The following is a 57,671-nucleotide window of genomic DNA, read 5'->3' on the forward strand; positions in this document are numbered from 1 at the left end:
AGTCATTGTTGAGATCCTTAATAGTGCCATCGAAGCCGTGGTGGACCGTATTGGTCAGGAACGCCATCCGCTGGCGGGACGCGCCAAAGACATGGGCTCGGCGGCGGTACTGCTGGCTATCTTACTGGCTCTGTTTGTCTGGATCGCGCTGCTTTGGTCGCATTTGCGATAAACATTCCACATTCATCAAGCCGCTGATTTTTCCCTCTGTTTCGGTTTTCATTTCGCCAATACCTGTATATACTCACAGCGACTGTATAAACAACCAGGGGGCGGGATGAAAGCGTTAACCAGCAGGCAGCAACAGGTCTATGACCTGATTCGCGACCATATTAATCAGACCGGCATGCCGCCAACGCGTGCTGAAATTGCTTCGCAACTGGGCTTCCGCTCGCCTAACGCTGCTGAAGAGCACCTGAAAGCGCTGGCGCGTAAAGGTGTCATTGAAATCGTCTCCGGTGCATCGCGCGGTATCCGCCTGCTGATGGAAGAAGAGGCGAGTGAAGGGCTGCCACTGATCGGTCGCGTCGCCGCCGGTGAACCGCTGCTGGCACAGGAACATATCGAAGCCCACTATCAGGTCGACGCCAACCTGTTCAAACCCTCTGCCGATTTCCTGCTGCGCGTCAGCGGTATGTCGATGAAAGATATCGGCATTATGGACGGCGATCTGCTCGCGGTGCATAAAACGCAGGAAGTGCGCAATGGCCAGGTGGTGGTTGCGCGTATTGATGATGAAGTCACGGTGAAACGCTGGAAGAAGCAGGGCGCGATTGTGCAGCTGCTGCCGGAAAACAATGATTTCCAGCCGATTGTCGTGGATACCCGTGAACAGTCGCTAACCGTGGAAGGGCTGGCCGTAGGCATCGTGCGCAACGGCGAGTGGCTCTGAAACCCGGTTGATCTCCCCCGCTGCGGCGGCGCACGCGCGCTGGCCGCAGTCTGCTTTAATCATACTTTTGTTCCCGGCCCGTAAGGCGCTCGCTCAGGCCGACTACCGTAACCCTCGGGATGGGGCTGATGCAGCTATTTTCCTCTTCTGATAAAGCGCTGTGGCGACTGGCGTTGCCAATGATCCTCTCCAATATCACCGTGCCGCTGCTCGGCGTGGTCGATACCGCCGTGATTGGCCATCTTGATAGCCCGATCTACCTCGGTGGCGTGGCCGTAGGCACCACGGCAACCAGCTTCATCTTTATGCTGCTGCTGTTTCTGCGTATGAGCACCACCGGTTTAACCGCGCAGGCATTCGGGGCCGGCGATAAACAGGCACTGGCGCGCGCACTGATGCAGCCGCTGCTGATCGCCCTCGCCGCCGGGTTGTTGCTGGCGCTGCTGCGTTCTCCTGCCAGTAGCCTGGCGGCAACGCTGATGGGCGGCAGCGCGGAAGTCCAGCAGCAGGCGCAGATCTTCATTGAAATCCGCTGGCTGAGCGCACCAGCTACGCTGGCTAACCTGGTGATTCTCGGCTGGCTGCTGGGCGTGCAGTATGCGCGTGCGCCGATGGTTCTGCTGATTGTCGGAAACCTGGTCAACATCCTGCTCGATCTGCTGCTGGTGCTGAAACTGCACTGGGGCGTTGCCGGTGCTGCCGCCGCCACAGCGCTGGCCGAATACGTGACGCTGGCTGTGGGATTATGGATGGTGGCGCGCGTGCTGAAACTGCGCGGCATTGATTTCAAGCTGCTGAAAAACAGCTGGCGCGGTGACGCGGCGCGGTTATTTCGCCTTAATCGCGACATCATGCTGCGCTCGCTCATGCTGCAGATCTGCTTCGCCTCGCTGACCCTGATGGGTGCACGCATCGGACCGGATGTGGTTGCGGTCAATGCGGTGCTGTTGATGTTCCTGACGTTTACTGCCTATGCGCTGGACGGCTTTGCTTACGCGGTGGAAGCCTGCTCGGGTGAAGCGGTAGGGGCAAAAGATCGCAGCCGGCTGCTGCTGATCTGGCATGCCGCCTGTCGCCAGGCGGGTATCGTTGCGCTGCTGTTTGCGCTTATTTATGCGCTTAGCGGCGCGCACATTGTTGCACTGCTTACCTCGCTGCAGCCGCTGCGTGAGATGGCCGATCGCTTTCTGCTGTGGCAGGTAATTTTACCGCTGGTTGGCGTCTGGTGTTATCTGCTGGACGGCATGTTCATCGGCGCGACACGCGGCCGCGAAATGCGTAACAGCATGATAATGGCAGCAGCCGGTTTCGGTATCACTTTGCTAACGCTGCCGTGGTTAGGGAATCACGGTTTATGGCTGGCGATCACGGTGTTTCTGGCGCTGCGTGGCCTGACGCTGGGATGGATGTGGCGCCGCCACTGGCAGCGTGACAGCTGGTTCAGTCAGCCATAAGCGCAGCGCAGGTGTCAGAATAATCTGTAATTCCGTGCACAATCCGAAGCGGCTACTATAATTATCTCAAACGGCGCAGATAAGTAGCGCGTTATATGGTTATTTCCGGCATTACATGAGAAATACACCATCTCACTCAGGAAGACGTGGAGGATTGTTATGAACAAAGACGAAGCGAGCGGAAACTGGAAGCAGTTTAAAGGGAAGTTTAAAGAGAAATGGGGCAAGTTAACCGATGACGATTTGACCGTGATCGAAGGGAAACGCGATCAGCTGGTGGGTAAAATTCAGGAACGTTACGGTTACGCCAAAGATGAAGCTGAACGTGAATTGAAAGACTGGGAAAGTCAAAACAAAGATTACCGCTGGTAAGTCTCCCGCTTTAAGGATGATGCTCCTACCCGCTGATCGTTACGATCGGCCTGGCACACGGAGGTGCCAGTTACCCTTTACGCACCTTCTTCTTACTTTCCACTTCATGATCGTGCTGACAGCTACCCGGCTGCGTGCAGGCCGCCACTTCGGCACAGTTTTCACACAGGCCGTGCGCCTCAATAACGCTATGACGTAAGGTAAAACCTGCCTGATCGGCCAACCCGGCAATGATCTTTTCCACGCCGTGCGCGTGCTTCTCACTGACGGCGGCACAGTTGTCGCACACCAGCATCACCGATGTGTGCGCCGGCTCGTCGAAATGGTGGCACACCACATAACTGTTATTTGACTCCACCCGATGAATAAATCCCTGCTCCAGCAGGAAATCCAGCGCGCGATAAATAGTCGGTGGTTTCGCCTGGGGTTCACTGATGCGCAGCTGGTCCAGCAAATCGTAAGCGCTAATGGAACCGTTCTGCTCCGCCATCAGGCGCAGCACTTCTGCGCGCTGCGTAGTGAGGCGCACGCCACGGTCAAGGCACAAAGATTCAGCCTGCGTGAGCAGTTGTTCGGGCGTGAGGTTTGGCATAAGCATTCTCCAGGTGATGGGTGATGTTATTTTATCACACAAACTTTTACGCTGCTGCCATTGCTTTTTTACCTTATATCATCCAGGAAATGTCTGGCTTTCAGCCACTTATCTGCCGCGTTGCGTCCTGGTACTTCCTTCTGTTAAGCCATGCTTTTCCTTCCTGAGTTTTTTCTCACAGGTTAACCCATCTTTTTGCTTTGCAACTCACTGACTTAGTGGCTATGGTTCAAAAGGTTTTAAGTAATTTCTGGCATCAATTTAGCTGACGTTCATATTTCTGCATAAAACAACAGCAGAATGGTGCGGGCGTGACCAATTCTGCGAATAGCAATGCTAATTCCTTTCAATTCACAGCAATAAAGCGTTAGCCAGCGTTCAGAATAGGGCTAATAAACTATTCCGTCGTAGAGACAGTCCACGACAATTAAAAGGTGATGGCAGACTCATGGTGAAGACATTATTCAGACGCAAGAAAATTGCTTATGTTGTTGGTTTTAATGCGGTATTTGTTACCACATCAGCATTTGCTGCTGGCACCTGGTACGATGCGCGTAACGATGCCATGGGGGGAACCGGTGTCGCTTCCTCAACCTGGAGCTCGGCAGTGCTGGCTAACCCGGCATTGATGACCAAAGCGCAGCCTGAAGATAACGTCAGCATCATTTTTCCTTCAGCCGGTGTGCAGATTACTGACAAAGACAAATTAGTGGATCGCGTAGACGAAATTACTGATACGGTGGACCGCTATCGTGACGTGATCAACAACATCACGCTGCCGGAGATCATCAATGGCGCGCCTCAGGTCAGAGCGGCGGCAGGTGATATGGCTAATCAGCTGCGCGATCTGCGCGGTGATAAAGCAAATGGCACCGCAGGCGTGGCGTTAGCCGTCAGCATTCCCAACGAGACCCTTCCTTTCGCCTTCATCACTAAAGCCTACGGCACGGCGCACATCCGCGCTAACGTGGTACAGAGCGATATCGATTATCTGGATCAGGTCGCAAATGGCCGCATTCCCTTGCCGGGCGACCAAAATAATCTGCGCTCCAGTGCCAACGGCCTGGCTGCCCTGATCACCGATTACGGCGTCGCAATGGCGCACGAGTTCACCATCGCCGGTCACCCGGTCTCCGTTGGCGTCACGCCAAAGCTGCAGAAAACCTGGCTGTATAACTACACCGCCAGCGTTTATAACTACGACAAGAATGATATTAACGACAGCCGCTATCGCAGCACCGATACCGGTTTCAACGTCGATGCCGGTATCGCTACCGACTTCGCGGAGAACTGGACCTTCGGCGTGACCGGGCAGAACCTGGTATCGCGCGATATCGACACCAAAGAGGTTAACGGCTATCGCGATACGTATCAGATTCGCCCGCTGGTAACTACCGGACTGGCGTGGAATCGCGGACCCTTTACCCTGACTGGCGATGTCGATCTGACGGAAACCAAACGTTTTAAATCGCAGGAGAGCAGTCAGTACGCTGGCGTGGGTGGTGAATATCGCGTGCTGGACTGGCTGGCGCTGCGTGCCGGCTATCGCGCGGATATGAAGTCGAATGACACCGATGTGTTTACGGCCGGTCTCGGCGTGTCGCCGTTCAACAACGCGGTGCATCTGGACCTGGCCGGTTCGGTCGGCAAAGACAATACCTGGGGCGCCATGGTGCAGCTCGGGTTTAACTTCTGACCACACGGTGACGGGCGGCTGTGTCGCCCGTCACAGCTGTGATATCATTGCGCAGTTTCTCATCACTTAACTGCGGATTTACTGCGTTTCATGACCGATACATTCTCTTCGCAACGTTTCTCCATCGCCCCGATGCTGGACTGGACCGACCGTCACTGTCGCTATTTTCACCGTCAGCTGAGCGGCGACACGCTGCTGTACACCGAAATGGTGACCACCGGCGCCATCATCCACGGCAAAGGCGACTATCTGGCCTATAGCGAGGCGGAGCATCCGCTGGCGCTGCAGCTGGGCGGTAGCGATCCGGCCGCGCTGGCAACCTGTGCAAAGCTGGCTGAAGCGCGCGGATACGATGAGATCAACCTGAACGTCGGTTGTCCGTCCGATCGGGTACAGAATGGCCGTTTTGGCGCGTGCCTGATGGGTGAGACGGCACTGGTCGCGGACTGTATCAAAGCGATGCGCGATGTGGTCAGCATTCCGGTCACGGTGAAAACCCGCATCGGTATTGACGACCAGGATAGCTACGCCTTCCTGTGCGATTTTGTCGGCACCGTGGCGCAGCAGGGCGGTTGTGATACGTTCATTATTCATGCGCGTAAAGCGTGGCTATCGGGCCTCAGCCCGAAAGAGAACCGTGAAATTCCACCGCTCGATTATCCGCGCGTGTATCAGCTGAAGCGGGATTTCCCGGCGCTGACCATAGCCATTAACGGCGGCGTTAAGACGCTCGATGAGGCCAAAGCGCATCTGCAGCACCTGGACGGCGTGATGATGGGGCGCGAGGCCTATCAAAATCCCGGCATTCTGGCGCAGGTTGATCGCCAGCTGTTTGGCCGCGAGACACCAGTGGCCGAGCCGGTCGCCGTGGTGCGTTCCATGTACCCTTACATCGAAGCCGAACTGGCACAGGGCACCTATCTGGGACACATTACGCGCCACATGCTGGGCCTGTTCCAGGGCATCCCCGGCGCGCGCCAGTGGCGCCGTCACCTGAGCGAAAATGCCCACAAACCGGGCGCCGACGTCCGCGTGCTGGAAGCGGCGCTGGCGCTGGTGGCCGACCGCATCGTGCAGGAAGCCTGATCCCGCGAGCCGGCCTGGTCAGGCTGGCAGGACGGTTTAAACCGCACGGTTTCGTCGTGCGGTTTTTAATTCACCAGCAGTTAGTCAATTTCACCAAATCAACGTCCCCTCTGTCCTGCATCTAAGCGATAATTCAATGGCTTAGCGCTCGTTACGACCTGGCACGTATCTTGTAATACCTTCTGCATTACTGATACAGGAGAGCGCTCGTGGAAATATTATTCGTTATCGGCTTTTTTATGATGCTGCTGCTGACAGGCGTATCGCTGCTGGGCGTGATCGCCGCGCTGCTGGTGGCCACCGTGGTGATGTTTCTCGGCGGGCTGTTTGCGCTTGTTATAAAATTGTTGCCGTGGCTGGTGCTGGCGGTGGTCGCCGTGTGGCTGTATCGCGCATTTACCACACCGCAGGGAGAGGTGAAACTTAACCGGCTGAAAAGGAAAATCAGCGACTTAGAGAAGAGAAGCTGGCGCTAAATGCGGTTACGATCACAGAGTTGGTGATTGCTTAGTACGAATTCGCAATTAAACATATTTTTTACTTATGTTTTCTGTCAGGATAGGTAAAGAAATTCAGACGAATTCATCGCCGCTGTCCCTACACCAGCGCGAACTATAAAAAAGAAAGAAAAGGGCTTCCTTCGGGAAGCCCTTCATCATTTCTGCTATCAGGGAATTAACAGGCTGGAACCCTGAGTGGCACGACTCTCCAGCACCTGATGCGCACGTACCGCATCGCTCAGGGCAAATTTCTGCTGCTCCGGCACGTTAAGCTGAATAGCGCGGCTGGCGATAAGCGAAAACAGTTCGCCGCTGGCGCGATCGAGCTCTTCACGGTTGGTGATATAGCCAAACAGGGAAGGGCGGGTGACAAACAGCGAGCCTTTCTTGTTGAGAATGCCGAGGTCAACGCCGGTCACCGGGCCGGAGGCATTACCAAAGCTCACCATCAGGCCGTGGCGGCGCAGGCTGTCGAGGGAGGGTTCCCAGGTATCTTTGCCCACTGAGTCGTAGACTACCGCCACTTTTTCACCGTTGGTCAGTTCGCTGACGCGCTGGGCGATATCCTCTTCGCGATAATTGATGGTGGCCCAGGCGCCGGCATCTTTGGCGATCTGCGCTTTCTCCGCAGAACCGACGGTGCCAATCAAATGCGCGCCCAGCGCTTTCGCCCACTGGCAGGCAATCAGGCCCACGCCGCCCGCGGCGGCATGAAACAGGAAAATTTCATCGGCTTTTACTTTGTACGTCTGACGCAGCAGATACTGCACCGTCAGGCCCTTGAGGAAAGAGGCCGCAGCCTGCTCAAAGCTGATGCTGTCCGGCAGAATCACCAGCCGATCTTCCGCCACATTGTGCAGCTCGCTGTAGGCACCCAGCGCGGCCTGGCAATACACCACGCGATCGCCCGGCTTGAAACGCGAAACCGCGCTGCCCACTTTTTTCACGATGCCTGCCGCTTCAGTGCCGAGGCCGGACGGCAGCGAGGAGACCGGATACAATCCGCTGCGCACGTAGGTATCGATGTAGTTAATACCAATCGCCTTGTTCTCCACCTGAACTTCATGGTCGGTGGGATCGGCTGGTGTGAAATCGACCCATTGCAATACTTCCGGGCCGCCGTGCTGGTTGAACTGAATTCGCTTTGCCATTCTGACTCCTGTGATTGTTCATCCTGGGACGGTATACTTGCGCGTCCCTTTCACGATCGGTAATGCATTCACTATGGCAGGAAATAAACCCACCAACAAATCGAACGAACCCCGCGATCGGCAGCTCGAAGGCGTGAAAATGCCGCCGCACTCTCTCGAAGCGGAGCAGTCGGTGCTCGGTGGGTTGATGCTGGATAACGAACGCTGGGATAACGTCTCCGAGCGCGTGGTCGCGGAAGACTTCTTCAACCGCTCGCACCGCATGATTTTCTCTGAAATGCAGCGCCTGCTGGAAGCCGGTCAGCCCATTGATCTGATCACCCTGTCAGAGTCGCTGGAAACGCGCGGTGAGCTGGAGATGGCGGGCGGCTTTGCCTATCTGGCCGAGCTGGCAAAAAATACCCCAAGTGCGGCAAACCTCGGTGCTTATGCCGACATCGTGCGTGAACGTGCGGTGGTGCGTGAGATGATTTCGGTGGCTAACCAGATCGCTGATGCCGGTTACGATCCGCAGGGCCGCAGCAGCGAAGAGCTGCTGGATTTCGCTGAATCCAACGTCTTTAAAATTGCCGAACAGCGCGCCAATAAGGATGAAGGCCCGCAAAATATCGAACAGATCCTCGAAGCGACGGTATCGCGCATTGAAGCGCTGGTGTCAACGCCGCACGATGGCGTGACCGGCGTCGATACCGGCTATCAGGATCTCAACAAGAAAACCGCCGGTCTGCAGGGTTCAGATCTGATCATTGTCGCGGCGCGTCCGTCGATGGGTAAAACCACTTTCGCCATGAACCTGTGTGAAAACGCCGCCATGCTGACAGACAAACCGGTGCTGATTTTCAGTCTCGAGATGCCCAGCGAACAGCTGATGATGCGTATGCTGGCCTCGCTGTCGCGCGTTGATCAGACGCGTATCCGTACCGGTCAGCTGGAGGATGAAGACTGGGCGCGCATCTCGGCCACCATGGGCATCCTGTTAGAAAAGAAGAACATGTTCATTGATGACTCGTCCGGCCTGACGCCTACCGAAGTGCGTTCACGCGCGCGCCGCGTGTTCCGTGAAAACGGCGGCCTGAGCATGATCATGATCGACTACCTGCAGCTGATGCGCGTACCGGCGCTCTCCGACAACCGTACGCTGGAGATTGCCGAGATCTCACGCTCGCTTAAAGCGCTGGCGAAAGAGCTTAATGTACCGGTGGTGGCGCTGTCGCAGCTTAACCGCTCGCTGGAGCAGCGCGCCGATAAGCGTCCGGTTAACTCGGATCTGCGTGAATCGGGCTCGATCGAGCAGGATGCGGACCTGATCATGTTCATCTATCGTGACGAGGTATATCACGAAAACAGCGATCTGAAAGGCATCGCCGAGATCATCATTGGTAAACAGCGTAACGGTCCGATCGGCACAGTACGTCTGACGTTCAACGGCCAGTGGTCACGCTTTGATAACTACGCCGGACCGCAATACGACGACGAATAATCGCGCTTCCACAGTTGCATGCACGATTTGTGCATGCATTTCACGTCATCAGAAAATAGTGTTGGACAACCTCGTCAATTATCAGGTTATCTGTAGCAAAGCGAATCCTATAACGCTGTGGACACAGAATGACTCAGGTAGACGATTACGACCTTAAGATACTGACACTACTACAATCTAACGGCCGCCTTACCAACCAGGAACTCAGTGATTTAGTCGGACTTTCGGCGTCGCAATGTTCACGCCGGCGCATTAATCTCGAACAGGCAAATCTTATTCTTGGCTATCACGCGCGGCTCTCGCCGGACGCGGTAGGGCTGGGCATGGTCGGCTTGATCGAGGTGCGACTGAAAAATCACACGCCCGATTACGAAGAGAGTTTTCACCGCATGGTGGAGCAGGAAGCGGCGATTGTCGACGCGTTCAAAACCACTGGTGACGCCGACTATCTGTTAAAAGTCGCGGTGGCCGATTTAGCGGCGCTGAGCGCGCTGATCAGTCAGCTCGTCGCTGGCCATCAAAGCGTGGCGCATGTGAAAACCTCGGTGGTACTCAACCGTTTAAAAGAGAACGGCTTGATGATGATCCCCGAGCACAAAGTGCGCCAAAAGAGTGCATGATGTGCCAGTGTGGTGCAGATTTGTGCCGTTTTTCGCGCAAAGCGCGCACCAGAAACCGAATTTGTGCATGAATCGATTATTTTACGGCAGATTGATGCACATAAACCTGCAATAAAGCGCCTTAGTTATCAATTGGATAATCGCTGGCACCCATCGGCGGCGACAGGAAGCCGCCGATGTGGTGCGTTTTTTGCAAATGAACGCCATCATTTGCAAAGAGATCGCGCCATGGATAACGCTGTACAATCTTCCCGCATTCCCCACACCCGTACAGAAGATGCGCTGGCTATCGTGCTTGGCACGCTGATGGTGTCGTTTGGCGTCATTTTGCTGAAACAGGCGGGCGCGCTGACCGGCGGTACGGCGGGCGTGGCTTTTCTCATCAGCTACCTGTCGCCGCTCTCGTTCGGCAGCGCCTTCTTTCTGATTAACCTGCCGTTTTACTGGCTGGCCATTCGTCGCATGGGCTGGGAATTTACCCTGAAAACCTTCTGTGCGGTGGGGCTGGTATCGCTGTTCACCCATTTGCACCCGCTGTTTATCCATTTTTCTGCGCTAAATCCGTTTTATGCGACATTGTTCGGTAACGTGGTGATGGGGATTGGGTTTATAGTGTTGTTTCGTCACAAAGCCAGCCTCGGTGGTATCAATATTCTGGCGCTCTGGCTGCAGGATCGCTCTGGTCTGCGCGCCGGCAAACTGCAAATGGCGCTGGATACCTGTGTGGTACTGGCCTCGCTTTTTGTGGTATCGCTGCCGATGCTGCTGGCCTCCATCGCCGGCGCGGTGATGCTCAATCTCATCATCGCCATGAATCACCGTCCCGGCCGCTATTTTGTTTGATGACGTCGACCCACACATTTATGAATAATCATGGAGATCTGCACCGTGTTTCAAAACGTTGATGCCTATGCTGGCGATCCGATTCTGTCGCTGATGGAAACCTTCAAACAGGACCCGCGTGACCACAAGGTGAATCTGAGCATCGGCCTCTATTACAACGAAGCCGGCATCATTCCTCAGCTGCAGGCGGTGGCCGCCGCGGAAGAGCGTTTGCAGGCGCAGCCACATCAGGCTTCGCTCTATCTGCCAATGGAAGGGCTGGGTCCGTATCGTAACGCCATTGCGCCGCTGTTGTTTGGTAAAGAGCACCCGATGCTGCAGGCGGGGCGCATTGCTTCCATCCAGACGCTGGGCGGATCCGGCGCGCTGAAAGTGGGCGCAGATTTCCTGAAGCGTTACTTCCCGGACGCCAGCGTATGGGTCAGCGATCCGACATGGGAAAACCATGTGGCGATCTTTAACGGTGCCGGTTTTAACGTTAACACCTACCCATGGTACGACGACGCCACCAACGGCGTGAAGTTCGATGCCTTCATCACCAAACTGAAAACGCTGCCGAAGCAATCCATCGTGTTGCTGCATCCGTGCTGCCACAACCCGACCGGTGCGGATCTGACCAACGCGCAGTGGGATCAAACCGTTGAGGTCCTGAAAGCGCAGGAGCTGATTCCGTTCCTCGATATCGCCTACCAGGGCTTTGGTGCCGGCATGGAAGAGGACGCTTACGCGATTCGCGTGATTGCCGCGGCGGGCCTGCCGGCGCTGGTGAGCAACTCCTTCTCGAAAATCTTCTCGCTGTACGGTGAGCGCGTTGGCGGCCTGTCAATTGTCTGCGACAGCGCAGAAGAGTCGGCACGCGTGCTGGGTCAGCTGAAAGCGACCGTGCGTCGCAACTACTCCAGCCCGCCGAACTTCGGTGCTCAGGTGGTTTCCTGCGTGCTGAACGACGAAGCGCTGCTGAACAACTGGCTGGCGGAAGTGGAAGCGATGCGCCTGCGCATCATCGAAATGCGCCAGGTGCTGGTCAATGTGCTGAACAGTAAACTGCCCGGCAAAAACTTTGATTATCTGCTGAAGCAGCGCGGCATGTTCAGCTATACCGGCCTGAGCGCACAGCAGGTGGACCGCCTGCGCGAAGAGTTCGGTGTGTACCTGATCGCCAGCGGCCGCATGTGTGTCGCCGGTCTCAACAGCCGCAACGTCAATCAGGTAGCTGAGGCGTTTGCTGCCGTAATGTAATTGACGCGATGCCTGTCAGCCGCGCGGCTGGCAGGCACCCGTTTCAGTCATCCACGCATTGTCTGTTCCCGCTGTACCTTCGCCGCACCCCGCTTTTCCACGCTTCTCTTTGCCAACCATGTTGGCTGGCGGCCGCATTCCGCATGGCTATAACACCTTAACCCCGGGTAATCGGGACGGGTCTTGTGTGTTCCTGTTAGTGAGGGCGCTATTTTTTGCCGGCGCGCTTTGGCGCACTGCCAGAGCGCTCGCCAATCACAATAAGGAACCGCCCATGAGCTATTTCCCTTCCGCACTGAAACCCCTCTGCATTGCCATGACGCTGGCGCTCGCACTGCCTGCTGCGGCCGTTGAGCTGACGCGTGATAACGGCGCGCCGGTCGGCGATAACCAGAATTCACAAACTGCCGGCGCCAATGGCCCGGTGCTGTTACAGGACGTGCAGCTGATTCAAAAGCTGCAACGCTTTGATCGTGAACGTATTCCGGAACGTGTGGTGCACGCACGTGGCACCGGCGCGCACGGTGAATTTCGCGCCAGCAAAGATATCAGCGATCTGACTATCGCTGAGGTGTTTAAACCGGGAACGGTGACGCCGGTCTTTGTGCGCTTCTCCAGCGTGGTGCACAGCAAGCATTCGCCGGAAACGCTGCGCGACCCGCGTGGTTTTGCCACCAAATTCTATACCAGCCAGGGCAACTGGGATCTGGTGGGCAACAACCTGCCGGTGTTCTTCATCCGCGATGCGATCAAGTTCCCTGATATGGTGCACGCGTTTAAACCGGATCCGCGCACTAACCTCGATAACGATGCGCGCACCTTCGATTTCTTCTCCCACGTACCGGAAGCCACGCACGCGCTCACCATGCTGTTCTCCAACATGGGCACGCCGGCAACCTATCGGGAAATGGACGGTAACAGCGTGCACGCCTACAAATTTGTGAACAGCAAAGGCGAAGTGCACTACGTGAAGTTTCACTGGAAAACGTTACAGGGCGAACGCAACCTCGATCCGGCTGAATCGGCAGCGATCCAGGGGCGCAGCTACAGCCACATGACAGAAGATCTGGTGGCGGCGATTAACCGCAAAGCGTTTCCGAAGTGGGATCTTTACATTCAGACCATTAAAGCCAGCGAAGTGGATAAGTTCGATTTCAATCCGCTCGACTCCACCAAAATCTGGCCGAACGTGCCCGAGGTGAAAGTCGGGCAGATGGTGCTGAATCGCAACGTCGACAACTTCTTCCAGCAAACCGAGCAGGTGGCGATGGCGCCGTCCAATCTGGTGCCGGGCATTGAGCCGTCTGAAGATCGCCTGCTGCAGGGCCGCCTGTTCTCCTATGCTGATACCCAGCTGTACCGCGTGGGCGCGAATGGCCTTAGCCTGCCGGTCAACGCGCCGCGCGTACCGGTCAGCAACGGCAATCAGGATGGCCTGATGGACAGCGGTAACGCCGATGACAAGGGTGTTAATTACCAGCCAAGCCGCATCTATCCGCGTGAAGAGCTGCAAAACGCGCGTTACAGCCATACGCCGCTTAGCGGCAGTACGCAGCAGGCGATGATCGCCAAACCGCAGAATTTCCGCCAGGCAGGGGAGCTGTATCGTTCCTTTAACGCGAAAGAGCGGGGCGATCTGATCACCTCTCTCGGTGGCGCGCTGAAAAGCGCCGACGCGCAAAGCCGGCTGGCGATGCTCTCGTTCTTTTATAAGGCCGATAGCGAGTACGGCACGCGTCTGGCGGCGGTAACGCAGGACGATATCACCACGGTAAAAGCGCTGGCTGACAAGCTGAGCGACTGATGCGCCGGCGGCAGAGCAAGCGCTCTGCCGCTTTTTCCCGCTGAAGGGTTTACCTTTCGCCGACATGCTGCACACTTAAGTAAACGGTTTAACCCAGGAATGTGGCATGTGGCAGCAACAAACTCTCACGCTGAGCGCGAAGGCGCGCGGCTTTCATCTGATCACCGACGAGATTGTCGGCCAGCTTAATGGCTTAACGGACCTGCGCATCGGCCAGCTGCATCTGCTGTTGCAGCACACCTCAGCGTCGCTGACGCTTAATGAAAATTGCGATCCTACGGTACGCAGCGACATGGAGCAGCACTTTCTGCGGTGCGTTCCAGAGGATGCGCCCTACCAGCACGACTATGAAGGCGCTGACGATATGCCGGCGCACATCAAATCGTCACTGCTTGGCGTATCGCTGCTGATCCCGGTCAGCCGCGGCAAACTGCTGCTCGGCACCTGGCAGGGGATCTGGCTGGGCGAACATCGGGTACACGGCGGCGCGCGGCGCATCGTCGCCACCTTACAAGGGGAATAAAACATGAACACGTCGGATTTACTGACCTACTGCATGAGCAAACCGGGCGCTTCACAAAGTTATAAAGATGAGTGGGACGCAACCCAGGTGAAAAGCGATGGCGTGCTGTTTGCCATGGTGCATGACGTTGAAGGGCGGCCGGCGTTGTCGCTGAAAACCTCGCCCGCGCTGGCGGAGTTGTTGCGCGATGAACACCACGATGTGTTTCCCAGTGAACATCTCAATAAGTCGCACTGGAGCACGCTGTGGCTGGATGGATCGCTGAAGGATTCGCAGATTTACTATCTGGTTGATGCGTCATGGCAACAGGCTGACGCCACGCGCGCGGCGGGCGTCAGCCATGATGATGAGATGCGCTGATTAAGCCGCAGACTCTTCACGCAGAGTGTTGATATCAATCACGAAGCGATACTTCACGTCGCTTTTCAGCATGCGCTCGTAGGCGTCGTTGATTTGGTTCATGGCGATCAGCTCGATATCCGAAGTGATACCGTGCTTGCCGCAGAAATCCAGCATCTCCTGGGTTTCGGCGATACCGCCAATCAGTGAACCGGCAATGCTGCGACGCTTGAGGATCAGGTTAAACACCTGCGGTGCCGGGTGATCGTGCTCCGGCGCGCCGACCAGCGTCATGTTGCCGTCGCGCTTCAGCAGGGCGATAAACGGGTTGAGATCGTGCTGCGCGGCGACGGTATTTAAGATGAAGTCGAAGCTGTTGGCGTGCTGCGCCATCTGGTCAGCCTCTTTCGAAATCACCACTTCGTCAGCGCCGAGGCGTTTGCCATCTTCAATTTTTGACGGTGAGGTAGTGAACAGCACCACGTGCGCGCCCATCGCATGCGCGATCTTCACGCCCATATGGCCGAGGCCGCCCAGACCAACGATACCGACTTTTTTGCCGGGACCGACATTCCAGTGACGCAGCGGGGAATAGGTGGTGATACCGGCGCACAGCAGCGGCGCAACGCCCGCCAGATCGAGGTTTTCCGGTACGCGCAGCACAAAGCTTTCATCAACCACCATGCTGGTGGAGTAGCCGCCGTAGGTGATGGCGCCGGTTTCACGATCCTGGCCGTTGTAAGTGCCAACAAAGCCGTTTTCACAGTACTGCTCGAGTCCTTCCTGACAGCTTGGGCAGCTGCGGCAGGAGTCGACCATACAGCCGACGCCGACTAAATCGCCCACTTTATATTTGTGCGTGTGCGCGCCAACGGCGGTGACGCGACCCACGATTTCATGGCCTGGCACCACCGGGAATACGGTGTTGCGCCATTCGTTGCGCGCCTGGTGCAGGTCCGAGTGGCAGACGCCACAGTACAACACTTCAATCTGCACATCATGAGCGCGCAGTTCGCGCGGCTTATAATCGAACGGGGCGAGTTTGGCTTTCGCGTCCTGTGCGGCATAGGCATGCGTAATATTCATGGTGTCTCCAGTCAGATGTGTCGTGAGTATTTGCGAGGGGTCCGTTCAGTGATGACACTGAAGGACAGAGGCGCGTCAGCGGCGCCAAAAAGGAACGCAGTAAGAATAGTCAGCGGGACGCGATGCGTATATGCCTGAAGTTGTCTGTTTCTTGCCTGTTTCTGCATTTGCTAAGGCATTCAGACAATGGCACCGGCTGGCGAGTAACCGGAGCGGTGAGCCGTGGCGAGATCAGAAAAAACGCGCCGCAACAGCGGGTGCGGCGCGTTAAACCTACTTTTTCAGCATCGGCTTGAGGAAGCGTGCAGTATGCGATTTTTCGCACTGTGCAACGGTTTCCGGCGTACCGGCCACCAGGATTTCACCACCGCCGCTGCCGCCTTCCGGACCGAGATCGACAATCCAGTCAGCGGTTTTGATCACGTCAAGGTTGTGCTCAATCACCACGATGGTATTGCCCTGATCGCGCAGCTGATGCAGTACTTCCAGCAGCTGCTGGATGTCGGCAAAATGCAGGCCGGTGGTCGGTTCATCAAGAATGTACAGCGTCTGACCGGTACCGCGCTTCGACAGCTCACGCGCCAGCTTAACGCGCTGCGCTTCACCGCCGGACAGCGTGGTTGCCGACTGGCCAAGACGAATATACGACAGGCCGACATCAATCAGCGTCTGCAGCTTACGCGCCAGTGCAGGTACCGCATCAAAGAACTCACGCGCCTCTTCGATGGTCATCTCCAGCACTTCGTGAATGCTCTTGCCTTTGTATTTAATCTCCAGCGTTTCGCGGTTATAGCGTTTGCCTTTGCACTGATCGCACGGTACATAAATGTCCGGCAGGAAGTGCATTTCGACCTTGATTACGCCGTCGCCCTGACAGGCTTCACAGCGGCCGCCGCGCACGTTAAAGCTGAAGCGGCCCGGATTGTAGCCGCGCGAACGCGCTTCCGGCACGCCGGCAAACAGTTCACGCACCGGGGTAAAAATCCCGGTGTAGGTGGCCGGGTTTGAGCGCGGCGTCCGGCCGATCGGGCTCTGATCGATGTCGATCACTTTATCGAAGTGCTCCAGCCCGGCGATCTCGCGATACGGCGCAGCTTCACCGCTGGTAGCACCATTCAGCTGGCGCTGCGCAATCGGGAACAGCGTATCGTTAATCAGCGTTGATTTGCCGGAACCGGACACGCCGGTGATACAGGTAAACAGCCCAACCGGAACCGTCAGCGTGACATCCTTCAGGTTATTACCGCGCGCGCCGCTCAGTTTCAGTACTTTGGACGGATCGCCTTTCACCCGCTCTGCCGGCACCGCGATTTCACGCTTGCCGCTGAGGAACTGACCGGTGAGAGAATCTTCGTGCGCCATGATGGCATGCACATCGCCCTCGGCTACCACCTGGCCGCCGTGCACGCCAGCGCCCGGACCGATATCAATAATATGGTCAGCGGCGCGAATCGCGTCTTCATCATGCTCAACCACGATCACGGTATTACCGAGATCGCGCAGGTGAATCAGCGTCGACAGCAGGCGCTCGTTGTCGCGCTGATGCAGACCGATGGACGGTTCATCCAGTACGTACATGACGCCAACCAGACCGGCACCAATCTGGCTCGCCAGACGAATACGCTGTGCTTCACCGCCGGACAGCGTTTCCGCTGAACGCGACATCGACAGATAATTCAGGCCGACGTTGACCAGGAAGCTCAGACGGTCGCCAATTTCCTTCAGCACTTTCTCGGCGATTTTGGCGCGCTGGCCGCTCAGCTTCAGATTGCGGAAGAAGTCCATGGCGTGGCCGATGCTCATATCCGAGATGGTCGGCAGGTTGGTATCTTCCACGAACACATGGCGCGCTTCACGACGCAGGCGCGTCCCTTCGCAGCTGGCGCAGGCGCGGTTGCTGATAAACTTCGCCAGCTCTTCGCGCACCGCGTTGGATTCCGTCTCTTTGTAGCGGCGCTCCATGTTATGCAGCACGCCTTCGAACGGATGACGACGCACCGAGGTATCGCCGCGATCGTTGATATATTTGAACTCAATGTTCTCTTTGCCGGAGCCGTACAGAATCACTTCGCGCGCTTTGTCGCTCAGGCTATTGAACGGCGCTTCAACATCGAAATCCAGATGTTCCGCCAGCGAGCGCAGCATCTGGAAATAGTAGAAGTTACGGCGATCCCAGCCGCGAATGGCGCCACCGGCCAGCGACAGCTCCGGATTTTGTACCACGCGATCGGGATCGAAATATTGCTGAACGCCGAGGCCGTCACAGGTCGGGCAGGCACCGGCCGGGTTATTGAACGAGAACAGGCGCGGCTCCAGCTCACGCATGCTATAACCGCATACCGGGCAGGCAAAGTTAGCCGAGAACAGCATCTCTTCGGTATCGGGATCGTCCATATCCGCGACGATCGCCGTGCCGCCACTCAGTTCCAGCGTCGTTTCAAAGGATTCGGCCAGACGCGTCGCCAGATCGTCACGCACGCGGAAACGATCGATCACCACCTCAATGGTGTGTTTCTTCTGCAGCTCCAGCTTGGGTGGATCCGATAGATCGCACACTTCGCCATCAATACGTGCGCGGATGTAGCCCTGCGCCGCCAGATTTTCCAGCGTTTTGGTGTGCTCGCCTTTGCGATCTTTTACCACCGGCGCCAGCAGCATCAGGCGCCGACCCTCTTCCTGCGCCAGGACCTGATCGACCATCTGGCTGACGGTTTGTGCCGCCAGCGTGACGTTATGATCCGGACAGCGCGGCTCACCCACGCGGGCAAACAGCAGACGCAGGTAGTCATGAATTTCAGTGATGGTGCCGACGGTCGAGCGCGGGTTGTGCGACGTCGATTTCTGCTCAATGGAAATGGCAGGCGACAGCCCCTCGATGTGGTCTACGTCCGGTTTCTCCATTAAGGAAAGAAACTGGCGCGCATAGGCAGAAAGCGATTCAACATAGCGGCGCTGGCCTTCGGCATACAGCGTATCAAACGCCAGCGAAGACTTACCGGAACCCGACAGACCGGTCACTACAATGAGCTTGTCGCGTGGGATGATCAGGTTGATATTCTTCAAATTATGGGTGCGAGCACCGCGGACTTCAATCTTATCCATTCACCTTTCCCGGATTAGGCAACGCTCGCCATGCCTTGCCAGCACGACCAGCAGAAACGCATCATTATGGCACAAAAAATAAACTGAATAAATATCCAGTGTTTTTGCTATCCTGTCACGGTCGAAAAACTGGAATCCCGCTCGAAAGTGGGAAGCGTCATTGTGACGTGATACAATTTTTCGCTTAGACTTTTAGCATCAACTCATCGGGAGACAGCAACATGGCCAGTCGTGGCGTAAACAAAGTGATTCTTGTCGGGAATCTGGGTCAGGATCCGGAAGTGCGCTACATGCCGAATGGTGGCGCGGTAGCCAACATTACGCTGGCCACGTCAGAGAGCTGGCGCGACAAGCAAACCGGTGAAAACAAAGAGATCACCGAGTGGCACCGCGTCGTGCTGTTCGGCAAGCTGGCTGAAGTCGCCGGCGAATATCTGCGTAAAGGTTCGCAGGTCTACATTGAAGGCCAGCTGCGCACCCGTAAATGGCAGGACCAGAGCGGTCAGGATAAATACACCACCGAAGTGGTGGTGAACGTGGGCGGCACCATGCAGATGCTGGGCGGCCGTCAGCAGGGCGGCAACGGCGGTGGCGCACCGATGGGCGGCCAGGGCGGCGGCAACAATAACGGCTGGGGCCAGCCGCAGCAGCCACAGGGTGGGGGCAACCAGTTCAGCGGCGGCGCGCAGCAGCGTCCACAGCAGCAGAGCGCACCGGCGAACAACGAACCACCAATGGATTTCGACGACGATATCCCGTTCTGATTGGCGTACCGATCACCGCGTTATCCAGCCCTCGCTTCTGCGAGGGCTCCATTTCAAAAGCTCTTGTCCAACAAGACTTTTCTCTCCGCACGTTCATACAACGACGTTAATGCGCGCGCCACTCCCGCAGTAATTCTTCCGTGGTTTTAACCCGCACCGGATTGCCCGGCATGATCAAATCCGCCCACACCTCGTTGTGCTGATTAATGAGCTGCTGCGCCGACACATAAGTGCGATCGGCGGTGGTGTGCGCGTCGGCCGCCACGGTGATGTGATAGCCAAGGCTGGCCCCGACTTTGATGGTGGTATCGACACAATAATCGGTGGCGCAGCCGCAAATGACAAAGCTTTCAATCTGATGCTGTTCAAGCTGCGCCGCGAGCCCGGTTTGCCAGAAGCTGTCGCAGGCGGTTTTGGTGATGTAAAGCGCGTCGGCGGGTTGTTCCAATTCGGCGACTATGTGCCAGTCTGCGGAGTCAACGGCTAAATCCGGCCCGCTATGCTGAATAAAAATGACCTGATCGGCGGCGGCCATCAGCTGATTAATGCGCGCGCAGCGTCCGGCGCGGTCGTAACGCGGCGTTGCCAGCACGCCATTTTGCATATCCACTACCATTACCACCCGTTGTGCCATTGTCGCCTCCTTTATAGGTCAGGCCCCAGTGTCGCGCTGAAGGGGTAGGCGCGTAAAGCGATTGGGCTTTGCTTTTTTTGTGCGCGCCGCGCATGCTTACTGCCTGATAGCGTATGGAGGTGTGTGGTGACGGTGGTTCCCGAAGTCTTTCCCTGTGAGCAGGATCGTGCGCAGTTTCAGCACTTTGCTGAGCTGCCGGGCATTGAGCTTTATCAGGCGCACATCTCCCGCTACGCTTTTGAGCCCCATACCCACGAAGCCTTCGGGATTGGCACCATTGAATCCGGCGCGCAGCGCTTTCGCTACCGCGGCACCAATTATGTCGCGCCGGTGCATTCGCTGGTGATGATGAATCCCGATGAACTGCACACCGGTGAATCGGCCTGCGCCGAAGGCTGGCGTTATCGCATGATCTATATCGATCCGGCGGAGATGGATCGGCTGACCGGCGATCGCAACTGGTGGTTCAGTGATGCGCTGCGCACCGATGCGCGCCTGGCGCAACCTTTCTCCCACGCGCTGGCACAGATGTGGCAGGCGCAAAGTGCGCTGGAGCGGCAGGGCGCGCTGCTGGATCTGCTGGAATGGCTGCGTCCGCTGGCGCAGCAGGGCGTCGCGCGGCCGCGCGAAGGCGCCCACCGGTTTGATGTGGTAAAAGCCTGGCTGCGCGATAACCTGGCAGAGCCGGTGCGGCTGGAGGAGCTGGCGGCGCTGGTATCGCTGTCGCCGTGGCATTTTCTGCGCAGTTTCAAACAACACTTTCACGTCACTCCCCATCAAATGCTGATGGCCTTCCGCCTGTTCGAAGCCAAACAGCGGCTGGCGCAGGGCGAGAGCGCCGCCAGTGTGGCGGCGGCGGTTGGCCTCACCGACCAGGCGCATCTGACGCGGGCGTTTGCCCATCGCTACGGCATCACGCCGGGACGCTATCAAAAGCAGGTGTTCAGCGGACGTTAACCGCAATCTGCTACAAGCCTTTCACCTTTTCCTGCGCCACACTGTGGCGGATTAAAGATAAAGGAAAGGTGTATGTTTGCAGGAATAGTGTTTGCCCTCGCGGCGGGGCTGATGTGGGGCATGATTTTTGTCGGGCCGCTGCTGATACCCGATTATCCGGGCACGTTGCAATCGGCGGGTCGCTATGTTGCCTTTGGTCTGGTGGTGCTGCCGCTGGCGTGGCTCAGCCGGCGCCGGCTAAAACAGCTGACGCGCCCGGACTGGACGGAGGCGGTGAAGCTGTCGCTGGTGGGCAATCTGCTCTATTACGCCTGCCTCGCCAGCGCGATTCAGCGCACCGGCGCACCGGTCTCCACCATGATCATCGGCACGCTGCCGGTGGTGATCACCGTCACCGCTAACCTCTGTTACGGCCATCTCGAAGGGCGCCTGCCATGGCGCCGGCTGATGCCCGCGCTGGTCATCATTGCTGCCGGTCTAGGCTGCGTTAACGCGGCGGAACTGCACGGGCAGGGGCCGGCATTTGATCTCTGGGGCTACCTGAGTGGCCTGCTGCTGGCGGTGCTGGCAGTGGTGTGCTGGACCTGGTATCCGTTGCGCAATGCGCGCTGGCTGCGCGAACATCCTCAGCACAAACCGTCGAGCTGGGCCACCGCGCAGGGACTGGTGACATTGCCGCTGGCGCTGGTGTTTTATGGGCTGGTGAGCCTGCAGATTCACTGGCAGCAGCCCGATTTCGCTTTACCGTTCGGCCCGCAGCCGGCGCGCTTTATCTGGCTGATGCTGGCGATTGGTTTGTTCTGCTCATGGCTGGCGGCGCTGTGCTGGAATGCCGCCAGTCAGCGTTTGCCAACGGTAGTGATGGGGCCGCTCATCGTATTCGAAACGCTCTCTGGCCTGCTGTGGACCTTTATTTACCGCCAGAGCTGGCCACCGCTGCTCACCAGCATCGGTATCGGCTGTCTGATTGTTGGCGTGATCTATGCCATGCGCATTAAACCGCAGCGGCTGACCGCACTTTCTTAACTCTGCCTCGCTGCTGAGTCATCCACTCAGCAGCGCTTTCCCCTGATATTTTAGGAATTTGACCAGCCGATAATTCCGCCTCAGTGACCTGATGCTGGCCGGCACGCGCATGCTATATAACCGACCAGCGCTACGGCCGCCCGGTTTTCATTCTCTTCCGCTATAAAACTCCCTGCTGTCAGCACGGTAAAAGGCTGACTCTCGCTGCCTTTTAGCGTTCCGGAGGGATAAAAAAAGCGCATATCGGGCAACAATTCGCCGGTTTAGCGCGTGAAAAACTCTTCGCCAGTCGGATTTTTACCCGGCTGTGGCACTGAAATTCCAGCGTGAGAAGCCACCTTAGCCTTAAGCGTTACCGGCATTGTTAAGAATGATTCCCAATAGCTGCCAGAAAAAAAGATTAAAGATGACGATGGATTTAAGCGCAGTATTTACCATGGATAACCGTTTTTCGGCTTTATAGTTTAAACATCATAACGTTTTTGAACCGGAGTATTCCTGGTGTGGTTTAAGAGTTAGCCGACTAGCGCTGATCGCCAAAGCGATCATAAACGCAGCGGCCAGATCCAGTTTAAAACTGAGCCAATGTGTGAGCGGTTACACCGTGTTGTTCATTAACGCTTAACAGAATTGTCTGTGATCAGGCCTGATTATTAGTAATCGTGAAGTAATAGACTAAGCACCAATCTCACCAAAATGAGATTGGGCTAAGTCTAAATGGCTTGAAACGCGAGGCTTTTGCTGGTGTGAATCAATTTTACCGCAAAAAAGGAAGTGATTCCGTGATGGCATTCATCAGGAAAAAGTGGTTCGAATTGTTATGTAGAGAATGCCGAATTTAATGATCTTCATCTCTTCTGGTAAGAACAAATCTCAGCATTAAGTCATATAACATCGGCCTCAATGGTATTAGCGATTATCGGAACCGGAAGGGTAATGATAAACGCTACGGCTAATATCCAGTAAACGACAGCTGCGACGGGTACCGATGTCGAAAGTGGTTTGCAGGAAGTTGACCGCCTGACGCTTTTCATTCGTAGTGAAGAAGTTTTTCAGCACGCTTTGCAGCATCTCCTTGTCGGAGCTCAGGGTCTGCAGCTCGCGCGTAAGGTTCTGCAGTTTATCCTCCAACTCCTTGATTTTTCGACCCTCCTCTGAAGAAAGCCCGGAGAACTTCTTCTTCCAACTATAGAAGGTGGCCTCGGAAATGCCCAGCTCCTCACAAATCTCCCTGACTTTCACTCCCGTTTCAGAAGCTTTAATGGCATTTGTGATTTGCTCTTCGCTATATCGTGACTTTCTCATAAATGCTCTTACCTTTCTTATCAATTAATGGATGAGAATTACTGTATTAATATCTGGTACTGCAAAAACGGTATTAATGCAGTATTAAAGTGCGCGATTAGAATTGCGAGGGTTAAATTAAGTTATTTAGAATAAATATCATCATGGGATAAATCTTATTTTATTCTGAATGCCATTGAACGCCTTCCTGGTGCTGGGTTTTTGATATAGATTCATTCCATCCCAAATGCAGAAAAATACGACAATCATTGGAAATTCGGCATAGCCTGCTTGCAAAAAACTCAGGATATGCCTGTGAACTTTTGTCCTGAATTCGGGTTGAAATCGTTTACATCCATCGGGCTTCGCACCAGGTTTAATCGGAATTTTCCTGAATTTAATCGCTAAACTCTGACGCGAGTCTCATTTTTCGGACCAGCCTGGTTTGAAGTTATTAAATTGTGTCAGGCCCACTGAGCGCTTGTTAATTCATTTCAAGGACGTTGTACCGAAAAGCAGTTGCTGTACGTAATACTAAGGACCAGTCAATGAAATTGAGCGTAATGTCTAATGCCGCCTGGATGATGTCTGAGAAGATCGTCTCGGTATTCGGCGTCATATTTGTGACCTCCTACGTGGCAAAATCCTTTGGCCCAACGGTGTTTGGCCAAATGGCATTTTCGACCTCGCTGTTCTCCATGGTGCAAACCGTGGCGATTTTTGGTACCGAAACCATCCTGTTCAAGCGCATCAGTAAAAGTGCGCCGAAAGGCCTGCGGCTGATGACCGTGGCGCGGACCATGCGCCTGGTGCTGCTGTTGCTAACATCAATCCCGGTGTTGATTTGGGTCTGGTACAACATGCAGGAAAACTTCCTTGCGTTTGCACTGGCCTCGTTTATCTCGTCGGTGTTTGTCACCCAGGACACGTTCAGCGTTTATAACAATGCGCGGCTGGCGTCGCGGCTCAATACCATTGCTAACTCGGCCGGCTTGCTGCTGGGCTTTGCCATGAGCTTCACCATCGCCTGGCTGCACCTCAATCCACTGTGGCTCACCGCCTCGATTGTGGCCGTCACGCTGGTGCCGTACGCCATCAAGCGCGTCAATTTCTATCGCGAACATCAGGATCTGGCGCCGCCGCAGGACAAGCGCACCACCTACCTGCGCTACCTGATGTATGCCGGCCTGCCGCTGGCCATCTCCAGCATCTTTATCTCGGTGCAGGTGAAAGCCGCACAGATGTTCCTCGCGGGCATCGCCTCAGCGCGCGACCTTGGCCTGTTCGCCGCCGCGAATACCATTTCGGCTTCCTGGATTTTTATCCCGGTTGCCATCATCACTTCCTGCTTCTCGGAGATTTTCCGCGAGCGTGGAGCAGCCGCGATCAAGCTCACCGCGCGGCTGAACGGCTATGTCATGGGAGTTTCATTGCTGTTATTAGCGGTGATCGCCTTGTACGGCGAAAAAATCATCATCGCTTTATATGGTCACGAGTACACACAGTCCGGAAGTCTCATTACGTTACTGTCGTTAGCAACCTGCTTTTCGGCAATGGGGACCGTCGCTTATCGCTACATGGTGAAAGAGGGCGGGTTTAACTATCTGTTGAAGAAGATCATTTGTCTGATGGTCATCAGCCTGCCGCTGTCGTGGTGGCTGATCCAGGGCTACGGCATCATGGGTGCCGCCTGGAGCGTCTTCATCACGGAGTTACTGTCCCTGACCGTAATGAATTACTTCTTCAAAAACGGCGTCATCCAAAAAATTCAGGTTTCCTCACTCAACTACAAAACCTACAAATGAGGTCAGATATGATCAGGTTGAAAGACGAACTCAGAAGAAGCGTACAGTATTTCATCAAAAAGATGCCCTGGGCTTACCAGGATCGCATCTACTACTTTCACAAATTCCGTAAGCTGCCGAACCTGCGTCAGCCGAAGGTGTTCAATGAGAAAGTGCTGTATCGCAAATTCGTCTACGGCGACTACCAGTGCTATGGCCGCCTGTCGGACAAGTTTTCGGTGCGTGAGTACATTGCCGAAAAGGTGGGCAGTGAGTATCTGATTCCGCTGGTTTATGAGACCAGCGATCCGCACTCACTGCATACGCTGCCGAGCTGGAAGAACACGGTTATCAAGCCGAATCACGGCTCCAACATGGTCGAGATCCTGCTGGAAGAACCGGATGCGCTGAAAAAACAGCAGATTATCAGCGACTGCCAGCGCTGGCTGAAGACCGATTTCGCCAACGAGGCGCGCGAGATTCACTATCGCTATATTAAGCCGCGCATTCTGGTAGAGAAGTACATCGGCGATGGCAAAACCGCGCCCATCGATTACAAGTTTCACATGTTCAACAAGCGCGACGGCAATTTTGAATATGTGCTGCAGGTGATCTACAACCGCTGTAATCCGCTGCTGTCGATGAACTTTTACGTCAACAATCTTAACGAGGCGTATCACAAAATCCGTGATACCGGGCTGGATGTGTCACCGCTGCTGCCACAGCTGCAGCACGCGCTGGCGCTGAGTAAAACGCTGGCCAGCGACTTCGATTATGTGCGCGTGGACTGGTATATCGATGGCGAACAGATCTACTTCGGTGAGCTGACGTTCACGCCAGGCGCCGGGCTGGTCACCGGGTTGGATCGGGGGCTTAATCAGATGATGGGTGATATGTGGATTCAGGATCGTCGCGATACGCAGAGATCGGACGTCACGGTGCCGGAAGTACCACTTCCAGCCGTATTGAAGAAAATTTGAAATCACACAGCAAAATAAAAAACCCCGCTTAGCGGGGTTTTTTATGCGCCGCGTTTACGGCATTGGCCAGTCGGCTGGTGTCTGGCTCATCACCTGAATAAACGCTTCTTTGGTGATGGACATAAAGTTATGCACGTTTTCCATGCTCAGCGTAATGCCGAGCAGACCGGTAACGAACCAGCATGACATCGCTACGCCCACGCCGCCGCACATCAGCGCCATCACGTGGTGGCTGTTCTGACGCAATTTAATTTTCATGGTGCTGGCGAAGAACATCATTACCGCGCTGAGCAGTTCCCAACGCATGACGATCAGACTGGTAGTTAACGTAGCCATCGGCGAAAAACCTCTTGAGATCAGTAATATCCCTGACATTCATCGGACATCACTGGCGGCAGACAAGGGAGGTCAGGGAAGCCCTTCTGTCGTCTTAATACAGCTTGAATCTGTGACTTGGGTCACATTATATCACTGGATTTGAAAATTTGAACAAAATTTAGACCTGGTATGGCAGGCAAAGAAAGGGCTGGAGGAAGGTGAAGAGGAGGGGAAAGGCGCGCCCGCGCGGGGCGCACTGACTTCAGCGTACCGGGCAGCACTCGCCGGTGGTGCGCTGGGCAAAGCTGTTCATGCCTTCGCTGCAGTCAAAGTTGACCAGACGCGGACGCTGCACCATCGCCTGGCGACGCATGCTGTGACGATAAGCGGTAGGGGTTTGCGAGAACTGACGGCGGAACACGCGCGAAAACGTCTGCTGCGAGTCGTAGCCGTACTGCATCGCAATGTCGAATACCGGACGCTGCGTCTGACGCAAGGCTTCGGCGGCCAGCGTGAGACGGCGTTCACGAATATAACCACCCAGCGTTTGTTTCGTAACCGTACGGAACATACGCTGCAGGTGCCATTTCGAGTAACCCGATTTTGCCGCCACTTCATCAATCGACAATGTTTTATCCAGATTCTGATCGATCCAGTTAGTCAGTGAATGGATGATTTCCTGTTGCATCATAGCCTGTTCCTTCTGCAAGGTTATCGCCTGGTTTGAAATTCGCTGTTTTGCTGGGGTGCGAGTATAATTCCTCAAGTTAACTTGAGGTAAAGGCCCTAAATGAAAAAAGAACGCAATTACCCGAAACCGGTGCTGACGCCGGGCGAAGTGGCGAAACGCAGCGGCGTGGCGGTATCGGCGCTGCACTTTTATGAAAGCAAAGGCTTGATCAGCAGCACGCGCAATGGCGGTAATCAGCGCCGCTACAGCCGTGATGTGCTGCGCCGCGTGGCGATTATCAAAATTGCCCAGCGCATCGGAATTCCGCTGGCGACGGTCAGCGACAGCCTGATGCATGTGCCGGCGAATAAGCGCATGTCGACGCAGGAGTGGGACGCGCTGACGCAGCACTGGCGCGAAGAACTGGATAAACGCATCGAAACCCTGACGCGTCTGCGCAACGATCTTGACGGCTGCATTGGTTGCGGCTGCCTGTCGATGCGCGACTGCCCGCTGCGCAATCCGGGTGACCGTCTGGGGCAGCAGGGCTCCGGAGCGGTCCTGCTCGATCCGCAACAGGACGAGCCGCAGCGTTAATCCGCTATACTAGATGCCAACCCTTAGCAGCAAGGAATCGCGCATGATTACCGTTCACCATCTGGAAAACTCCCGTTCTCATCGGGTGCTGTGGCTGCTGGAAGAGCTGGCGGTGCCGTATCAAATCAAACGCTATCAGCGGGAAAATACCCTGCTGGCGCCGGACGAATTAAAGAAAGTGCACCCGCTGGGTAAATCGCCGGTGATTACCGATGGCAATCGGGTGATCGCCGAATCGGGCGCCATCCTCGAATATCTGCAGCTAAAGTATGACAGCGAGCATCTGCTGGCGCTGCATGAGGAAGAGGAGCAAATTCAGGCGCGTTACTGGCTGCACTATGCTGAAGGTTCGCTGATGCCGCTGCTGGTGATGAAGCTGGTGTTTGCTCAGCTTGGTAAAAAGCCGGTGCCGTGGCTGCTGCGCCCGGCCGGCGTGGCGCTGAGTAAAGGCATTCAGAAAGCGTGGCTGAACAAGCAGCTGGCGCTCCACGGGCGCGTGATTGAGCAGCATCTGAGCCAGCAGCGCTTTTTTGCCGGTTCACGCTTCAGCATTGCCGATGTGCAGATGAGTTTTCCGCTGCTGGCGTTGCAGATGCGTGGCGCGCTGGGTGAGATGCCCGCCACGGCGCGCTGGCTGGAGAATATGCAGCAGCGGGCCGCGTGGCAGCGCGCGCTGGAGCAGGGCGGCCCGATTCAGTTCAATAACGGCTGAGGCGCAGCGGTAACGCAACGAAACAGGAGGCCGCGACGCGCTGTCGCGGCATCGCAGCAAACCACCTGAAATGCCAGCCTTTTTCCTCCGTGATTTCCTGCTCCCGCTAGCGTAACGCCAGCCATAATGGCGCCAGAGCTGCGCATTATCCTGCCTGCCAGGTGATTAGCAGTTGAAAACGCCACCCCAAACGCCAGATAATCGTTTGCCTTTTTTCCGCGTCACCCCTTTTTGACCTGGAATACGCGGCCACGTAATCGTTTGCCTGCTTTTCTCTCTGAGACATCTTCACCAGGATGATGCGCAAACGCGAGCCGCGCGGTGACCTATATCTTAAAAAACACAGAGGAATAACTATGTCTGGCGAATCACGCCCGGCCAGGGGAAAACTGGACGCCTGGTTCCACATTTCAGCACGCGGCAGCAGCGTGCGGCAGGAAGTGCTGGCTGGCCTCACCACCTTTTTAGCGATGGTTTATTCAGTCATCGTGGTGCCTGGCATGCTCGGTAAAGCGGGCTTCTCACCGACGGCGGTGTTTGTCGCTACCTGTCTGGTGGCCAGCTTTGGCTCCCTCATCATGGGACTGTGGGCCAACCTGCCGATGGCGATTGGCTGCGCCATCTCCCTGACCGCCTTCACCGCGTTCAGCCTGGTACTGGGCCAGCACATTAGCGTGCCGGTGGCGCTGGGCGCGGTCTTCCTGATGGGCCTGCTGTTCACGCTGATTTCCGTGACCGGCATTCGCGCGTGGATTCTGCGTAACCTGCCGATGGGCGTGGCGCACGGTACCGGCGTCGGTATCGGCCTGTTTCTGCTGCTGATTGCCGCCGATGGCATTGGTCTGGTGGTAAAAAACCCGGCGGCAGGCCTGCCGGTGGCGCTTGGTCACTTCACCTCTTTCCCGGTGATCATGGCGCTGATCGGGCTGGCGGCGATTTTTGGTCTGGAAAAACGGCGGGTACCGGGCGGCATTCTGCTGACCATCATTGCGATTTCGCTGCTTGGGCTGATTTTCGACCCGGCGGTAAAGTGGCAGGGGCTGTTTGCCATGCCGAGCCTGCGTGATGCCAGCGGCCAGTCGGCAATGTTTAGCCTGGATATCATGGGCGCGCTGCAGCCGGTGGTGTTACCGAGCGTGCTGGCGCTGGTGATGACCGCGGTGTTTGACGCCACCGGCACCATTCGTGCGGTGGCCGGGCAGGCGAACCTGCTGGATAAAGAGGGCCAGATTATCAACGGTGGTCGCGCGCTGACCACCGACTCTATCAGCAGCCTGTTTGCCGGACTGGTGGGTGCTTCGCCCGCCGCAGTGTATATCGAGTCCGCTGCGGGTACTGCCGCCGGCGGTAAAACCGGCCTGACGGCGATTGTCGTGGGTCTGTTGTTCCTGCTGATTCTGTTTATGTCGCCGCTGGCTTATCTGGTTCCGGCCTATGCCACCGCACCCGCGCTGATGTATGTCGGCCTGCTGATGCTGAGCAACGTGGCCAAAATCGACTTCAATGATTTCGTCGATGCGATGTCTGGCCTGCTGACGGCGGTATTCATCGTACTGACCTGCAACATCGTCACCGGCATCATGCTCGGCTTTGCCGCGCTGGTAATTGGCCGCCTGTTTGCCGGCGAGTGGCGCAAGCTCAACGCTGGCACGGTGGTGATTGCTGTGGCGCTGGTGGCGTTCTACGCGGGCGGCTGGGCTATCTGACCGCAATCCGGGCGTCAGTCCGGATTATTCTCTTTATCGCACACGCCGCACATCGGGTAGCCCCGCCGGGCGGCGTTTTGTTTTACACTTTCCGACGCAACATCGCTTCGATTAATATGATTCGCCTAAGGAAAGCATGGAAATCTTCTTTACTATTCTCATCATGACGCTGGTGGTTTCGCTGTCCGGCGTTGCGGCACGTATCCTGCCGTTTCAGATCCCGCTCCCGCTGGTACAGATCGCGGCCGGCGCGCTGCTGGCCTGGCCAACCTTTGGTCTGCACGTCGATTTTGACCCTGAACTGTTCCTCGTGCTGTTTATTCCGCCGCTGCTGTTTGCCGATGGCTGGAAAACGCCGATCAACGAGTTTCTGCATCACGGCCGTGAAATTATCGGCCTGGCGCTGGTGCTGGTGCTGATTACCGTGGTCGGTATCGGCTACCTGATTTACTGGCTGGTGCCGGGTATTCCGCTAATTCCGGCGTTCGCGCTGGCGGCGGTGCTGTCACCGACCGATGCGGTGGCGCTCTCCGGCATCGTCGGCGAAGGGCGCATCCCGAAAAAGATCATGTCGATTGTCCAGGGCGAGGCGCTGATGAATGACGCGTCGGGCCTGGTGTCACTCAAGTTTGCCGTCGCGGTGGCGATGGGCACCATGGTGTTCACCTGGGGCGGCGCCAGCGTCGAATTCCTTAAAGTGGCGATTGGCGGCCTGGTGGCCGGTGTCGCCGTTTGCTGGCTGTATGGCCGTTCGCTGCGCCTGCTCAGCCGCTGGAGCGGTGACGATCCGGCAACGCAAACCGTACTGCTGCTGCTGCTGCCGTTCGCCTCTTATCTGATTGCTGAACACCTCGGCGTCTCCGGCATTCTGGCGGCGGTGGCGGCCGGTATGACCATCACCCGTTCCGGCATCATCCGTCAGGCACCGCTGGCAATGCGCCTGCGCGCCAACAGCGTATGGCAGATGCTGGAGTTTGTGTTCAACGGCATGGTGTTCCTGATGCTGGGCCTGCAGCTGCCGGACATTCTCTCTACCTCGATTGCTCAGGCGAACGCCGATCCTAACGTCGAGCTGTGGATGCTGTTCGCCGACGTCGGGCTGGTCTATGCGGCGCTGATGATCGTGCGCTTCGGCTGGCTGTGGATCATGAAGCGCACCAGCCTGCGCCTGCTGAAGAAGAAGCCGCTGGAGTTCTCCAGCTACTCGCTGCGTGAACTGCTGATCGCCTCTTTTGCCGGCGTGCGCGGTGCTATCACGCTGGCCGGTGTGCTGTCGATTCCGCTGTTCCTCAGCAACGGCGAACCTTTTCCGGCGCGCTACGAACTGGTGTTTATCGCCACCGGCGTGATTCTGTTCTCGCTGTTTGTCGGCGTGATTCTGCTGCCGATTCTGCTGCGTGGCATGGAGAGCCACGACAAAGTGGGACACCGTCGCGAAATCCAGAGCGCGCGTGCTGCGATGGCCGGCGTGGCGATCGAAAGCCTGCACAAAATGGAGCAGCGGCTGGAAAACGACGCTGAAGAGAACATCGATCCTGAGCTGCTGAAAGAGGTCAGCCTGCGGGTGATTGGTAATCTGCGTCGTCGCGTCGATGGCAAAGATGATATGGAGCAGGCGCTGTTTGCGGAAAATCTGGAGCGCCGTTTCCGCCTGACCGCGCTGCGCGCCGAGCGTGCCGAGGTTTATCATCTGCGCGCCACTCAGCAGATCTCCAACGAGACCATGCAGCGCCTGCTGCGCGATCTCGACCTGCTGGAAGCGTTGCTGATAGAGAAAGAGGAATAGCCGCCGCGTTTTGCTGCTCTCCGATCCCGCGGCCGCCTGACCTACAGGGCGGCCGCTTTGTTACAGCGATAGCCGCGGCGCGTTATCCGGCCAGTGTTCGCGGCAGCAGGCAATCCACGCCTGCGCGCTGCGCGACAGATAACTGCCTTCGCGCCAGATTAGCCCCAGACGCCACTGCAGCTCCGACTCCAGCGGCAGCCACAGCAAGGCCTGTTTATCCAGCCGCTGGCAAATCGGCTCCGGCAGGATCGCCAGCCCAATATCCGCCTGCACCATCGCGGCAAGAAAATCCCACTGCGCGCTGCGCAGCGCGATATCCGGCATCACTCCCTGGCGCTGAAACGCTTTCATCAGCTGGCGGTTAAGCGAAAACTCTTCGTTGAGGATCAGCAGGGGATGCTGAGCCAGCTCGGCCAGCGTCAGGCTGGTGCGGTTGAGCCAGCGCGCGCTGCGCGGCAGCAGTACGCACAGCGGATGGCGCATCAGTTCCAGCGTATTCAGCGGTAGTTCCGCATCAATCGGCAGGGCGGTCAGCGCAATATCCAGCCCGCCGCTCAGCACCGCCTGCTGCACCGTCAGGCCACCAAATTCGGAGATTTTCAGCTGTACGCCGGGATAGCGGCGGCGGAACGCGGAGATCGATCCGGCAATCTGCATGCCGACCATCGGCGGAATGCCCAGCCGCAGCTCACCGGTTTTCAGCTGGTTGATGTCACTGATTTGCGCCTCCAGCTGATGAAACTCCTGCAAAATCGCCAGGCCGCGCTGATATACCGCCTGGCCGCTGTCGGTGAGATGCAGCTTGCGTCCCTCGCGCAGCAGCAGCGTACAGCCCAGCTCTTCTTCCAGCTGGCGCAGCATTTTGCTGATGGTGGGTTGCGTCACGAACAGCTTCTCCGCCGCGCGGGTAAAGCTCTGCTGACGCACCACTTCGGTGAAGTAACGCAGGGCACGCACGTCCATAAACATTCCTTTTTGGCATAGTTTGAATAATTTTAATTCATTTCTTTCACACTCTGGCGCGGATTTATACTGCAACCCTGAATTTTTGAGGGGAAGAGAGAAATGGCGTCCGCGCTTCGTCCGCGCACCACGGATATCCTGCAACGCGTCACGGTGCCGCTGCAGCTGGTGCTGTATATCGCCCTGTTCGTTGCCAGTGGTCAGCTGGTGAGCTGGCTGCATCTGCCGTTACCGGCCAACGTCGTGGGTATGGTGTTGCTGTTACTGTTGATCGTCAGCGGTATCGTGCCGCTGCGCTGGGTTAAAGCCGGGGCCAACTGGCTGCTGGCCGAAATGCTGCTGTTTTTTATTCCGGCGGTGGTGGCGGTGGTGAATTACAGCGACCTGCTGCGCAGTGAAGGCTGGCGCATCTGTGTGGTGATCGCCGTCAGTACGCTGATGGTGCTGGCGGCCACCTCGCTGGTGGTTGATCGCTTATACCGCTTCGAACTGGCGCGCGCGGCGCGTAAGCAGGGCGATCGTGACTGACTTTATCATTAGCCTGTTATGTCTGGCGCTGACGCTGCTGGTTTACTACCTCAATAAACGCCTGTACCGGCGCAGGCCCACGCTGCTGCTGATGCCGCTGGTGTTAACGCCGCTGGTGCTGGTGGCGCTGCTGCTGCTGACGCACGTCAGCTGGCAGAATTACATCGCCGAAAGCCACTGGCTGCTGTGGCTGCTGGGGCCGGCGACGCTGGCTTTTGCGGTGCCGGTTTACGAAAACCTGCACATTATCCGCCGCCACTGGCTGTCGCTGAGCGTGGGCGTGATCACCGCCACGCTGGTGGCCGTGTGCAGTTCGGTATGGCTGGCGCGGCTGCTGACGCTACCGGAGAGCATCCAGCGCAGCCTGGCGGTGCGCTCCATCACCACGCCTTTTGCGCTGGCAGCGGCCCAGCCGATTGGCGGCCAGCCCGATTTGGTCGCGCTATTCGTGGTGATTACCGGAGTGTTTGGCATGGCGGTGGGCGACGTGCTGTTTTTACGCATCGCGATTAAGCAGGGCGTGGCGAAGGGCGCCGGCTTTGGCGCGGCCTCGCACGGAGCCGGCACGGCACGCGCCTATCAACTCGGCCAGCAGGAGGGCGTGGTCTCCAGCCTGGTAATGATGCTCTCCGGCGTGCTCACGGTGTTGCTGGCCCCGCTGCTGGGTCAGCTGTTGTGGCATGCCTGACGGGCAAATTTGAGCCTGGGCTCATATCAGAGTTTCCTCGCTTTGCTTACCGTTTGCGCGCGTAAACAACAAGGAAGCGAGAATGAAAAATACCACATTAGCATTAGGCCTGCTGCTGGCCGCCACCGGGACCAGTGCCGCTGAGATCGGCGGGCAGGGCGGCAGCCATTTCTGGACAGCCCGGATTAACAGCGACCGCACCGCACCAGGCGTGCAGGCAGCACTGGAGTATGTGCATGGTCATCAGCAAACCCATCTGCTCGACGCCAGCCTCGGCTACGGCTTTTCCCTCGGCGCGCTGCAGGTAGCACCGCGTATCGGTGCATTCTGGGCCGATGTGAAAACCACCTCAACATCGAGTCGCGGCATGAATGGCGGGATTCGTCTGATGGCACCTCTGCCGCAGGCAGGGGCTACCTGGCTCTATCTGGATTACAGCCTGTCGCCTGATTTTGCCAACCATAATCTGCATGCGCTGCATCAGCTGGAAGCGGGCGTCTATTACCAGCCGGCGAAGTGGTTATCACTCAGCAGCGGCTATCGCTACCTCTCCGCCAACGGTGATTATGGCCATGCCGATCAAAGCCTGATGGATGGCCTGTTTATCGGCGCTGCGGTGCGCTTCTGATCCCTCCACGGCCGTTCGCGGCCGTTTTCTGCCCGCTGTAATCCATTTTTACGTAAAGCTTTCCAAATAAAGTTGTGTCACGTCGCTGCGCTGTTTACCCTTTGCGCCGAATTATGTGTCCTTCATGGAGTGGATTGTTATGTTTAAGCAACTTGTTACGGGAAGTGTTTTAGGTCTGGCACTGCTGAGCGGCGGCGCGCAGGCGATTGAGGGCAGTGTTGACGTGGGTGAGCACAGCACCAACCTGAACCTTGGCCTCGGCACCGCTTCACCGGGTCTGTTTCTGAAAGGCAACTGGCTGCGCAGCGATCACGACGGCAGCACTTACGGCCTTGGTATGGGTTATAACCTGGATGTGGGTGATTTCCGCGTGGCACCGACGGCGAAAGCGCTGTTCACCCATCCGGAAGATGGCCGTGATGGCTTCACCGTGGCGCTGGGTGCCGGTGCGCAGTATAACTTCAACAGCATGTGGGGCCTGTACGGCGAATATTACTATGCGCCGGAAGCGTTCTCCGATCGTCTGGACAGCTATAAAGAAGCCTCAGGCGGCCTGAGCTTTACGCCGATTTCGCTGCTGAACCTGCGCGTTGGCTATCAGTACATTGAGCTGAACAACAAAGGCGACCGCAAAGATAACGTACTGGTCGACGGCCCGTACGTCGGTGCGTCGCTGCGTTTCTGATGACTGTACCAGGTGCGCATGAATGCGCACCCTACGAAATTCCGTAGGGTCGCCATTTATGGCGACCTGGTCAATCACCGCACTAAGTTCATGGCGACCTGGTCAATTACCGCACCGTGTTGATGGCGACCTGGTCAATCACCGCACCCTCTCAATCTTAATGCGCTTTCCCCTGCGAAATCCCGACGCCCGTCTGTGAACGGATAAACTGTCCGCGGAATTTCGCCCGCTCCAGCGCCCCCTGCTGGGAATGATCGGTAATGGAAAACAGCCAGGTGCCGACAAACGCGACCAGCATCGAGAACAGCGCCGGATACTCATACGGATAGACTGGCGTTGCGTGTCCCAGTACCTGCACCCAAATGGTCGGGCCGAGAATCATCAGCACCACCGCCGTCAGCAGGCCCAGCCAGCCTCCCACCATGGCGCCGCGCGTGGTCAGCTTTGACCAGTACATCGACAGCAAAATAATCGGGAAGTTACAGCTGGCGGCAATTGAGAACGCCAGGCCGACCATGAAGGCAATGTTCTGTTTCTCGAACAGAATGCCCAGCGCAATCGCCACCACGCCCAGCACCAGCACGGTAATTTTCGACACCCGCAGCTCTTCACGCTCGGTGGCCTGGCCTTTGCGGATCACGCTGGCATACAGGTCATGCGACACCGCCGAAGCACCGGCCAGCGTCAGTCCGGCCACCACCGCCAGAATGGTGGCGAAGGCTACCGCCGAGATAAAGCCGAGGAACAGGCTGCCGCCGACCGCATTGGAGAGATGCACTGCCGCCATGTTAGTGCCGCCAATCAGCGCGCCGCTGGCGTCTTTGAAGGCCGGGTTTGCGCCGACCAGCAGAATCGCGCCGAAGCCGATAATAAAGGTCAGGAAGTAGAAGTAGCCCATAAAGCCGGTGGCCCAGAACACGCTTTTGCGTGCTTCCCGCGCATCGGCGACGGTGAAGAAACGCATCAGAATATGCGGCAGGCCGGCGGTACCAAACATCAGGCCCAGACCGAGCGACAGCGCGGAGATCGGGTCTTTCACCAGACCGCCTGGCTGCATGATCGCGCTTCCTTTCGGGTGCACCGCCATCGCCTCGGTAAACAGCGTATTAAAGCTGAAACCGGTGGCTTTCATCACCATGATGGCCATAAAGCTGGCGCCAAACAGCAACAGCACCGCTTTGATAATTTGCACCCAGGTAGTGGCGAGCATGCCGCCAAACAGCACGTACAACACCATCAGAATGCCGACCAGCACTACGGCGATGTGGTAGTCGAGACCGAATAGCAGCTGGATCAGCTTACCGGCACCCACCATCTGCGCAATCAGATACAGCGCCACCACCACCAGCGAACCGCAGGCGGAAAGGGTGCGGATAGGCTTTTGCTGCAGGCGGTAGGACGCCACATCGGCAAAGGTATAACGGCCCAGGTTGCGCAGGCGTTCGGCAATCAGGAACAGAATCATTGGCCAGCCGACGAGGAAGCCGAGCGAGTAGATCAGCCCGTCGTAGCCGGAGGTGTAGACCAGCGCGGAGATACCGAGAAACGAGGCGGCCGACATAAAGTCACCGGCCATCGCCAGGCCATTCTGGAAACCGGTGATGTTGCCGCCGGCAGTGTAGTAATCGCTGCGCGAGCGGGTGCGTTTGGACGCCCAGTAAGTAATGCCGAGCGTGGCCGCCACGAAGACCACGAACATGATGATCGCTTCGTAGTTAGTGGCCTGTTTTTGCACCGCGCCGGTAATGGCATCGGCGGCAAATACGCTGGCTGGTACGATAGCCAGTGAGGCGAAGAGCAGGCGCTTCATGATTTCACCTCGCTGACAATCTGTTTGGTCAGACGATCAAACTCGCCGTTGGCGCGCCAGACATAAACGCCGGTCAGCAGAAACGACACCACAATCAGGCCGACGCCGATGGGGATGCCGCGCGTCACATTGGTGCCGGCGTGCAAGGGCGTGCCGAGCCAGCCGGGCGCGAAGGCAATCAGCAGAATAAAGCCGACGTACAGTACCAGCATGATGAGGCTGAGCAGCAGCGCAAACGACTGACGTTTGTGCACCAGCTCCTGAAAACGCGGATTGCTTTCGATTTGTTGCCAGACGGCTTCCTGTTGGTTCAGGGCTTCGTTCATCACATTTTCTCCAGAGGCAAGGCAGACAGAAAACTCACGGCAACGTGATTTAACTGGCTGAATATTCTAGTTATAAAGGTTGTGCGATGGTGAAAAGCATACGGCGTAAGGATGGAAGAGCGGAGAGCTGCCTGCCGGGGACAGGCTGATACTCTCCGCCGGGTCAATGCCGGTTATGGCATGGTGATCGACTGTTTCTCCTCGAGCAATTTCTCCACCACGCCCGGATCGGCCAGCGTTGAAGTATCGCCAAAGTTGCTGGTATCGCCGGCGGCGATCTTGCGCAGAATGCGGCGCATGATTTTGCCGGAGCGGGTTTTTGGCAGCGAATCGGTCCAGTGCAACACGTCTGGCGTGGCAATCGGGCCGATCTCTTTACGCACCCAGTTGCGCACCTCACTGTACAGCTCTGGCGACGGCTCTTCGCCGTGATTCAGCGTGATATAAGCATAGATCGCCTGTCCTTTAATGCTGTGCGGAATCCCCACCACCGCGGCTTCGGCAATTTTCGGATGCGAGACCAGCGCGGACTCGATCTCCGCCGTGCCAAGCCGGTGGCCGGAGACGTTCAGCACGTCATCGACGCGGCCGGTGATCCAGTAATAGCCATCGTCGTCACGGCGCGCGCCGTCGCCGCTGAAGTAGCGATTTTTAAACGTCGAGAAGTAGGTTTGCTCGAAGCGATCGTGATCGCCAAACAGCGTGCGTGCCTGGCCGGGCCAGGAGTCGACGATCACCAGGTTACCCTCGGTGGCACCGTCCAGCGTATTACCTTCGTTATCCACCAGCGCCGGCTGGACGCCAAAGAACGGTTTGGTGGCCGAGCCGGCCTTCAGCTCGGTGGCACCAGGCAGCGGCGTAATCATGAAGCCGCCGGTTTCGGTCTGCCACCAGGTGTCGACGATCGGGCAACGGCTGTCGCCAATCTTTTTGTAATACCACTCCCAGGCTTCCGGGTTGATGGGCTCACCGACCGATCCCATGATGCGCAGGCTGCTGCGCTGGGTGCCGGCAATCGCTTTATCACCCTCGGCCATCAGCGCGCGGATAGCGGTCGGCGCGGTGTACAGCAGCGTGACCTTATGTTTATCCACCACTTCCGCCATGCGGCTGGGCTGTGGCCAGTTGGGTACGCCTTCGAACATCAGCGTGGTGGCCCCGCAGGCCAGCGGACCGTAGATCAGATAGCTGTGCCCCGTAATCCAGCCCACGTCGGCGGTGCACCAGTACACATCATCTTCATGATAATCAAAAACATATTTGAAGGTGGTGGCAGCATACACCAGGTAACCACCGGTGGTGTGCAGCACGCCTTTCGGCTTGCCGGTGGAGCCGGAGGTATAAAGGATAAACAGCGGATGTTCGGCCTCGACCGCTACCGGCTGATGCTGATCGCTGGCTTTCGCCATCAGTTCATGCCACCACAGATCGCGGCCTTCGTGCCAGCCGGTCTCTTTGCCGGTGCGCTGGAACACCACCACGTTTTTCACGCTGGTGACGTTTGGATTGTTCAGCGCATCGTCCACGTTTTTCTTCAGCGGAATGCTGCGTCCGGCACGCACGCCTTCGTCAGCGGTAATCACCAGTTTTGCACTGGAATCCACTACGCGTCCGGCCACCGCTTCAGGTGAGAAGCCGCCAAAAATGACCGAGTGCACGGCGCCGATGCGCGCGCAGGCCAGCATGGCGACCGCGGCTTCCGGCACCATCGGCATGTAAATCGCCACCACATCGCCTTTCTTCACGCCAAGGCCGGTCAGCACGTTGGCGAAGCGGCAGACGTCGGCGTGCAGTTCACGGAAGGTCAGGGTTTTGCTTTCGCTGGCGTCATCGCCTTCCCAGATAATCGCCGGGTGATCGCCGCGCGTGGCCAGGTGGCGATCGAGACAGTTGGCGGCAAGATTCAGCGCGCCATCTTCATACCAGCGAATCGAAATATTGCCGGGGGCAAACGAGGTATTTTTCACTTTGCTGTAGGGCGTCATCCAGTCGAGGATTTTGCCTTGTTCGCCCCAAAAGGTCTCGGGATCGTCAACCGACTGTTGATACAGCGCCGCATACTGATCGGCATTAATCAGGGCATTCGCTGCGATGGCAGCGGGTACGGGATGCTTGTGTATTTGGCTCATGGCTGACCTCCTTGAAGATGTTAATCATATGTCAATCAAAGGTTAATTGAAGAGTGAGGCCGGGCTTTGTTTCTGTTTTGCAGTCTGGATCACGACCTTGTGTAAGGCTGAAAAGTCACCCAATTCAATCTGTTTACCGGCGCAGGAAATGAGACAAAACCACTGGCTGGATCAATAAAATTATGAACCAGCCGGTTAAATAAGCAGCAAACAGACCGGCGCGTTTTTTCAGCAATCCTGAATAGCTATGCGGAAAATTATCGAATTAACACTTTTCATAACAGCGAGTTATGACAGGCGCATGTCAGCAGCATTTTATGCTGCCTGGCTGTGCAGGATTTAAGCTATCGCCCCAGGGGTTGCATTTACCGTAGTGAAAATGGTACTTATCTCGGCCCTGTTCAGCAGGTATCAACTCAGGCTGCATCATCGCGCGGGCGCATAATGCCGGCGCAGCGGTAACCGATGCAGTCCATTATAACCCTCTATTTTATCGGGCTTTTGCTCACTTCCCTGTGTGTAATGTCTTCTGCACCTTCGCAGCAGAGCAAAGGGGTTTTAACTGAGGAAATAACGCGTTATGAAAGGTTTTAAACTCACCCTCGCGTGGCAGATTCTGATTGCCCTGATTCTCGGCGTTATCGTCGGAACCGTGCTGCATAATCAGCCAGACGATCGTGAATGGTTAATCACTAACATTCTTACTCCTGCCGGCGACATCTTTATTCATCTCATCAAGATGATTGTGGTGCCGATTGTTATTTCCTCACTGATTGTCGGCATCGCCGGCGTGGGTGATGCGAAAAAGCTCGGGCGGATTGGTGTGAAAACCATCATCTATTTTGAAGTGATTACCACCATTGCCATTGTGGTCGGCATCACGCTGGCCAACGTATTCCAACCCGGCAGCGGCATTGATATGTCAACGCTGGCAACGGTGGACATCTCTAAATACGAAGCCACAACGGAAGCCGTGCAGGGTGCGCCACATGGCCTGGTGACGACCATTCTGTCGCTGATCCCGCAGAATATTTTCGCCTCGCTGGTCAAAGGCGACATGCTGCCGATTATCTTCTTCTCGGTACTGTTTGGCATGGGACTGTCAGCGCTGCCGTCGGAGCATCGCGATCCGCTGGTGACCGTATTCCGTTCCATTTCCGAAACCATGTTTAAAGTGACGCACATGATCATGCGCTATGCGCCGGTCGGGGTGTTTGCGCTGATTGCCGTCACTATTGCTAACTTCGGTTTTGCCTCACTTTATCCGCTGGCCAAGCTGGTGCTGCTGGTGTACGTGGCGATTCTGTTCTTTGCGTTCGTGGTGCTGGGTGCGGTGGCGCGCTTCTGCAAGCTGCGTATTACCACCCTGATGCGCATTCTGAAAGATGAGCTGATTCTGGCGTATTCCACCTCCAGTTCAGAGACTGTGCTGCCGCGCATCATGCAGAAGATGGAAGCCTACGGCGCGCCGAAGGCGATCACCAGCTTCGTGGTGCCGACCGGCTACTCGTTTAACCTCGATGGCTCTACTTTGTACCAGAGCATCGCGGCGATCTTTATCGCTCAGCTGTACGGTATTGATCTGTCGCTGACCGATGAGATCATTCTGGTGCTGACGCTGATGGTGACGTCGAAAGGCATCGCGGGCGTGCCGGGCGTGTCGTTTGTGGTGCTGCTGGCGACGCTGGGCAGCGTCGGCATTCCGCTGGAAGGTCTGGCGTTTATCGCCGGCGTCGACCGTATCATGGACATGGCGCGCACCGCGCTCAACGTCATTGGTAACGCGCTGGCGGTGCTGGTTATCGCCCGCTGGGAAAACCAGTTTGATACCAAACAGGCCGCCGCCTACGAGCTGCAGCTGCGCACGCAAAGCGCCAGCTAAGCGACACGCTCTCTGTCTGAACCCGCCTTCTGGCGGGTTTTTTTATATTTTGCAGACAAGTCCTGTCGTGGTGAGCTACTGAAGAAAGTTTAAATATATACCCACCATAACCACTGAAATTGAATCGGTGGTTATGGTGGGTATATAATATTCACGATGACCTCAGGAGGTTGTGTTGAGCAGCAGGGAGCTGATTAGGATGTTGCTTGAACGAGGGTGGATTCTGGATCGTGTTAAAGGAAGCCATCATGTGTTTGTCCGTGCAGATAAGCCATATCACATCTCGCTTCCTCATCCTGAAAAAGACCTGGCAACCGGAACATTACGTAAGCTATTGAAAATGATGGACTGATATACGGGGGCTTTGCCCCCGATTTGGAACAATTAGCAATGTCAGGTGCAGCAGGCATTGCAATGCTTTTCATGTCCGCAGTAGATAATCAAGAAGGCAATTTACATAAGGACTCACCATGAGATTCCCCGTTTATTTGCACAAAACAGAAAACGGCAGCTGGTCAGGTTTCGTACCCGACGTGCAGGGATGTTTTTTTGCGGGCAACACCGTTGACGAGGCGTTGAGCGATGCATTTGGTGCAATCGATGCGCATGTGGAATCGTTAGCGGACGCAGGCAAGGCCATTCCAAAAGCAGCCAGCGTTGAAACCCATATTAATGATGAAGAGTGCCAGGGAGGTTACTGGGCTTTCGTTGAGATTGATCTCAGTCGTTACGAAGGTAAAGCGGTGAAGCTGAACATCACCCTGCCGCAAAACTTACTGACCAAAATCGATAGCCACGTAGAAGCACACCGCGAATACGGCTCCCGTAGCGGCTTTCTCGCCGCGCTGGCACGCAGAGAACTGGCAAACATCTAGTGCTTCTTCTTAATCCAACCCGCCTTCTGGCGGGTTTTTTTATGCCCGCTACCGCAAAAGGTAAAAAAATTGACCTGAGCAGGAGGAATTAACAATTCTATATGATATATAGTTCCAAGAATAAATTATTCCTGAAGGGAGCGAACATGAACATTGATCTGAGCCAGATGATCACCGAGGGCCGCAACCCGGCGAGCCAGAACATTGACGAGCTGAACACGGAAGCGATGCTGCGCGTCATTAACGATGAAGACAAAAAGGTGGCGCTGGCGGTGGAAGCTATCGTGCCGCAGATTGCTGAGGTGGTGGATGCCATCACGGCGGCATTCAGCCAGGGCGGACGTCTGATTTACTGCGGTGCCGGGACCTCTGGCCGTCTCGGTATTCTCGATGCCAGTGAATGCCCGCCCACGTTCGGCACGCCGCGCAGTCAGGTGGTCGGGCTGATCGCCGGCGGCCATACCGCCATTTTACAGGCGGTGGAAAACGCCGAGGACAACCGTGAGCAGGGCGCGCAGGATTTAAAAGATATCGACTTTTCGGCGCACGATGTGCTGGTCGGCATTGCTGCCAGCGGACGCACGCCTTATGTGCTTGGTGCGCTCGCCTGGGCGAAGCAGCAGGGCGCCTTCACCGCTGCGCTGACCTGTAATCCCAACAGCGCCATGTCGCAGGCGGCGGACGTCGCCCTGACGCCGGTGGTGGGCCCGGAAGTGGTCACCGGCTCGTCACGCATGAAAGCCGGCACCGCGCAGAAGCTGGTGCTCAATATGCTGACCACCGGCGCCATGATCCGCAGCGGCAAAGTGTACGGCAACCTGATGGTCGACGTAGAAGCCACTAATCAGAAACTGGTGCAGCGGCAAATCAACATCGTTAAGCAGGCCACCGAATGTGACGATGCCCGCGCGCAGCAGGCGCTGGCAGCGTGCGGCGGCCACTGTAAAACCGCCATTGTGATGATACTGGCAGACCTGAGCGCCGATGACGCGCAGGCGCTGCTGGCGCAGAACCACGGCTTTATCCGCCAGGCTTTACACCACGCAGGAGCGCAATGATGGCGGCGATCACTGAAAGCTTATTGCGCGATATCCTGCAGGCGGTCGGCGGCGCTGGCAACGTCGTGCACTGCGGTAACTGCATGACGCGTCTGCGTCTGACGCTGGCCGATGCCGCGCGGGTCGACAGCGCCCGGCTGAAAACGCTGCCCGGCGTGCTGGGCGTGATTGACAGCGATGCCCAGCTACAGATTGTGCTCGGTCCTGGCAAAGCGCAAACCGCAGCGGAAAAAATGCAGGCGATGCTGAACAGCGCCACGCCAGAGGCGCCGGGCGATCTGCACAGCATCGCCAGCGCGCAGAAGCAGCAGATGAAAGCGAAGCAAACCAGCGCGCTGCACCGTTTTCTCTCCTGCTTTGCCACCATTTTTACCCCGCTGATCCCGGGCTTTATCGGTGCCGGATTACTGCTGGGGTTTGCCACGCTGATTGAGCAGGTGTGCCATCTTAATCAGCCCGGGGAACACGCCCGCTGGCTGCTGGACACCGTGGCTTATATGAAGGTGTTCGGCAAAGGGTTGTTCACCTTCCTCAGCATCTTAATCGGCTATAACGCGCAGAAAGCGTTTGGCGGCACCGGCGTGAACGGTGCGATCATCGCCTCGCTGTTTGTGCTGGGTTATGTCCCGAACGCGACCGTCGGCTATTACAGCGGCATGCAGGATTTCTTCGGCCTGACCATCGATCCGCGCGGCAATATTATTGGCGTGCTGCTGGCGGCGATATTTGGTGCCTGGCTGGAGAAACAGCTGCGCAAAATTATCCCGGATAATCTCGATATGATCCTCACCTCGCTGCTGACGCTGTTAATTACCGGCGCGGTGACGTTCCTGGTGATCATGCCGATTGGCGGCGAGCTGTTTAAAGGCATGTCGTGGCTGTTTATCCACCTGAACAATAACCCGTTCGGCTGTGCCATTCTGGCCGGTTTATTCCTGATTGCGGTGATGTTCGGCATTCATCAGGGCTTTATTCCGGTCTATTTTGCGCTGATGGAAACCCAGGGTTTCAATTCGCTGTTCCCGATACTCGCCATGGCCGGTGCCGGTCAGGTCGGCGCTTCGCTGGCGCTATGGTGTAAAGCCGATAAGCACTCGCTGCTGCGCAGCCAGATTAAAGGCGCTATCGTGCCAGGTCTGCTGGGCGTCGGTGAGCCGCTCATCTATGGCGTAACGCTGCCGCGTCTTAAACCGTTTATCACCGCCTGCTTCGGCGGTGCGCTGGGCGGCTTCTTTATCGGGCTGGTGGCGTGGCTCGGTCTGCCGGTGGGCATGAACACGGTGTTTGGCCCGTCAGGACTGGTGACGCTGCCGCTGATGACCTCTTCGCAGGGCATCTTTGCCGGTATGGCGGTCTATCTGGTGGGGCTGATCGTGGCGTGGATCGGCGGCTTCGTCTTTACCTGGTGGGGCGGCACCAAAAACGTCGATTTAAGCTAGAAAAGCCTGCGCGAGTAGACCGTCAAGAGGTCCGATGTCATTAAATGGATGATTTTGCTGCAATTGTGGGCTGGCTCACAATTGCAGTATTTCGTTAGCGCTGCTTATTATTGAGCGTGAGAATTATCACCCGTCCAGACTTTACTGGAGTGGCTGAAGATAAATCACGTGATATTAATGCGTTATCACTATAAGCCTTATTTAAACCAGGGTTATAGCCTTTCATTTCCTGCGAAATTCTTATTTCATCCTGATAAATATCTCCGGGCTCGCTTTTGATCTGTGCAGCCATAAAGTCTATATAAGCAACAGCTTTCTCCTGATTTTCACGCATCAGCGGCACCCTCTGTGCCCGTAATTAACCACTTGATTCGTTTTGTGAAAATAGAGTTCGCCCATCTGCCCCTTTGTTCTTTTTTCGCTGTGCTTTCACAGCGTCGCTGATTGCTTGTTACTGGAGGTTGTATGAGATTCACCCGGAATCCCATTGCGTTAGGGATCGTCGCTGCGCAGGCGGTGTTTTATTTCCCCGGCGTGGGGGAAGCGGCAACACTGGGCGCGTATAATCCGCGCGATAACGACCAGCAGAGCGGCGCGCTGATCGTTAACGGCGGTAGCGCAACCTTAACCGGTAATCAGGCGTTTGAGCCGGGCATCGACGGGGCGGTCAACACCACGCTCGGCCAGGTGACCATCGCGGCGGGCGCACAATACCTTAATCAGGCACGTCTCGATCCCGGTCCGCAAAACCTGGCCATCACCGTGCCGGATCCCACTACCGGCGGCAACACCACCTTTCAGGTGTTTGATTCCGCCAGCCTGGTGGCGCAGGCACCGGTTACCGCCAGCACGGTGGTGCCGGATCTGCAAAACGTGAATGACAATCAGTATATCGACGCGCGCATCGCTGACGTCAGCGGCAGCGGCAGTTCGCTGGATGTCAGCATTGGTCAGGCTAACGCCAACAGCAGCGCCAGCACCAACGCCTGGACCATGGCGGCCAAAAACACCACGCTGTTTCAGGTCAGTAACGGCGGCACCCTCAACTGGAACAACAACAACCGCATCACCTTCAATGGTTCTGCGGCCAACGTTTCCGGCGGCCAGGTGACCGACAGCCTGGCGGTACAAAACCTTGCGACCTATAACGGCAGCTTTAGCGTGCAGACGCTGGACGGCAAAACCACCGCCTTCAACGTCACCAATGCCAGCCAGCTGCAAAGCTACAATAACTGGCTGGTGAGTCAGCTGCAGGCCGGCAATCTCGCGCCGGCCAGCTACCTCAGCGCGTTCAATCAGGCGGTCACTATCACCAACGGCGATATTGTCTATAACGTCAGCGCCACTGCGCCGGATGAAGTGACGCAGCCGATAGGTAGCCGCGTGGTGATCAATGCCGAAGGCGCCGGTTCGCAGGTCACTATCGCCGCCGGTAAAACGCTGGAAGTGGTAGGGGCCAGCGATGGCGCGGTACGCGTGGCCAATGGGGCCAATGCTACCATCGACGGGAAACTGTCGAGCCGCGGCACCGCGCTGGCGCTGGATGGCGCGACGGCTACCAACAGCAGCAGCGGCGTCATCAACGGCGGCTTCCTCAACCGTATTGATGGCACCGGCGTCGGCGCGGCCAGCAACAACGCCACGGCGGTAACGGTACAAAACGGCGGTGATTTCACTAACAATGGCGTGCTTAACCTCGGTACCACCGGCAGCAATCTGACCAACGGCGTGGCGGGCATCCGTCTTGATGCCAATGCGCAGGCCAGCAATAGCGGCAATATCAATGTGGGCGTCAACGGTTCCAGCGCGCGCGGCACCACCTCCGGCGTGCTGCTCACCACCGACAGCAGCCGATTTACCAACAACAGCGGCGGCACGATTTATCTCGGGCGAGGCGCGCAGAACAGCCTGAGCGACAACGTGGCGGAGACCGCCCTGAACCAGAGCGGGCTGACCAGCGGCATTGCGCTGCTGGCCAACGGTAGCGCCACCAACGACGGGGCGATTGTGATTGGCTCGCGCGTACAGAACGCCGCCGGGATGTCGGTCAGCGGTGCCAGCAATGCCACGCTGATCAACAGCGGCACCATCGACGTCAACGGCAGCGCTGCGCGCGTGCCGCGCGAGAACGTCGGCATGCTGGTCACTAACAGCAACGGTACGCTGGAGAATCGCGGCACCATCAACCTCAATGGCGTTAACGGCACCGGCCTGAAAGTGCTGGCCACCAGTGGTAACAGCGCCGCCGCCAGCTCCACCGGGACCATCAACGTGGCAGGCGGAGCCGATCCGGCCAGCGGCACGCGCAACTTTGGCGTGTGGGTGGAAGGCCAGGGCAGCGGCACTGCCGCAGCGAACGTGGACGGGCCGATTAACCTCACCGGCAACGGCGCGATTGGCGTGCACGCGCGCGGCAACGCCACGGTTAACGTCACGCAGAATGCCATTCCCCGCTTCAGCACCGGCAGCAATCAAATCGGTTTTTTTGCCTATGGCCCGAATGCGCTGATCAACGTGGACGACAACAACGCGTTTGACGTCACCACCACTAACTCGACGCTCTTCCGCATCGAACAGGGCGCGACGTTTGACGGGACTAATACCACGCTGACCGCCTCCGGCGCGGGTGCGGTGGCGGTGAACGGCACCGGCGGTGGCGGAACATTGGTGAAGACCAACAACGCCACGATTAACGTCAGCGGCACCGGTGCCACCGGCGTCAATATCGAGGGCGGTGCGCAGGGCAATATTGACGCGGCGACCACCATTACCCTCAGTGGCAGCAACGCCACGGGCGCGATTGCCGACGGGCAGAAACATACGCTGACCGGTGCCAACAGCCGTGCGCCGGTCGCCAGCACGCGGCTGACCTCCGCCGCAGAACTCAACTCGGCGCAGAACGGCATCACCGGCTATCTGGCACGCAACCGCGCGCAGCTCAGCAACAGCGGCAACATCAACTTCAGCGGGGCCAATACCACCGGCCTGCGCGTGGAGAGCGGGGCGACCGGCAGCAACAGCGGCAATATCAGCATCAGCGACGGCGGCACCGGAATCTCGGTGAACAGCGCGGGCAGCACCTTCGCTACCACCGCCAGCAACAGCGGCAACATCGACGTCAATGGCGGCAGCACCACCCGCCGTACGCGCGGCGTCAGCGCCAGCGGTAGCCAGGCGGTGGCGAACCTCAACGGCGGCACGCTCACGCTCAACGGCAGTGGCGCCATCGGCGCCGAAGCGCTGGACGGTGCACTGGTGAATATCGCCGCCGGATCGACGCCGATCTTTAACAATAGCGACCAGATCGCCTATCACGCTGCGGGTAACGGTTCGCGCATCCGCGCCGCCACCAGCGCGCTGGATGTCAGCACGCGTGGTTCGACCGGCTACCGCCTTGACGACGGCGCGGCGCTGAGCTTCAGCACGCCGAACAGCCTGAGCGCCAGCGCCGCCAGCAGCACCGGCGTGATTGTTTCCGGCAGCGGCAGCAGCCTCAACAGCGCCAACCTCAATCTGACCGCCAGCGGCGAGGAGAGCACCGCCGTGCGCGTCGAGGGCGGCGCAGCGGCGACGCTCGACGGCAGCAGCACCATCACGCTCAGCGGCAACAACGCGGTGGGCGTACTGGTGAATACGCTGCGCAGCGATCTCAGCAATGCGCTGGACGGCAGCGCTGCCGCCACCCGCGTCACCAGCAATGCCCGCATCAGCGGCGCTGGCAACGGTGCCGTGGGTTTCGACCTGACCAACGGCGCGGAACTCGAGAACAATGGCGCACTGACGCTGACCGGCAGCAATAGCATCGGCATGCGCTCGCGCGCCGGCAGCACGCTGACCAACAATGGCGTGGTTAACGTCAGCAACGGCACCGGGTTAGATGTCGGCGGCAGCGGCACCACGCTGGCGCAGGGCGGCAGCATCAATGTCGATAACGGCGTGGCCGGCGTGCGCATCAGCGACGGTGCGCAGCTGGCACTGACCGGCAGCGATACGCTGATCACCACGCGCGGCACGGCGCATGGCATTTTGCTCGACAGCGGCGCGGCGGCGCTCAGCGCGCGCGACGCCACCATCAACGTACTGGGCAGCGGCAATGGCATCGAAAACCGCGCGGAGCTGGGCAACGTTAGCCTGAGCAACCTGACACTCAACGTTGGCGATGGCAACGGCATCCGCACCGCCGTCGCGTTCGATCCTGCCTCCACCGTGACCACCCATGTATCCGGCAGCGGTAACGGCCTGACTATCGCCAACGCCGATGGATCGACCACCGGCGGCGATCTGCTGCTGGGTTCGGGTTACGTTTTCAATGTCACCGGCACCGGCGGCACCGGGATTCGCGCCAACACCACGGGAAATATCGTCACCGCCGCCAGCGTCAATATCACTAATGCGGCAGGCGGTTCGGCACTGGTCTCCAGTACCGCCGGCACCATCGTCAACCGCGGCACGCTGCGCTCCAGCAGCCTGACGGCACCGGTGGTCGATCTGCGCGGCGGCAAAACGGTATTTGAGAACCTCGGTACTATCGTGACGGCCACGGCGCAAAGCGTGGCGGTGGCGGGCAGTAACGCCGACGATGTGATTTTGCTGACCCAGGGTGACGTGCTGGGCGACATCAATCCTGGCGGCGGCAGCGACACGTTCCGCTGGACCGGCGGCACGCTCAACGGCAGCCTGACCATGGGCGCAGACAACAATAATATCGCCGACGTCAGCGGCGTCGATCTCAGCACTACTTACCATCTCACCAGCGGCAACGGCACCGGTAACAGCCTGACCTTTGACCAGATTACGGCGCGCGGCGGCAGCTTCAGCGCGGATGACCTGAGCAAAGGCGTTAACCTCGGCAGCGGCTGGAGCATCATTAACTTCGCGGATAGCCGCTGGACGCTGACCGACAATCTGCAGCTGGCGCACAGCACCATCAATATTGATGGGCGCTCAACGCTGTATGCCGGTGACAACGTGCATCCCACGCTGGCGGGTGGCACAGCGGATTCGCTGCAGGTGAATAACAGCGGTACGCTGGACCTCACCAATGGCGGCGGTTCGCCAGGCAATACGCTGGACATCAACGGCTCGCTGGCGTCGATGGGCGGTCAGGCGAATCTGGTGACGCGCCTCAATGACGGCGGCGCGCTGAGCAACCAGTTTACCGACCACATCAACGTCAGCGGTAACGCCAGCGGCACCACGCTGCTCAACGTCAGGCTCGATGCGGCAAGCAGTGCGGCGCTCACCGATCGCAACCGCAACGGCGGCATTGAGGGCAATGAAGGCATTTCGCTGGCGCAGGTGGGCGGCAACGCTGGCCAGAACAGCTTTGCGCTCAGGGATGGCTATCTCGGTGCCGGACCGTGGCAGTACCGGCTGTACAGCTTCGCGCCGGGCAGTAGCGATCCGGCTCAGCGCCTGCTGAGCGGCAGCGGCAACAATTACTGGGATTACCGGCTGGCAAACTACTACGTGTGCGAGGACAGCGACAGCTGCCAGCCAGCGCTGGTGACCAGCGGATTTGGCACGCCACAGCGCTACGATGCGCGTCCGGCGGTGGTGCCGCAGGTGCCTTCGTACATTTCGGCACCGGTTGGCCTCGCCTATTACACCGCCGCGATTATTGATGACCTGCACAAGCGTCTCGGCGAACTGCGTCACGAGCAGACGCGCCCGGCGGGTAACGGCGGTGAGATGTTCCTGCGCTACATCGGCTCGAATCTGAAATACAAAAGCGACCGCAGCTTTAGCGATTACGGCTACGGGTTTGACCTCGACTACAGCGCGGTGCAGCTTGGCGGCAACCTGCTGCGTCTCGACGGTGAGCAGGACAGCCTGCGCGGCGGCGTGGCCTACACGCGCGGCAATACGCGCATCCGTCCGCAGGCGGCAGACGGTTACAGCAGCACCAGTTTTGACAGCGACAGCCTGGCGCTGTACGGCACCTGGCAGCGCCAGAACGGCTTTTACCTTGACGGCGTGCTGTCGTTTGACTGGCATCGTGGTGAAACCGACATTGCGCGCCAGCAGCGCGAGGCCAGGCTGAAGGGCCACGGCTGGACCGCCTCGCTGGAGAGCGGTTATCCGTTTGAACTCGGCGAGGGCTACAAGCTGGAGCCGCAGGCGCAGCTGATGTACCTGAAACTGAACATGAACGATTTCACGGATGAGGACAATAACCAGGTGCGCTATGGCGATTATCACCAGACGATTGGCCGTCTCGGCGCGCGTCTCGACCGCAGCTGGACCGATGACAGCAACCGCCAGTACACGCCTTATCTGCGCGCGAATTATTACAAAGGCTGGGGCGGCACGACGCAGGCGTCGGTGTCGGCTGCCGATAACCCGGCGCTCGGCGCCAGCTTCAGCAGCGGTAATTTTGGCCAGATGTGGGAAGTGGGTGCCGGCGGCACGGTGACGCTGCAGCAGGATGTGTCGCTGTACGCCGAAGCGGATTACCGCAAGGAGATCGACGGCAACGGCGCCAGAGGCTGGCGTTACAACCTCGGCGTGCGCTGGCAGTTCTGACAGTACGTGCACATGACGCGGTCGCCGTGAACGGCGACCCTACAAGAATGGGGCATGTGGCGGGATGTGCAGGGATGCGGTGATGGCACGTTTTTCTGTAGGGTGCGCATTCATGCGCACCGCTGCTGACACGCCGTTCAGCCAAAGCTCGATCTCATTTACCCTAAATGATTTTTTATCGATCCCGCCCGCGGCCAGAACTGTGAAGCGCCGCGCACTCCGGCTTTATTAAGAACAAAAATTAAATAGCCGCGCTAAAGCCAGGCCATTGTGCTGCCGAAAAGGTAAAAAAGTATTATCGATTTCTCTTCAGCCTGCGTTTTGCAAGGACTCACACATGCGTAATAACCAGCCCATCACCCAGCGTGAATTCGTCTTCGACGATCGCGCCACGCTGATGTCGACCACCGATCTCAACAGCCACATCACCTACGCCAACGACGCTTTTATTGAGGTCAGCGGATTCACCCCGGAGGAGGTCAACGGCCAGCCACACAACATGGTGCGTCATCCGGATATGCCGCCGGAAGCGTTCGCCGATATGTGGAGCACGCTGAAGCAGGGCGAACCCTGGACCGCGCTGGTCAAGAACCGGCGCAAGAATGGCGATCACTACTGGGTGCGCGCCAATGCCATTCCGGTGGTGCGCGAGGGCAAGCTGCAGGGCTATATGTCGGTACGCACCAAACCGTCGGCGGAGGAGATCCGTCAGTGCGAAGCGCTGTACCGTGATTTTCGTGAAGGGCGTGCCAAAGGGCGTCGCTTTCATAAGGGACTGATTGTTGGCAGCGGCTGGCGGCGACTGACCTCAGTGCTGAAAACGCTGCCGCTGCGCTGGCGCATCCGCAGTACGCTAATCGCGCTGCTGCCGCTGTCGGTGCTGAGCGTCTGGCTGCTGGGCATGGCACCGCTGGCGATCGGCTGCTTCAGCGGCGGCATGGCCGGGCTGCTGCTGCTGGCCAGCCTGTGGCTGGAGCAGCAGATCTCGCGCCCGATGGAGCGCATGTGCCGTCAGGCCCTGAGCGTGGCCACCGGCGCCAGCCACAAAGTCGAGCACATCGATCGGGTGGATGAGATCGGCATGACGCAGCGCGCTATCGGCCAGCTGGGCCTGATGTTCCGCTGGCTGGTGGATGACGTCAGTGGCCAGGCGATCAACGTTCTGAGCGCCAGCGACGCCATCGCGCGCAGCAATGATGAGCTGAGCCGTCGCACCGAGCAGGCGGCGGCGAACGTGCAGCAAACGGCGGCGACCATGAACGAAATGACCGCCACGGTCAAAAGCAATACGGAAACCGCCAGCGAAGTGAATACGCTGTCGGCCAGCACCAGCGCAGCGGCGATCAAAGGCGGTGAAGTGATGCAGGAGATGGTCGGCATGATGGCGGAAATTGCCGACAGCTCGAAGCGTATCGCCAACATCACCAGCGTGATTGACGGCATCGCTTTCCAGACCAATATTCTGGCGCTGAACGCGGCGGTGGAAGCGGCACGTGCCGGTGAGCAGGGCAAAGGCTTTGCGGTGGTAGCGGGCGAGGTGCGCAGTCTGGCACAGCGCAGCGCCAAAGCCGCCAGCGAGATCAAAAACCTGGTGGAAACCAGCGCCGGCCGCGTGCAGTCGGGCAGCGATCACGCCGATGCGGCCGGCCACACGATGCAGGCGATTGTCGATCAGGTGCAGAATGTCACCGCCCTGATCGCGCAAATCAGCGCGGCGACGGCCGAACAATCCATCGCGCTGAGCGAAGTCAGTAGCGCGGTGGAGGATCTCGACGACATCACCCATCAGAACGCGGCGCGCGTGGCGGAAGGTGCAGAAGCCTCCGGCCGAATGGCGCATCAGGCCAACCGGCTGGTTGAAGCGATCAGCGTGTTTCGCTAAGTTTCACGACACTTCACGTCCGGCGCGCAGTGCGCCGGGCGGCGTGCCGACAATGCGTTTGAAGGCGCGACTGAAGGCGGCCAGTGAACCGTAACCGAGGTGGAACGCCACGCTCTCCACCGCTTCGCCATCGTTCACAATACGCTCAACCGCCAGACGCATGCGCAGTTCGGTGAGGTAGCGCAGCGGCGTCATGCCGGTGGCGTTTTGAAAGCGCGCGGCAAACACCGAGCGTGAACTGCCGGATTCGCGCGCCAGCCGCTCCACCGTCCAGTTTTCACCGGGCGCGCGGTGCATGGCCGCCATCGCCAGGCTGAGGCGTGGATCGCGCAGGGCCTGCACCAGCCCGCTGCCCTGACCACAGCCATTCTCCACCCAGCCCCGCACAATTTGCGCCGCCACCACATCGGCCAGCCGCGACAAAATGCCGGCAAAGCCCGCTTTGCGCTGACGTGTTTCACGCTCCATGGCATCCAGAATCGGCTGGATCTCCGGATATTGCGCCAGCAGCGTGCTGACCAGCATCACGTCCGGCATGGTGTGCACCAGCGGCTGCATGCCGCCCAGCTCAAACGCCATGCAGGCGCTGAATAAAATCACATCGCTGTCGTCCGGGCAGGCATCCGCGTCCGGCGCATCGTTGATGGCGCACACGCTGTCGCAGATGGGTTTGCTGTTAAAGGTAGCGATCGGCACGCACACCGCATCTTCGCCGGAGATCAGCGCGTGCGGCTTACCGTGCGGAATCAGCAGTGCATCGCCCGCCTGCAGCGGATAGACGGTGCCGGAAGCGGAGCGAATCAGCAGCGAGCCGCGGCCAACAAAGTGCAGTTGCGCCTTGCCCGGGGCGTCATCATATTGCAGGCCAAACGGCGCATGCAGCGCGATGCGCTGATATTTGACGCCGTACAGGCGCATGCCCATCAGCAGTTCGCTGGTCAAATCTTCATAGCGGCTCATACAATCCAGACGAATTATCAAAAAACAAAGTTTCTGTATCATAGATCGTCTTGCGTCGTCTCTCTATGCTTACAGCCTGATATTTTGTGATGGGGATCGCAGATGAGTCTGGATACTGAAGTAGTGGAAACAAGCATTGCGGTAGAGAAACCCGCATGGGGCGCGGTGTTCGCCATGGCGTTTGGCGTCTTCGGCCTGATCACCGCAGAATTTCTGCCGGTGAGCTTGCTGACACCCATTGCCGACTCGCTACGCGTCAGCGAAGGGCAGGCGGGTCAGACGGTCACGGTTACCGCGCTGGTGGCGCTGCTGACCAGCCTGGTGATCGGTAACGTCACGCGCCGCCTCGACCGCCGCCTGGTGATGCTGGCGTTCACGTTGCTGCTCATCGCCTCGGCGCTGCTGGTGGCGTTTGCCGAAAATCTGCCGATGATTTTACTGGCGCGCGTGCTGCTCGGCATGGCGATTGGCGGCTTCTGGACACTGTCGACCGCCATTACCATGCGGCTGGTGCCCGCCGATCAGGTGCCGCGCGCGCTGTCGATTGTGTTCAGCGGTATTTCGCTGGCCACCATCATTGCCGCGCCGCTGGGCAGCTATCTTGGCGGGCTGATTGGCTGGCGTAACATCTTCCTGCTGACCGGTGTTTTGGGCGTGCTGGCGCTGTTCTGGCAGTTCTTCACCCTGCCGTCGATGCCGCCGGAGAACAAAGCGCGCAGCGGCGGCGTGCTGGACCTGCTGCGTCAGAGCGTGATGCGCTGGGGCATGCTGGCGGTGATCATGATGTTTACCGGCCATTTTGCCTTCTTTACCTATCTGCGTCCGTTCCTGGAAACCAGCGCGCAGCTGAATGTGAATCAGCTGTCGCTGGTGCTGCTGGCGTTCGGCGTGGCGAACTTCTTCGGCACCTCGCTGGCCGCGTGGCTGGTGACGCGCAGCGTGTCGCTGACGCTGACCGGCATGGCGCTGGTGATGAGCGTGACGGCGGTGCTGCTGGTGAGCTTTGGCCACGTCTCCTGGCTGGTGGCGAGCGGCGTCGCGCTGTGGGGGCTGGCGTTTGGTTCAATGCCGACTGGCTGGTCAACCTGGCTGTCGCGCGCGGTGCCAGACGACGCCGAATCGGGCGGCGGTCTGCTGGTGGCAACTATTCAGCTGGCGATCACCGCCGGTGCGGCAGCCGGTGGCTGGATGTTCGATCTGCAGGGCGCGGGCGGCGTATTCCTTGCCAGCGGCGTGCTGATGCTGCTGGCCGCCATCACCATCTTTACCCGCGTGCGGCATCACGGTTAAATCCGTTTACCGCCATCAGGCGCGCCGCGACACGCTTCAGGGTGTGTCGCGGCGCCGCTTTTGCCGCGTATGCCTGGCCTCACCAATCACAGCAATAAATCCTGCCTTTTAATCAAATCGTGGTTTTTTAACCCTTTGCGCACAGGTTGCGCTAAACGTGCTTTTTATAGTCAAAATATTCGAATGACTTCGGCAAATCTCTGCGCTTTTTTTTGATCGGTTGCCGGCCTACTATATCTCTCATCAAGGCGATGTCGCCTTATTCAATCAAACCTCATTAAGGAAATGACCATGAAAACCATCAAAACTTTTGCTGCTGTTATTGCTCTCTCTGTTCTGCCATTTGCCAGCTTCGCGCAAAGCGTGACCGCTACCGCCTCTACGCTTGACGGTGCTGAAGCGCAAATCGCTGCTAAAGCCCAGGAACTTGGTGCTTCCTACAAAGTGACTGAAGCCAACTTCAACAACGGCGTTCACATGACCGCAGAACTGACCCAATAAGTTTGCCCTACCCTCTGTGCTGACAGGGTGCCTTCGGGCGCCCTGGCGGCGTTGCTAACGCCATAAAATCCTGTCCCTTTTCCGCATAAATGATTATTATTCGCAAAAACTAACATCCTTATCGGCTCGCCTCGGGCTGAATTTCCTATTGGTTGCAATGTCGGGCTTTCATTTCACTGCCGCACGGCGGTGGTTTTGCTATGGAGAAGTTATGAAAGCGAATAAAACAATGCAGTGGGCGCTGCGTCCGCTACTGGTGGCCACGGCGCTGCTGTCCTGCAGCGCGCTGCAGGCGGCGGAAACGCAGCCGCTCAATCAGCCGATCGCCAAAGGCGCCTACGAACTGGCCTTCAGCAACAGCGACAACGCGCTGTTCCTCGCCACGGCGCAAAACGCCGGCAATCCGCAGGGCGGTACTGTTTACCGTCTCGATCCGCAGAATCTGGCGGTGAAGCAAACCATCAGCACTGAACTGAAGACCTTTGGTGCCGCCATCAATCAGCACACCAACGTGCTGTACTTTGGCAACACGGTCAACGGTGCGCTGACGGCAGTGGATGCCAGCAGCGGTAAGGTGATCAACACGCTGGTGCTGGATGGCCGCAAGCGCGGTGACACGGTTCGTCCGCTGCAGCCGCGTGAACTGGTCGCGGATGCGCTAACCAATCGCGTGTACATCACCGGTCTCGGCGCGCAAAGCGTGGTGTGGGTGGTGGATGGCAAAACGCTGCAGCTCATCAGCACTATCCCGAATACCGGCAAAATGGGCACCGGGCTGGCGCTGGATGCCGCCGCGCAGAAACTATATGTCACCAATGCCGATGGCGAGCTGGTCACCATCAATACCCGCCTGAACGCGATTGAAAAACGTCAGAAAATTGACGGTGATAAAGAGCACTTTTTCCTGAACATTGCGCTGGATAGCAAAGGCCACCGCGCTTTCCTCAGCGATGCGAAGCAGCCGCAGGTGCTGGTGCTGGATACCCGGACACAGCAGGTGATTCAGCGTATTGAGGTACCGGAATCGCTGGCGGTGCTGTTCAATGCTGACCGTGACGAGCTGTATGTCACGCACCGTAAAGCCGGTGAGATCAGCATCATCGATGCCAGCAGCTATAAAGTGAAACGCACGGTGAAAGCGCCGGGCCTGCCGAACAGCCTGGCGCTCTCCGCCGATGGCAACACGCTGTTCGTCAGCATCAAGCAGCCGGGCTCACGCAAGGAACCGCCAAAAAACCCGGACAGCGTGTTACGCATCGCGCTGTAGGGCGTAATTATCCGAAACTCAGGGGCGACGTGTGTCGCCCTTTGCATTTCCGGCCTTGATCCCCCCTTTCCCGCCCGGCTTACGCTACCTTTAGGACGACAACACCTAAGGGGAGAGTGCAATGAGCCAGTTTTTTATGCATGAAAAAAACGATCTGGTGAACGAAGCGATCGAAGGCGTGTTACTCAGCACACCGTGGCACAATCTGACCCGTCTCGATCTGGGCGATGAGATTCGC

At 57.7% G+C, this 57,671-nt stretch carries 52 protein-coding genes (2 of these 52 cut by a window edge); 38 read left to right on the plus strand and 14 right to left on the minus strand.

Features of this window, described 5'->3' with window-relative positions:
- From KOL70_RS14090 to KOL70_RS14105, 4 genes are all read left to right on the plus strand, one after another.
- Positions 1-172 carry the end of a diacylglycerol kinase gene (locus KOL70_RS14090; RefSeq protein WP_058780895.1) on the plus strand. 197 nt of this gene lie to the left of the window's left edge, so 172 of the gene's 369 nt are visible here — the last part of the coding sequence; its start codon lies off the left edge, out of view; it ends in the stop codon at positions 170-172.
- Between the two features lie 105 nt (positions 173-277).
- The gene (gene lexA / locus KOL70_RS14095) at positions 278-892 is read left to right on the plus strand and encodes a transcriptional repressor LexA (protein WP_031279762.1); all 615 of its coding nucleotides are present in this window, start codon (positions 278-280) and stop codon (positions 890-892) included.
- A gap of 128 nt (positions 893-1,020) precedes the next feature.
- Positions 1,021-2,346, plus strand: a complete 1,326-nt coding sequence (gene dinF / locus KOL70_RS14100; RefSeq protein ID WP_104094032.1) for an MATE family efflux transporter DinF — start codon at positions 1,021-1,023, stop codon at positions 2,344-2,346.
- Positions 2,347-2,505: 159 nt separating this feature from the next.
- Positions 2,506-2,718 carry a CsbD family protein gene (locus KOL70_RS14105; protein ID WP_021507857.1) on the plus strand — a complete coding sequence of 71 codons (213 nt, stop codon included), beginning with the start codon at positions 2,506-2,508 and terminating at the stop codon, positions 2,716-2,718.
- 70 nt (positions 2,719-2,788) lie between these two features.
- Here the strand turns inward: KOL70_RS14105 and zur are convergent, their stop codons facing one another.
- Positions 2,789-3,310, minus strand: coding sequence for a zinc uptake transcriptional repressor Zur (gene zur / locus KOL70_RS14110; RefSeq protein ID WP_088515725.1), 522 nt, complete (start codon positions 3,308-3,310; stop codon positions 2,789-2,791).
- 448 nt (positions 3,311-3,758) lie between these two features.
- On the opposite strand from zur, the gene traF reads away from it, so the two are divergent.
- The 3 genes from traF (at position 3,759) to pspG (ending at position 6,568) form a co-directional block, all read left to right on the plus strand.
- A complete protein-coding gene (gene traF, locus KOL70_RS14115) occupies positions 3,759-5,006 on the plus strand; it encodes a conjugal transfer protein TraF (protein ID WP_088515724.1) in 1,248 nt (415 codons plus the stop codon).
- A 90-nt stretch (positions 5,007-5,096) separates the two neighbouring features.
- A complete protein-coding gene (dusA, locus tag KOL70_RS14120; RefSeq protein ID WP_215480798.1) occupies positions 5,097-6,092 on the plus strand; it encodes a tRNA dihydrouridine(20/20a) synthase DusA in 996 nt (331 codons plus the stop codon).
- A 209-nt stretch (positions 6,093-6,301) separates the two neighbouring features.
- A complete protein-coding gene (gene pspG, locus KOL70_RS14125) occupies positions 6,302-6,568 on the plus strand; it encodes an envelope stress response protein PspG (protein WP_058770016.1) in 267 nt (88 codons plus the stop codon).
- Positions 6,569-6,759: 191 nt separating this feature from the next.
- On the opposite strand, the gene KOL70_RS14130 is transcribed toward pspG, so the two are convergent.
- Positions 6,760-7,743: a quinone oxidoreductase gene (locus tag KOL70_RS14130; protein ID WP_058757563.1), complete on the minus strand. Its 984-nt coding sequence runs from the start codon at positions 7,741-7,743 to the stop codon at positions 6,760-6,762.
- 73 nt (positions 7,744-7,816) lie between these two features.
- Here KOL70_RS14130 and dnaB point away from each other — a divergent pair, with 73 nt between their 5' ends.
- The 7 genes from dnaB to KOL70_RS14165 all read left to right on the plus strand — a co-directional run bounded on the left by dnaB (position 7,817) and on the right by KOL70_RS14165 (position 14,612).
- On the plus strand, positions 7,817-9,223 hold the full coding sequence (gene dnaB, locus KOL70_RS14135) for a replicative DNA helicase (RefSeq protein WP_021507851.1): 1,407 nt from the start codon (positions 7,817-7,819) through the stop codon (positions 9,221-9,223).
- Positions 9,224-9,351: 128 nt separating this feature from the next.
- A complete protein-coding gene (locus tag KOL70_RS14140) occupies positions 9,352-9,843 on the plus strand; it encodes an Lrp/AsnC family transcriptional regulator (protein WP_058757562.1) in 492 nt (163 codons plus the stop codon).
- Positions 9,844-10,071: 228 nt separating this feature from the next.
- The gene (locus tag KOL70_RS14145; protein ID WP_104093909.1) at positions 10,072-10,686 is read left to right on the plus strand and encodes a YitT family protein; all 615 of its coding nucleotides are present in this window, start codon (positions 10,072-10,074) and stop codon (positions 10,684-10,686) included.
- Between the two features lie 45 nt (positions 10,687-10,731).
- Entirely contained in the window at positions 10,732-11,925 is a 1,194-nt protein-coding gene (locus tag KOL70_RS14150) for an amino acid aminotransferase (protein ID WP_104094033.1), read from the plus strand.
- A gap of 316 nt (positions 11,926-12,241) precedes the next feature.
- Positions 12,242-13,729: a catalase gene (locus KOL70_RS14155; protein WP_371824665.1), complete on the plus strand. Its 1,488-nt coding sequence runs from the start codon at positions 12,242-12,244 to the stop codon at positions 13,727-13,729.
- A 106-nt stretch (positions 13,730-13,835) separates the two neighbouring features.
- The gene (locus KOL70_RS14160; RefSeq protein WP_215480800.1) at positions 13,836-14,252 is read left to right on the plus strand and encodes a secondary thiamine-phosphate synthase enzyme YjbQ; all 417 of its coding nucleotides are present in this window, start codon (positions 13,836-13,838) and stop codon (positions 14,250-14,252) included.
- Positions 14,253-14,255: 3 nt separating this feature from the next.
- Positions 14,256-14,612 carry an MmcQ/YjbR family DNA-binding protein gene (locus tag KOL70_RS14165; RefSeq protein WP_104093912.1) on the plus strand — a complete coding sequence of 119 codons (357 nt, stop codon included), beginning with the start codon at positions 14,256-14,258 and terminating at the stop codon, positions 14,610-14,612.
- Here KOL70_RS14165 and KOL70_RS14170 read toward each other — a convergent pair whose 3' ends face one another.
- Positions 14,613-15,677: an NAD(P)-dependent alcohol dehydrogenase gene (locus KOL70_RS14170; protein WP_058757558.1), complete on the minus strand. Its 1,065-nt coding sequence runs from the start codon at positions 15,675-15,677 to the stop codon at positions 14,613-14,615.
- Between the two features lie 273 nt (positions 15,678-15,950).
- Positions 15,951-18,779, minus strand: coding sequence for an excinuclease ABC subunit UvrA (gene uvrA / locus KOL70_RS14175; protein ID WP_021507843.1), 2,829 nt, complete (start codon positions 18,777-18,779; stop codon positions 15,951-15,953).
- A gap of 221 nt (positions 18,780-19,000) precedes the next feature.
- Between uvrA and ssb1 the strand changes: the two genes are divergently transcribed.
- The gene (gene ssb1, locus KOL70_RS14180; protein WP_021507842.1) at positions 19,001-19,543 is read left to right on the plus strand and encodes a single-stranded DNA-binding protein SSB1; all 543 of its coding nucleotides are present in this window, start codon (positions 19,001-19,003) and stop codon (positions 19,541-19,543) included.
- A 106-nt stretch (positions 19,544-19,649) separates the two neighbouring features.
- On the opposite strand, the gene KOL70_RS14185 is transcribed toward ssb1, so the two are convergent.
- On the minus strand, positions 19,650-20,177 hold the full coding sequence (locus tag KOL70_RS14185; protein ID WP_104187846.1) for an isochorismatase family protein: 528 nt from the start codon (positions 20,175-20,177) through the stop codon (positions 19,650-19,652).
- A 126-nt stretch (positions 20,178-20,303) separates the two neighbouring features.
- Here KOL70_RS14185 and KOL70_RS14190 point away from each other — a divergent pair, with 126 nt between their 5' ends.
- Both KOL70_RS14190 and KOL70_RS14195 read left to right on the plus strand, forming a co-directional pair.
- Positions 20,304-21,134: an AraC family transcriptional regulator gene (locus KOL70_RS14190; protein WP_058757554.1), complete on the plus strand. Its 831-nt coding sequence runs from the start codon at positions 20,304-20,306 to the stop codon at positions 21,132-21,134.
- A 72-nt stretch (positions 21,135-21,206) separates the two neighbouring features.
- Positions 21,207-22,160: a DMT family transporter gene (locus tag KOL70_RS14195; protein ID WP_104187848.1), complete on the plus strand. Its 954-nt coding sequence runs from the start codon at positions 21,207-21,209 to the stop codon at positions 22,158-22,160.
- 909 nt (positions 22,161-23,069) lie between these two features.
- Here KOL70_RS14195 and KOL70_RS14200 read toward each other — a convergent pair.
- Positions 23,070-23,465 carry a transposase gene (locus KOL70_RS14200; protein WP_031279757.1) on the minus strand — a complete coding sequence of 132 codons (396 nt, stop codon included), beginning with the start codon at positions 23,463-23,465 and terminating at the stop codon, positions 23,070-23,072.
- 527 nt (positions 23,466-23,992) lie between these two features.
- Between KOL70_RS14200 and KOL70_RS14205 the strand changes: the two genes are divergently transcribed.
- The gene (locus tag KOL70_RS14205) at positions 23,993-25,249 is read left to right on the plus strand and encodes a polysaccharide biosynthesis C-terminal domain-containing protein (protein WP_021507835.1); all 1,257 of its coding nucleotides are present in this window, start codon (positions 23,993-23,995) and stop codon (positions 25,247-25,249) included.
- An 8-nt stretch (positions 25,250-25,257) separates the two neighbouring features.
- Positions 25,258-26,208, plus strand: coding sequence for an ATP-grasp fold amidoligase family protein (locus KOL70_RS14210; RefSeq protein ID WP_031279756.1), 951 nt, complete (start codon positions 25,258-25,260; stop codon positions 26,206-26,208).
- 54 nt (positions 26,209-26,262) lie between these two features.
- Here KOL70_RS14210 and KOL70_RS14215 read toward each other — a convergent pair whose 3' ends face one another.
- Positions 26,263-26,544 (minus strand): YjcB family protein, encoded by a 282-nt coding sequence (locus KOL70_RS14215; protein ID WP_010618515.1) that lies wholly within the window; start codon positions 26,542-26,544, stop codon positions 26,263-26,265.
- Between the two features lie 244 nt (positions 26,545-26,788).
- Positions 26,789-27,217, minus strand: coding sequence for a superoxide response transcriptional regulator SoxS (gene soxS / locus KOL70_RS14220; RefSeq protein ID WP_058757551.1), 429 nt, complete (start codon positions 27,215-27,217; stop codon positions 26,789-26,791).
- Between the two features lie 99 nt (positions 27,218-27,316).
- Here soxS and soxR point away from each other — a divergent pair, with 99 nt between their 5' ends.
- From soxR to KOL70_RS14240, 4 genes are all read left to right on the plus strand, one after another.
- Positions 27,317-27,793, plus strand: a complete 477-nt coding sequence (gene soxR, locus KOL70_RS14225) for a redox-sensitive transcriptional activator SoxR (protein ID WP_021507832.1) — start codon at positions 27,317-27,319, stop codon at positions 27,791-27,793.
- Between the two features lie 43 nt (positions 27,794-27,836).
- Positions 27,837-28,505, plus strand: a complete 669-nt coding sequence (locus KOL70_RS14230) for a glutathione S-transferase family protein (RefSeq protein ID WP_021507831.1) — start codon at positions 27,837-27,839, stop codon at positions 28,503-28,505.
- Between the two features lie 356 nt (positions 28,506-28,861).
- A complete protein-coding gene (locus KOL70_RS14235; RefSeq protein WP_058757550.1) occupies positions 28,862-30,211 on the plus strand; it encodes an NCS2 family permease in 1,350 nt (449 codons plus the stop codon).
- A 136-nt stretch (positions 30,212-30,347) separates the two neighbouring features.
- Positions 30,348-31,997, plus strand: a complete 1,650-nt coding sequence (locus KOL70_RS14240; RefSeq protein ID WP_021507828.1) for a Na+/H+ antiporter — start codon at positions 30,348-30,350, stop codon at positions 31,995-31,997.
- A gap of 60 nt (positions 31,998-32,057) precedes the next feature.
- Here KOL70_RS14240 and KOL70_RS14245 read toward each other — a convergent pair whose 3' ends face one another.
- Positions 32,058-32,960 (minus strand): LysR family transcriptional regulator, encoded by a 903-nt coding sequence (locus tag KOL70_RS14245; protein WP_215480801.1) that lies wholly within the window; start codon positions 32,958-32,960, stop codon positions 32,058-32,060.
- Positions 32,961-33,062: 102 nt separating this feature from the next.
- On the opposite strand from KOL70_RS14245, the gene KOL70_RS14250 reads away from it, so the two are divergent.
- The 4 genes from KOL70_RS14250 to KOL70_RS14265 all read left to right on the plus strand — a co-directional run bounded on the left by KOL70_RS14250 (position 33,063) and on the right by KOL70_RS14265 (position 35,489).
- Positions 33,063-33,488 carry a CidA/LrgA family protein gene (locus tag KOL70_RS14250; RefSeq protein ID WP_021507826.1) on the plus strand — a complete coding sequence of 142 codons (426 nt, stop codon included), beginning with the start codon at positions 33,063-33,065 and terminating at the stop codon, positions 33,486-33,488.
- A complete protein-coding gene (locus KOL70_RS14255; RefSeq protein WP_215480802.1) occupies positions 33,481-34,176 on the plus strand; it encodes an LrgB family protein in 696 nt (231 codons plus the stop codon). Before KOL70_RS14250 ends, KOL70_RS14255 begins: the two co-directional genes overlap by 8 nt.
- An 82-nt stretch (positions 34,177-34,258) precedes the next feature.
- Positions 34,259-34,804, plus strand: a complete 546-nt coding sequence (locus KOL70_RS14260) for a YfaZ family outer membrane protein (protein ID WP_211726532.1) — start codon at positions 34,259-34,261, stop codon at positions 34,802-34,804.
- A gap of 139 nt (positions 34,805-34,943) precedes the next feature.
- Entirely contained in the window at positions 34,944-35,489 is a 546-nt protein-coding gene (locus KOL70_RS14265) for a YfaZ family outer membrane protein (protein ID WP_031279754.1), read from the plus strand.
- A 157-nt stretch (positions 35,490-35,646) separates the two neighbouring features.
- On the opposite strand, the gene KOL70_RS14270 is transcribed toward KOL70_RS14265, so the two are convergent.
- The 3 genes from KOL70_RS14270 to acs form a co-directional block, all read right to left on the minus strand.
- The gene (locus KOL70_RS14270) at positions 35,647-37,299 is read right to left on the minus strand and encodes a cation acetate symporter (RefSeq protein ID WP_215480803.1); all 1,653 of its coding nucleotides are present in this window, start codon (positions 37,297-37,299) and stop codon (positions 35,647-35,649) included.
- Complete coding sequence (locus KOL70_RS14275) at positions 37,296-37,625, minus strand: DUF485 domain-containing protein (RefSeq protein WP_021313201.1); 330 nt, start codon at positions 37,623-37,625, stop codon at positions 37,296-37,298. The genes KOL70_RS14270 and KOL70_RS14275 overlap by 4 nt, the downstream gene beginning before the upstream one ends.
- 173 nt (positions 37,626-37,798) lie before the next feature.
- The gene (acs, locus tag KOL70_RS14280; protein ID WP_215480804.1) at positions 37,799-39,754 is read right to left on the minus strand and encodes an acetate--CoA ligase; all 1,956 of its coding nucleotides are present in this window, start codon (positions 39,752-39,754) and stop codon (positions 37,799-37,801) included.
- A 580-nt stretch (positions 39,755-40,334) separates the two neighbouring features.
- On the opposite strand from acs, the gene gltP reads away from it, so the two are divergent.
- From gltP to murP, 5 genes are all read left to right on the plus strand, one after another.
- Positions 40,335-41,636 (plus strand): glutamate/aspartate:proton symporter GltP, encoded by a 1,302-nt coding sequence (gene gltP / locus KOL70_RS14285; protein WP_058757544.1) that lies wholly within the window; start codon positions 40,335-40,337, stop codon positions 41,634-41,636.
- Positions 41,637-41,808: 172 nt separating this feature from the next.
- Positions 41,809-41,988: a type II toxin-antitoxin system HicA family toxin gene (locus KOL70_RS14290; RefSeq protein ID WP_306460749.1), complete on the plus strand. Its 180-nt coding sequence runs from the start codon at positions 41,809-41,811 to the stop codon at positions 41,986-41,988.
- Positions 41,989-42,106: 118 nt separating this feature from the next.
- Positions 42,107-42,511: a type II toxin-antitoxin system HicB family antitoxin gene (locus tag KOL70_RS14295; protein ID WP_058757543.1), complete on the plus strand. Its 405-nt coding sequence runs from the start codon at positions 42,107-42,109 to the stop codon at positions 42,509-42,511.
- Positions 42,512-42,657: 146 nt separating this feature from the next.
- The gene (gene murQ / locus KOL70_RS14300) at positions 42,658-43,569 is read left to right on the plus strand and encodes an N-acetylmuramic acid 6-phosphate etherase (RefSeq protein ID WP_215480805.1); all 912 of its coding nucleotides are present in this window, start codon (positions 42,658-42,660) and stop codon (positions 43,567-43,569) included.
- Entirely contained in the window at positions 43,569-45,008 is a 1,440-nt protein-coding gene (gene murP, locus KOL70_RS14305; protein ID WP_058774923.1) for a PTS N-acetylmuramic acid transporter subunit IIBC, read from the plus strand. The genes murQ and murP overlap by 1 nt, the downstream gene beginning before the upstream one ends.
- Positions 45,009-45,102: 94 nt before the next feature.
- Here the strand turns inward: murP and KOL70_RS14310 are convergent, their stop codons facing one another.
- Positions 45,103-45,342, minus strand: coding sequence for a hypothetical protein (locus KOL70_RS14310; RefSeq protein WP_136546466.1), 240 nt, complete (start codon positions 45,340-45,342; stop codon positions 45,103-45,105).
- Between the two features lie 131 nt (positions 45,343-45,473).
- On the opposite strand from KOL70_RS14310, the gene KOL70_RS14315 reads away from it, so the two are divergent.
- Positions 45,474-51,533 (plus strand): autotransporter outer membrane beta-barrel domain-containing protein, encoded by a 6,060-nt coding sequence (locus KOL70_RS14315; RefSeq protein ID WP_215480806.1) that lies wholly within the window; start codon positions 45,474-45,476, stop codon positions 51,531-51,533.
- A 337-nt stretch (positions 51,534-51,870) separates the two neighbouring features.
- Positions 51,871-53,415, plus strand: coding sequence for a PAS domain-containing methyl-accepting chemotaxis protein (locus tag KOL70_RS14320; RefSeq protein WP_141496169.1), 1,545 nt, complete (start codon positions 51,871-51,873; stop codon positions 53,413-53,415).
- Between the two features lie 3 nt (positions 53,416-53,418).
- Here KOL70_RS14320 and KOL70_RS14325 read toward each other — a convergent pair whose 3' ends face one another.
- Positions 53,419-54,375, minus strand: coding sequence for an AraC family transcriptional regulator (locus KOL70_RS14325; protein WP_058780878.1), 957 nt, complete (start codon positions 54,373-54,375; stop codon positions 53,419-53,421).
- Positions 54,376-54,477: 102 nt separating this feature from the next.
- Here KOL70_RS14325 and KOL70_RS14330 point away from each other — a divergent pair, with 102 nt between their 5' ends.
- The 4 genes from KOL70_RS14330 to KOL70_RS14345 all read left to right on the plus strand — a co-directional run.
- Entirely contained in the window at positions 54,478-55,665 is a 1,188-nt protein-coding gene (locus KOL70_RS14330) for an MFS transporter (RefSeq protein WP_058757539.1), read from the plus strand.
- Positions 55,666-55,956: 291 nt separating this feature from the next.
- Positions 55,957-56,166, plus strand: coding sequence for a DUF1471 domain-containing protein (locus KOL70_RS14335; RefSeq protein WP_058757538.1), 210 nt, complete (start codon positions 55,957-55,959; stop codon positions 56,164-56,166).
- 211 nt (positions 56,167-56,377) lie between these two features.
- Positions 56,378-57,433: a YncE family protein gene (locus KOL70_RS14340; protein WP_021507812.1), complete on the plus strand. Its 1,056-nt coding sequence runs from the start codon at positions 56,378-56,380 to the stop codon at positions 57,431-57,433.
- Between the two features lie 121 nt (positions 57,434-57,554).
- Positions 57,555-57,671, plus strand: the beginning of a protein-coding gene (locus KOL70_RS14345; protein WP_132465776.1) for a dihydroxyacetone kinase subunit DhaK. The gene runs 1,524 nt beyond the window's last position; 117 of the gene's 1,641 nt are visible here — the first part of the coding sequence; it begins with the start codon at positions 57,555-57,557; its stop codon lies beyond the right edge, outside the window.

The organism is Pantoea sp. B270 (assembly GCF_018726825.1).
GTDB classification, from domain to species: Bacteria; Pseudomonadota; Gammaproteobacteria; order Enterobacterales; family Enterobacteriaceae; genus Pantoea; species Pantoea dispersa.

What these genes read in the sequence shown, in the direction of transcription:
- lexA (WP_031279762.1), top strand. Translation starts at nt 278, where the DNA reads ATGAAAGCGTTAACCAGCAGGCAGCAACAGGTCTATGACCTGATTCGC.
- dinF (WP_104094032.1), top strand. Translation starts at nt 1,021, where the DNA reads ATGCAGCTATTTTCCTCTTCTGATAAAGCGCTGTGGCGACTGGCGTTG.
- KOL70_RS14105 (WP_021507857.1), top strand. Translation starts at nt 2,506, where the DNA reads ATGAACAAAGACGAAGCGAGCGGAAACTGGAAGCAGTTTAAAGGGAAG.
- zur (WP_088515725.1), bottom strand. Translation starts at nt 3,310, where the DNA reads ATGCCAAACCTCACGCCCGAACAACTGCTCACGCAGGCTGAATCTTTG.
- traF (WP_088515724.1), top strand. Translation starts at nt 3,759, where the DNA reads ATGGTGAAGACATTATTCAGACGCAAGAAAATTGCTTATGTTGTTGGT.
- dusA (WP_215480798.1), top strand. Translation starts at nt 5,097, where the DNA reads ATGACCGATACATTCTCTTCGCAACGTTTCTCCATCGCCCCGATGCTG.
- KOL70_RS14130 (WP_058757563.1), bottom strand. Translation starts at nt 7,743, where the DNA reads ATGGCAAAGCGAATTCAGTTCAACCAGCACGGCGGCCCGGAAGTATTG.
- dnaB (WP_021507851.1), top strand. Translation starts at nt 7,817, where the DNA reads ATGGCAGGAAATAAACCCACCAACAAATCGAACGAACCCCGCGATCGG.
- KOL70_RS14140 (WP_058757562.1), top strand. Translation starts at nt 9,352, where the DNA reads ATGACTCAGGTAGACGATTACGACCTTAAGATACTGACACTACTACAA.
- KOL70_RS14145 (WP_104093909.1), top strand. Translation starts at nt 10,072, where the DNA reads ATGGATAACGCTGTACAATCTTCCCGCATTCCCCACACCCGTACAGAA.
- KOL70_RS14155 (WP_371824665.1), top strand. Translation starts at nt 12,242, where the DNA reads ATGACGCTGGCGCTCGCACTGCCTGCTGCGGCCGTTGAGCTGACGCGT.
- KOL70_RS14160 (WP_215480800.1), top strand. Translation starts at nt 13,836, where the DNA reads ATGTGGCAGCAACAAACTCTCACGCTGAGCGCGAAGGCGCGCGGCTTT.
- KOL70_RS14165 (WP_104093912.1), top strand. Translation starts at nt 14,256, where the DNA reads ATGAACACGTCGGATTTACTGACCTACTGCATGAGCAAACCGGGCGCT.
- KOL70_RS14170 (WP_058757558.1), bottom strand. Translation starts at nt 15,677, where the DNA reads ATGAATATTACGCATGCCTATGCCGCACAGGACGCGAAAGCCAAACTC.
- uvrA (WP_021507843.1), bottom strand. Translation starts at nt 18,779, where the DNA reads ATGGATAAGATTGAAGTCCGCGGTGCTCGCACCCATAATTTGAAGAAT.
- ssb1 (WP_021507842.1), top strand. Translation starts at nt 19,001, where the DNA reads ATGGCCAGTCGTGGCGTAAACAAAGTGATTCTTGTCGGGAATCTGGGT.
- KOL70_RS14185 (WP_104187846.1), bottom strand. Translation starts at nt 20,177, where the DNA reads ATGGCACAACGGGTGGTAATGGTAGTGGATATGCAAAATGGCGTGCTG.
- KOL70_RS14195 (WP_104187848.1), top strand. Translation starts at nt 21,207, where the DNA reads ATGTTTGCAGGAATAGTGTTTGCCCTCGCGGCGGGGCTGATGTGGGGC.
- KOL70_RS14200 (WP_031279757.1), bottom strand. Translation starts at nt 23,465, where the DNA reads ATGAGAAAGTCACGATATAGCGAAGAGCAAATCACAAATGCCATTAAA.
- KOL70_RS14205 (WP_021507835.1), top strand. Translation starts at nt 23,993, where the DNA reads ATGAAATTGAGCGTAATGTCTAATGCCGCCTGGATGATGTCTGAGAAG.
- KOL70_RS14210 (WP_031279756.1), top strand. Translation starts at nt 25,258, where the DNA reads ATGATCAGGTTGAAAGACGAACTCAGAAGAAGCGTACAGTATTTCATC.
- KOL70_RS14215 (WP_010618515.1), bottom strand. Translation starts at nt 26,544, where the DNA reads ATGGCTACGTTAACTACCAGTCTGATCGTCATGCGTTGGGAACTGCTC.
- soxS (WP_058757551.1), bottom strand. Translation starts at nt 27,217, where the DNA reads ATGATGCAACAGGAAATCATCCATTCACTGACTAACTGGATCGATCAG.
- soxR (WP_021507832.1), top strand. Translation starts at nt 27,317, where the DNA reads ATGAAAAAAGAACGCAATTACCCGAAACCGGTGCTGACGCCGGGCGAA.
- KOL70_RS14230 (WP_021507831.1), top strand. Translation starts at nt 27,837, where the DNA reads ATGATTACCGTTCACCATCTGGAAAACTCCCGTTCTCATCGGGTGCTG.
- KOL70_RS14235 (WP_058757550.1), top strand. Translation starts at nt 28,862, where the DNA reads ATGTCTGGCGAATCACGCCCGGCCAGGGGAAAACTGGACGCCTGGTTC.
- KOL70_RS14240 (WP_021507828.1), top strand. Translation starts at nt 30,348, where the DNA reads ATGGAAATCTTCTTTACTATTCTCATCATGACGCTGGTGGTTTCGCTG.
- KOL70_RS14245 (WP_215480801.1), bottom strand. Translation starts at nt 32,960, where the DNA reads ATGGACGTGCGTGCCCTGCGTTACTTCACCGAAGTGGTGCGTCAGCAG.
- KOL70_RS14250 (WP_021507826.1), top strand. Translation starts at nt 33,063, where the DNA reads ATGGCGTCCGCGCTTCGTCCGCGCACCACGGATATCCTGCAACGCGTC.
- KOL70_RS14260 (WP_211726532.1), top strand. Translation starts at nt 34,259, where the DNA reads ATGAAAAATACCACATTAGCATTAGGCCTGCTGCTGGCCGCCACCGGG.
- KOL70_RS14265 (WP_031279754.1), top strand. Translation starts at nt 34,944, where the DNA reads ATGTTTAAGCAACTTGTTACGGGAAGTGTTTTAGGTCTGGCACTGCTG.
- KOL70_RS14270 (WP_215480803.1), bottom strand. Translation starts at nt 37,299, where the DNA reads ATGAAGCGCCTGCTCTTCGCCTCACTGGCTATCGTACCAGCCAGCGTA.
- KOL70_RS14275 (WP_021313201.1), bottom strand. Translation starts at nt 37,625, where the DNA reads ATGAACGAAGCCCTGAACCAACAGGAAGCCGTCTGGCAACAAATCGAA.
- acs (WP_215480804.1), bottom strand. Translation starts at nt 39,754, where the DNA reads ATGAGCCAAATACACAAGCATCCCGTACCCGCTGCCATCGCAGCGAAT.
- gltP (WP_058757544.1), top strand. Translation starts at nt 40,335, where the DNA reads ATGAAAGGTTTTAAACTCACCCTCGCGTGGCAGATTCTGATTGCCCTG.
- KOL70_RS14295 (WP_058757543.1), top strand. Translation starts at nt 42,107, where the DNA reads ATGAGATTCCCCGTTTATTTGCACAAAACAGAAAACGGCAGCTGGTCA.
- murQ (WP_215480805.1), top strand. Translation starts at nt 42,658, where the DNA reads ATGAACATTGATCTGAGCCAGATGATCACCGAGGGCCGCAACCCGGCG.
- murP (WP_058774923.1), top strand. Translation starts at nt 43,569, where the DNA reads ATGGCGGCGATCACTGAAAGCTTATTGCGCGATATCCTGCAGGCGGTC.
- KOL70_RS14310 (WP_136546466.1), bottom strand. Translation starts at nt 45,342, where the DNA reads ATGCGTGAAAATCAGGAGAAAGCTGTTGCTTATATAGACTTTATGGCT.
- KOL70_RS14315 (WP_215480806.1), top strand. Translation starts at nt 45,474, where the DNA reads ATGAGATTCACCCGGAATCCCATTGCGTTAGGGATCGTCGCTGCGCAG.
- KOL70_RS14320 (WP_141496169.1), top strand. Translation starts at nt 51,871, where the DNA reads ATGCGTAATAACCAGCCCATCACCCAGCGTGAATTCGTCTTCGACGAT.
- KOL70_RS14325 (WP_058780878.1), bottom strand. Translation starts at nt 54,375, where the DNA reads ATGAGCCGCTATGAAGATTTGACCAGCGAACTGCTGATGGGCATGCGC.
- KOL70_RS14330 (WP_058757539.1), top strand. Translation starts at nt 54,478, where the DNA reads ATGAGTCTGGATACTGAAGTAGTGGAAACAAGCATTGCGGTAGAGAAA.
- KOL70_RS14335 (WP_058757538.1), top strand. Translation starts at nt 55,957, where the DNA reads ATGAAAACCATCAAAACTTTTGCTGCTGTTATTGCTCTCTCTGTTCTG.
- KOL70_RS14340 (WP_021507812.1), top strand. Translation starts at nt 56,378, where the DNA reads ATGAAAGCGAATAAAACAATGCAGTGGGCGCTGCGTCCGCTACTGGTG.